Here is a 57671-nt window from a genome sequence, read left to right on the forward strand (position 1 = left end):
CCCGGGATCCTGAATAGAATCAATTAACAATACTGAGCTGAAATCTAACCACTCGGGTTCCACTATCTTTACAATAGCCGCAATTCCTTGGGGGGTTTTTGTATCTGTAATATGTTGAAACACATTTTCCGCAACCGCTATGGTAGGATATTCACTTGCAAAGTTAGGTGCATTCGTTCCTTCTTGGATGATAATTTCTTCTATCTTCCAATCACTATTATGCACTTCCGAAACTAAATGTTCACCTTCAGCTAAAAACAGGCCTGTCTTTACTCGGAACTTTTTCATTTTTAGTTTAGCCCAATTTTTTACTTGAGCATTCTGTACTGACGTTATCATTAAATCGCATCCTCATTATTTATCGCAGTTTCACGGGCCGTAAAACACTAATAACTGCCCGTACAAGCCCGATTAGTTCATTTAACAATTAGTGAAGACAAAAAACCACTAAATGAAGTTTCACTTTATATTCTTATCATACATATTTCAAACAATCTAGGTCAAACTATATTCAGTTATAAATATGTAAGGAGTGAATTAAGATGGATTTAAATCTTCGTAAAGCAATTCTGTCAAATATAGCGGCAAACGATCAGCAACAGTTAGAAGAAACCATTGTAGACGCCATACAAAATGGTGAGGAAAAAATGCTGCCAGGATTGGGCGTATTATTCGAATTAATTTGGAAAGAATCAGATGAAACAGAGAAGAAAGAAATGATAGACGCTTTAGAACAAGGTGTGAAAAGTATAAATGCAGGCTAAATTGAGAAGATAGATGCGAAATTAAGCATCTATCTTTTTTTATGTAAGGCTGTATTCCCAAAAATCCTTGCTTTATAAGATAATAGATATAAACTGCGACGTAACGAAAAATCATGTTCCGTGCCCTGCGACCGCTACGGAAAAATCACTACGCGCACCTTAGGGCTTGCGCTGAGCCTCCTCGATCGCAAAGAACGCTCACTGGGGGTCTCATCACTTCGCTTTAAAGGCCACTGAAAAAGTTAAATATAGTACTAAATATGTGGATCCACCATCGCATATTCGAATATACTTCGCGCACCTTAGGGCGAGTGTCAAGCCTCCTCGGACTGCCGTCCTGCGGGTCTCGCCGATCTCTTGCTTCCCGCAGGAGTCACCGTATATTCGAAATGCTAAGTTAAGGTGTAAAGGTATATTTTTAAAATCCACCACTTTTTCAGTGGCCTTTTCGCTTTCCCGCAGGAGTCTCCGTGGTTTTCCTCCGCTAACATGGTGTCTGGAAGCAGTACTATATAGTCCCTTTCACTATTATAGCAGTTGATTTTCGCTGCGGACAGTTGACTCCTGCGGGAACAGCACGTGTCCGAAGACCCCGCAGAGTGGTTTATGATGAGGGCCGACTAAAACCGTCCTTTGCGGACAACGTCGGCATACCCCTTGCCGGGGCAAGGAGGCTGAGGCCGTGCCCTAAGGTGCGCAACTGTCCGCAGCGGAAATCAACATAGCAATTACGTCGCAATATATAAACTATGAAGATGAAAAGCAACAATGCGTACGAAAAGATCCTTATAAAAAAAATAATTAAAAAGCACTACTGTTTTCGATAAAATCCGACAAATGCCTTTATTATTAATTCCAAAATAAATTAAATTACAAATAATTCCATATATAAGGTTATAAAGCATTATTTTGTTATCTTAAATTCAAGAAAATAAAAGGACTTTAGACTCATTATGCGTATAACTTATAATGGCACATATTGACTATTATTAATTGCACTGTAAAATGAATTTATGAACTAAGTTGTAATTCATCAAGAAGTCACATCATACATATGATTACACATTAGAAAACTTGGCTTATCGCCAAGCTTTTAATGGCGAAAGCCTTAGTTGCACTTATGCAGTAAGAAATTAGTTATACTTTCTTGTCTGCCAAAAAAGTAAAGGAAGAGGTTTTGATACAATGCAAGGTAAAAAAGGTACTTCGAAAAAATTCATAATCTTTATTATTACTGCACTATTAATTGTTGGTGGAAGCGTTTCTGCTTTTGTTCTTTTAAATGTTTCTGAGAAACAAAAGTATTTTTTAGCAGAGAAAAACAGCTTTGAAGTAATTGGAGAACAATTTGAAAAACGTTTTGAACCAGAGTTAAATTGGCAGGAAAAAGTAAAAGAAAGTCCTACTGAATCTTCGTTTGAACTTTCTGCTACATATAATGATCCCGCTGCTAACGCTACTCCGTTTGGACCGGCACAGATTATAAACAACTCTACATTAACTATAAACAATTCGTTGGATCGAAAAGAAAAGAAAATGGCTACTGAGATAAGTGGTGCTTTTGGTGGAATTACAATCGACGGATTGAACCTTTATCTTACGTCGGAAAAGTTTTTAGTTGAACTTCCTTTCCTAAAAGAACTTCTTCAAATTAAAGAAGGAGATATTGGTAAACTTTTACATGAGGTTGATCCTGAAATTTACACCGGTAAAGAAAAGGTTGATTTTGATACATTCTTTAGTGGATCAAAAGTTTTATCCGAAGATGATCTTGACTATTTAAAAAAAGAATACGCAGAAATGATTTATGATAAATTACCGGATGATGCTTTCAAAGCAACTGAAGAAGCAGTAGAAGTAAATTCAAAATCTATTGATGCTGAAAAACTCACGTTTCATTTAACTGAAAAACAAGTAAAAGATTTGCTAACTTCAACTATGGAAAAAATGAAAGATGATAAGCGATTAAAAGAAATAATTCGCGAGCAGATTGCTATCCAATCGTTGGGTGCGGGAGTTTCAACTTCAAACATAGCACCAGCGCTTGAAAGTGATATTGATGGCATGATGGAAGAATTCGATGCATCGTTAGACACTGCGATTAAAGAACTTGAGTCCTTTCAAATTCCTGACGGATTCACATCTACCATCTGGGTTAATGATGACCTTATTGTTAAACGTGACTTTTCCGTTAAAATGGGGCCATCTAAGGATGAACTAGTAACACTTGAAATAAAAGGTACACAAATGCTAGGCGAAACAAAACAGACTTTCGACTATACTATTGGTGATATCGAGAATGATTCATCTATGACCATAACTGGTGATTTATCATGGAAGAATAAAAAAGCAGATGATTCTATTAAACTAGCTGCTGCTGATTTTGAACTAGCATATGAAGGTACCTCAACTTTGGAAGATGGAAAACGAGAATTTGAACGTTTATTCTCATTCAAAACTGGTCCAGACCAAGGTGAATTAAATTGGTCAGGTAATGCAAGTTATAAGGAAGACGAAATGAATTCTGAACATACTTTTGCAGTTCAAATTCCTGGGATGCCGGAAGATATGTTAAGTCTTCATGTAGCAAAAGATGCAAAACTTATTAAACAGGTAGAAATTCCTGAAGACCCAGAAGTTAAAGATATTGGTAGTATGAAAGTAAATGAAATTACGCAGTATTTCCAAATGGAAGTTGCCCCACAATTTCAACAATGGTTAATGGGAATTATGGCTTCAGGCGGAAACCTTAACGGACTATAGGAAACGGGTGTATGTAAATGCTTTTCTTTCATCACGTATTTCTGTTTATAAAAAATAATGTAAGACAATTACAGAGGAAGTGGCCATCACTTCCTCTGCTTTTTCTGTTTCCTATTATCATTGTGGGTTTGTCAGCCTATGTGATTATATCCTTTTTCACACCAGTCGATAATGAAGCGATTCAGGTAGGGCTTATTGACCATGATCAATCAAAGGAAACAACGATGGTAGTCGAAGTATTAGAAGAATCATCCCAATTAAACAACGCTATTCAAATAGAGGTTATGTCAGCTACAAAGGCAAAACAAGCCATAAAAAGTAATTATCTGAGTTCGTACATTGTTTTTCCAGAGGACTTTACCGATAACTTGTATAACGGTACTCCTGTCACGTTAGAAATAGTTGGAAATCCAAACAAGCGAATTGAGAGCTATTTAGTCAAAGAGTTAATAGATAGTGTTTCACGTCACATCAAAACTGCCCAAGCTAACATACTAACCATAAATTATTATGCTAAACAATTAGAAATGGACGATGAAACCCGCAATGACTTCTTATTCAAGCAGTTTACTAATTTCGTTTTCTATACATTAGGAAAAGACAAAATTTTAGATGAAGAAACGCTAACGAACAATGTCTCAAACTCCCCTATTCAATATTATGGACTTAGTAGTTTATTTATTATCGTAACGATTTGGCTGCTGACTTTATACTCTATTTTAACGAGAGAAGAAGAATCTAAGATGAAGAATAGAATGCGATTATATAGTGTAACAGATACACAGCAAGTATTTGCTAAAATGATTGTTTCATGGATCGTAACAATCTGTTTTACTGCTATTATTTTCATCGGAATTATTGCGTTTTTAAATACACAACTCTTTTTAAGTGATTATGGAAAAATTGCCATATTGACGCTAGTTTATAGTTTTGTGTTTTTAGTTGGACTAGCGATAATAGAAGTAATTCTTACGGCATCAAAAATTCGTTTATTCGTTCAAACTTTTTATACAGGACTGCTTTTATTAGTAAGTGGTGCAATCGTCCCAACAATCTATTACCCGTTTTACGTTCAGGGAATATTACCTTACAGCTTTTCTTACCAAGCACTCCATTGGTTACAAGAAATCATTTTGAATAATAGTGTATATGTATCTTTTCTCCCTCTTATTGGTTATATGATTATCGGAGTCCTTATCTTTTTTGGTATCTCTACCTGGAAGGAGCGTGTTTCGCGTTGAAAAAAGTTATAGAAGCACGTTTATTACATATGAAAAAGCATTGGATCAGCCTACTGTTTTGGCTGCTCATACCATTAGTAGCCTCAATTGGTTTAACAACTATATTTAGCGCTGTACAGGATGACAGCAAGATTCCAGTAGGCATTGTAATAGAAGACCACAATGAAGTCACAAATGAACTTTTTAATGAAATTTCGACAACATCATTCATCGAGGCTCGGGATCTTACCAAGGATGTTGCTTTATATCAATTGAAAAAACATGAAATTGATAGTGTTTTTGTGATACACGGTGATTTTGCTGATCAAATACGTGAAGGGAAAAGAAATCACATCATTACAAGCTATCAATCCAACCAATCGTTTGCTTATTCACTTGTAAAGGAAATGGTACTGTCCTATGTTCAACAAGAAACAGGACGATCTAAAACAGCCTATATTATTAAAGAATTAGCTGAAAACTATCAATCAGATTCAGAATGGTCATGGGATGAAATCATTTCAAAGAGTAAAGAAATAGAGAAAGAGGAACATTTACTGCAAACTTCCTTCGACTTCAACAAAGTGGAGTCGAAGTCAACCAAGAACATACCTTTATGGAATATTTGGGGGATTTGGAGTATTTTCAGCATGCTATCTACACTGCTTCTTTTTGACTGGGTAGTGAAGGAAAACCATTCTCCGGTTTTACCAAGATTCGCATTTATGGGAATTAGTTTTAAAGGATATTTGGTGAGAAGCTTCGGCTTTTATAGCCTTTTACTTATTTTGATGGATACTATTACATTATCTGTTTTTTACTCGCTTCATCATGTACAAATTAGTATGTCTTTTATTATTGGGATGATGTGCTATCGTTTAATCCTTCTTCTAGGTGCATTTTTATTAGCGCTTCTATTTAAAAATACTTTTCGTTACTATGTGGTCTCGTTTGCGATTACACTTTTGACAATGATAAGTAGCGGAGCAATTTTACCAATAAACGGACTTTTATCTAGGTGGCCATGGTTCACTGCAATTAATCCGTTAGGTCCCTTACTTTCAGGTGACCTAATAAACTTTTGGCCAGTTTTTCTACTAATCTCATCTATCATATGGTATGTACGAAAGGAGCAGTATTATGCTTAATGTAACTTCATTATCCAAAACCTATGGTAACCGCGAAATTCTAGATTGCCTATCATTTACGATAAATTCAGGTGAAATTGTTGGCCTTGTTGGGGAAAATGGGGCTGGTAAGTCAACGTTACTAAAAATCCTAGCAACTTTGTCAAAGCCAACAAAAGGAACATTATCCCTTCATTCTTTGCCATTCGATAAAAACATTAAAAACATAAGGCAAATGATTGGTTTCGTTCCTCAAGAAATTGCAATATGGGAAGAATTCACAGTACAAGAAAACATGATGTTTTTCGAAAAGTTATCCACAGTAAAAAAAACAAATGAAGAACTATACCAAATTTGCTTGGATATGAAATTAGATAAATGGAAGGAACCTGTAAAGCGTTTGTCTGGTGGTATGAAACGAAAATTAAATTTAGCAATTAGCCTCATACACGATCCAGAAGTTTTATTATTAGATGAACCTACTGTAGGAATCGATTTAAAATCAAAGAACGAGATTAGTGCTTTTCTACAAAAGCTAGCCAAGGAAAAAGGCACTATGATTCTCTTTACCTCACATGATATGGATGAAATTATAAATTTATGTGATCGGATTTTCTGTATTGGAAAGGACACATTTTATCAAAATAGATTAATTGAGGCTGGCAATAAACCACAAATATTGTAAAAATTTATTGCATATGTATGGTCTTATGGCTAAAATATAGACAAGTAGTGAGAAAGGAGAAAAACATGATGGAATTACAAAAATTGCAGAATCTCATTAAATTTCAAGCTATGTCAATCATGTCATCATCTGATAACTCAAAGTCCTATAATTCTCCTTTAATTGATCTAGCTTTTAAACAACTATTACAAGATAGAATAAACCAGGCAGAAACCAAACAGCAAACTAACATACTGTATAATAGTGCACCCACCTTTCCTTCTGTGTCTACATATAATCCGGTTAACCCAGTGGGAAGTGCCATTTCACCGACGCAATTCGATTCACTTATTACACAAAAAGCGAACAAATATGGCATTGATGAAAAACTCATTCATTCAGTCATTAATGCTGAATCTAACTATCATGCAAATGCGAAAAGTAGTGCCGGGGCACTTGGACTTATGCAGTTAATGCCTGCAACTGCCAGAGGTCTTGGTGTAATGAATCCGTTAGATCCTTCTCAAAATGTTGAAGGCGGTACAAAGTATTTAAGTCAAATGTTAGATCGCTATAATGGTAATATTGAATTAGCCTTGGCAGCATATAATGCAGGACCAGGTAATGTCGATAAATATCAAGGAATACCACCATTTGAAGAAACACAAAACTATGTCGAAAAAGTAATGAATAATTATTTGGCATAGAAACAAAAAATCAGTAGCAAATTGCTACTGATTTTTTTATTAGGATAAAACAATTTCTTTTACTTTATCATTGTCTAACTTTTTAATTGCTTCTACAATCAATTTTACCGCATTTTCAAAGTCATCTCTGTGCAGGATTGCAGCATGTGAATGGATATAACGGGTTGCAACAGTAATAGATAATGATGGAACTCCATTTGCTGTTAAATGAATCGAACCTGAATCCGTTCCCCCACCAGACATTGTTGCGTATTGGTATGGAATATTATTCTCATCGGCAGTGTTAATGATGAAGTCACGAACACCCTTGTGAGAAACCATTGATGCATCATATAAAATAATTTGAGGCCCATCGCCCAGTTTACTATCTGCATCTTTATCAGAGACTCCAGGCATATCTCCTGCAATTCCTACATCAACAGCAAATCCAATGTCAGGCTTGATTGCGTGTGTAGAGGTTTTTGCTCCCCGTAATCCAACTTCTTCTTGAATAGTACCAACACCATAAACAACATTTGGGTGATCTGTGCCTTTCAACTGTTTTAATACTTCAATAGCGATTGCACAACCAATACGGTTGTCCCAAGCTTTAGCTAGAAGCATTTTTTCATTTTTCATCTGTGTGAATTCAAAATAAGGAACGACTGAATCACCAGGTTTAACACCAAATTCGAATGCTTCTTCTTTGCTTGATGCACCAATATCAATAAACATATCTTTAATATCTACTGGTTTTTTACGAGCTTCAGGAGATAGAATATGTGGCGGTTGTGAACCGATAATACCTGTCACATCCCCTTTACCAGTCATAATGGTAACACGTTGAGCAAGCATTACTTGACTCCACCATCCACCAACTGTTTGAAAATAAATAAATCCTTTTTCATCAATTCGTGTAATCATGAAACCAACTTCATCAAGGTGACCTGCTACCATGATTTTTGGTCCATTTTCATTACCACTTTTTTTAGCAATTAAGCTACCTAGGTTATCAGTGAAAACCTCGTCTGCGTATGGACTAATATACTTCTCCATAACATCTCTTGCTTCTTTTTCATTACCCGGAATTCCTTTTGCATCGGTTAAATCCTTAAACATGGTTAGTGTTTCATCTAATTTTGGCATATGTATTTTCCTCCTTAAATTTAATCCACCATCAATTATAACTTTATTTAGAAAAATAACAAAATATTTACTAGTATCCCTGTTCTTGTCTTTCATAATTTTTATCATTTTTCTTTTTATAAGCCCCGATGATTGCTTGTTCGTCAAAGCCCAGGGCATTACCTAACACTAAAAAGTGATGGAACATATTCAGATAGTTTGTCCGATTTGCCTTCTCATGAAATAATACACACTGGCTGAACAATTTATTAAACTGATCAGTTGCAGACACATTGGATGAATAATCGCTATTAGATTCGTATAGATAACTTTTTTCAATTCCTAGTGACATAATGAAATGAAGGCAATCAACATATTCCTCGAGGATGGTGTCCTTATCACTTGGTGCTTTTGCGCTCCAGAATTTAAAGCATCTCGTTTCGTTTGCAAGCTCTCCTATTTCCACGAGTAATGCAAGATATTTTGACTCAAAAAGTTGATTCTTATCCACATCATTTTTTTCTTCGATATGACTATCTAGTTGTTTTTGCATCGAAAATAGTTTTTCCCAGTCCAATTATTATCCCTCTTTTCATGTTTGTTATGATTGTATCATGAAAAACTTTCGAAATGTGAAACCTGAGACATGCTTATATCGTATATAAGAATAACAAACTTTCAAGGAGACGGTTGAATATGATTATTATTTTATTTCGGATTTTAATATTGTTTGCCATCATTCTTCTCGTCTACACATTTTATCAATATTTTCGAAATCCAAAACGAAAATTACACATTGCAAAGGCCCATAATGATTTTTATTTTTTGGATGAGCCGGGCAACAGTAAAAAAAATTTCCAGTTTGTTTATAAAGGTTGCTCCTTTGAAGGGGAAAAATATCTTGGTACAACTGAACAAGCCTTTGAGGTAGTAACCATCCATGTGTTTGTTCATGAACCAATGGAACTCAAAGGATTTACACGCGATGATCTATACTTTTTGGAAAAAGAAATCTTAATTCGATATCCATATTCCAAAATAGAATGGAAGCACCCAGTTAATAAACTAGTATTAACCCCAATTGAATGAAAGTAAAAATGGAAAAAAGGAATTCAAATTTAATTTGAATTCCTTCCTGGTAAAAACTAATATTATGTTCGAACGGGAAAAAACTCATTCCACTTAATAACAACTTCTTTTCTTCTTAAAAAATATATAAGTGGTAGGATTGCAACTAGTAACACGATAATGTATAGAGGGGATAAGTTAGAAATCCATTTCCCTATCGATGTATACAAAAGTGCTAAGGGTATATTTGTTAATAAAGATGATTTCGTATAATCCTTAAAACCTTGTGTGACTTCAATTAAACAGAGTGATAAAAGATGAAAATGAATAAATGGTATAAGACGAAGTATTGCAATTTGCGAGGTGGTCAATTCTGAATGGTTCCCGATTAGTTTTCCTTTTAAATGAACAAGCTTTTTGAACGTTTTTGGCATCCAACGAATAAATCCATAGAAACCCATACTTGATAATGTAATGCCGATAATCGAATATACACTTCCTGCGACAGCTCCAAATAATATTCCGCCTGAAATACAGATAAATACTACTGGAAGGAAAAACAATGGTCTCAGTAAATGAAAGCTAATGAATAATAGCGGTGCAAATATACCACCAGTTTCAACCACCGCCATTAGATAACTACCAAACAGTTCCATACCATGCCTCCTCTGCTTGCCTTTGCCATCTTGTGCAGCATGTGAAAAGACCACTTAGTACATGTATATGACATAAGACGAGCCTTTATGACATGGAAGGAACAATAAATACACATGCAACCTGTATGACTAAAATAAACGGCATTCCAATTGTGAATAAACGATGTTTTGTTTTATGCCTGAACATCCGCATACCGACGATTGCTCCTATTGATCCCCCAACTATAGCAGTTACCAGAAGTGTTTTCTCAGAAATACGCCATTTATGCTTTATCGCTCTTCTTTTATCGATTCCCATAAGAATAAAAGCAATAATGTTTATGATGACCAAGTACCAAACAACTACCATTTCTATGTTCATTTTAATCTTTCCTTCGTTTATAGAAAATGACCAAATTCATTGGAATTTGGTCATTTTCTCATTTATTATCTAGCTATGGCTCCTAGAAGCTGCCGTCATAAGCAATGAACACTCCGAACGCTTAAACCCTTGCGTTCTTCGGTTCCTTGCTTATGCGTCCACTTCTGACCAGTCGCCTCCGCTTTTCTTTACTTAATTGCTGATTTTGCTTTTTCTACAAGTTGTCCGAAAGCTTTTTCATCATTGATAGCTAAATCTGACAACATCTTGCGGTTAACGTCAATACCAGCAACTTTTAATCCGTGCATCAATTTGCTGTACGAGATATCGTTCATGCGAGCTGCAGCATTTATACGTGTAATCCATAATTTACGGAAATCACGTTTTTTCTGTCTGCGGTCACGATAAGCATACTGACCTGACTTCATTACTTGTTGTTTTGCTGTTTTAAATAGCGTGCGTTTTGAACCATAATAACCTTTTGCTAATTTTAGTACGCGTTTACGACGTCTGCGCGTAACTGTTCCACCTTTTACACGTGGCATATTAATACCCTCCTAATACAAATCTATATCATTGTATATCATTTAATTTAGTTTAGTAGCTTACTTTGGAAGCATTGCTTTGATGCGTTTGTAGTCCCCTGCAGATACAAGTGTGCTTTTACGCAATTTACGTTTTTGTTTTTGCGATTTATTTGCAAACATATGGCTTGTGTAAGCGTGTGAACGTTTTAATTTTCCAGATCCGGTTCTTTTAAAACGTTTTTGAGAACCTTTATGGGTTTTCATTTTAGGCATGAGATTTCCTCCTTGTAAACATTTAAGAATTATTTTTCGTTTATGGGTGCGAGCATTATGAACATATTACGACCTTCCATTTTCGGTCTTGATTCAACCGTTGAAATGTCTTTACACTCCTCAATTAGTCGGTCTAATACTTCTTGACCAAGTTCTTTGTGAGTGATTGCTCGACCACGAAAACGTACAGCTGCTTTTACTTTGTCACCTTTTTCAAGGAATTTTCTAGCGTTCTTTAATTTTGTAACAAAATCATGTTCGCCAATTCCCGGTGTGAAACGAACTTCTTTCACATTAATAATTTTTTGATTTTTACGAGCTTCTTTTTCTTTCTTTTGTTGCTCATAGCGATATTTTCCATGGTCCATGATTCGACAAACTGGTGGTTTTGCATTAGGTGCAACCAAAACTAAATCTAAGTTTCTAGTTTGGGCAATTTCTAATGCATCTTGACGTGATTTAACACCAAGTTGGTCACCGTTTGAATCGATTAAACGTACTTCTCTCGCACGAATTTTTTCATTTACATTCATATCTTTGCTAATAGCCAGCCACCTCCAAAATAGTGTAAAGTAATCCTGATCCTTCATTGACAAGCGGTCATAAAAAAAGTGCAGGTACAATATATGCACCCACACGACTTTAATCATTTATTTAAAGAAGTTAGAAACCAGTCAACTGCATGTATGCGTTGAACAGGTGAGAAGCGGGTGCCTCTACTTGTCTCAGATCATTTAATTTTATTCAACTTTTATACTATACCATTGAATCCAGTCTATGTCAAACAACCCTAGCATAAAAGCTAATCATTAACTTTACCTACTATAGTATATGCTTAGGTAAAGTTAAAATGAATAGCATCATTACTGTTTTCGTAATGTTTTGCTCTTATTTTCCTCTGTAATTAATTGTTCAAAATCTTGATAACTAATTGTCTCGGAGTTCTTTTCACCATATCTACGTACATTAACTGCGTTTTCTTCTATCTCATTGTCACCGACAACTAATCCAAAAGGAATTTTTTGTGTTTGAGCCTCACGGATTTTATAGCCGATTTTTTCATCTCGTTCATCAACTTCTACTCGTATACCCTGTAATCGAAGTTTATCTGCTACATCCTTAGCATACTCTAAGTGAACATTTGGAGATACTGGAATGACCTTTACCTGAACAGGAGCCAGCCAAGTAGGGAAGGCACCTTTATATTCTTCTAAAAGGAATGCTACAAAACGTTCCATCGTTGAAACGACACCACGATGAATCACTACTGGTCGGTGTTCTTTTCCATCTTCTCCGATATAAGTTAAATCAAATCGTTCTGGTAACTGGTAGTCAATCTGAACAGTGGACAATGTTTCGTCTTTTCCTAATGCCGTTTTTACTTGCACATCAAGCTTAGGACCGTAAAATGCCGCTTCCCCTTCAGCTTCCACATAGTCTACTCCCATTTCTTCCATTGTTTCTTTCAGCATTGCCTGTGCTTTTTCCCACATTTCGTCATTATCTATATATTTCTCTTTATCTTCTGGGTCGCGATACGAAAGTCGGAAATAGTATTCATTGATTCCGAAGTCTTGATATACTTTTTGTACAAGTTCTACCACTCGAATAAATTCATCCTTCAACTGTTCTGGGCGGGCAAATATATGTGCATCATTTAATGTCATCGCTCGAACACGCTGTAATCCAGCAAGAGCCCCACTCATTTCATGACGATGCATGGTACCTAACTCCGCAATACGTACTGGTAAATTACGATAACTATATAACTGGTTCTTATAGACCATCATATGATGTGGACAGTTCATCGGGCGTAAAACTAAATCTTCATTATCCATTTCAAGTGTAGGGAACATATCTTCCTTATAATGATCCCAGTGTCCACTAGTCTTATACAATTCCACGCTACCTAAAACTGGAGTATAAACATGGTCATAGCCCAAACGTTCTTCTAAATCAACAATATAACGTTCAATATTACGACGAATTGTTGCACCCTTAGGTAACCATAATGGTAATCCTTGACCTACTTTTTGTGAAACAGTAAATATCTCCAACTCTTTTCCAAGTTTTCGATGATCACGTTCTCTACGTTCTTCTAGGAGTTTTAAATAGTCTTGAACTTGGCCTGGTTTTTCAAAAGCTGTTCCGTAAATACGTTGAAGCTGTTGGTTATTACTATCACCACGCCAATATGCGCCAGATATAGTCAATAATTTAAAGGCTTTGATTTTACTTGTAGCAGGGACATGTACACCTCTACATAGGTCAAAAAATTCACCCTGCTTGTAGACTGTTACTTGTTCACCTTCAGGTATCGCATCGATTAATTCAAGCTTTAAATTATCGCCAATTGAACGAAACATTTCCTTCGCTTCTTCCCTGGATACTTCGATACGTTCAATTTCCAAATTCTCATCAACAATTCGCTGCATCTCTTTTTCAATTTTAGGTAGATCCTCTGGTGTTAGGGAATGTTCCATATCCATGTCATAATAGAATCCTTCTTCAATGACAGGACCAACACCAAATTTCACGTTTTTATATAAACGTTTAACTGCCTGGGCCATAAGATGAGCAGTGGAATGCCGTACAACCTCTAGACCTTCCTGATTTTTATAGGTAATAATTTCAATTTCACCACCATGGTCTAGACCACGACGTAAATCTACTAGCTTACCGTCTAACTTAATTGCTAATGCTTGCTTTTTTAATCCAGGTGATATAGAGAATGCAATGTCTTCTCCAGTAGTTCCATTAGGAAATTCTTTGCTAGCCCCATCTGGAAAAATGATTGAAATTTCTGCTGCCATGAAAAACACTCCTTCTTTTCTTTTACTAGACACATCCAGCTACAACGTCAATACGCCGCTAACCAGACACTTTCGTTTTTGACACAAAAAACGCCCATCCCTCTGCACTATTGCAAAGGGACGAGCGTTGGTCACGTGGTTCCACCCTGATTCCCGTGATATATAATCACGGCTTCATTGATCTTTAACGCAGAATATACGCTACTACTTACTAATTATTTCAATAGTAGAGTTCAAAGGTGGTAATCATTTGATGTACCTGAGGAAGTTTCCAGCCAATGACTTCCCTCTCTTTACTGTACAAGCCGCAAACGATCTTGTCCTTATCATTACCAAATATTAATTAAAATATATATAAATTTTATTATAGCGCCAGCAAATTATATTTGCAAGTGGCAATTCATAGTTTTTTTAAATATTGAGGAAAAGGAAAATTGTTCATCGGTTCAAATTCTACTCGCTCCTGAAAAACATTAATAATCGTTAATGTTTTTGGTTCAACCGGATTATCCCCATAAATTTTTATCGTTTCAGGAGCCATCGCTATTAACGGAGATAAATTCCATTCATTATTATCTAACCCAACAATATACAACGGTTCCTTTTGCATAATCACTTGTAAATCTATGTTTGTAAAACGTTTTCCGTTTGAATCGAAAAATGTAAACGGATCTCCTTGTATGATATAAATGGTTGGAAATACCGCTTTCTTTTTAGCTATATATTCCCTAAGTGCGTTTACAAAAGATTGATGGTCCTCTTCCCGTTTCAATTCATCAATAGCTAGTCCAGTAAAGCACTTGATAAGTTCTTTAAATGGTTTTATTCGGAACGTTACCAATGAATCATAATGAACGGTACACGAACTTCTTATCATTGTAATAAATAATGACTCCAAAAATAAACCTGGATCTTCAGTATCGGTCAAATCTATATTTTCGTCATCCCCCCCAGTAATGATCCAATGAGTAAGATCTAATATCTTATCGATTTCATCATCATTTGAGTAATAGTATACATCTTTTATAACTGATCGTATCATATCTGACAAACGATGAAACATAAATACATCAACAAGTGCTCTTGCAATTGAATCAAGCGATGCATTATCGACATCCTCAATTTCGATTTGTAAATGATTCCCCCATTCTTCATTCGTCTTCCAATGTAACTCAATCTTTTTGTTAATTTGAAATAACGACTCACAAAAACTAATCACTTCTTTATCTGACTCCATATAAATATCCAGCAATACATCTCACCCTCACAAAACCAAGCTGATACATTATATGGAAAGAATGATGAAAAGATGTATAAAGAAAAAAACTACCATAAATTTTTAATTGGTAGTTTTGAATGTCTAGCTCCTACGTACAGGACGTACTAGTGCCGATAAAGCCACAGGACAAGGAAAACTTCCCTGAAAAGCATCGCACGAAGAAAAAGTGGGTTTCTTTTTCGAGGACGTGGCGTTTTTATCGGCCAGCGCCCGCCCATTGCCTAGTGCCCTTCTGGCGCCTCCTTACGATAAATCAACATCGAATCGCTCCGCTCTTCGTGTTTCCTTTTCACTTCATCACAACATAAGATTCACTTTGACTTTCGCCATTACTGGCGATAAGTCTAGTTCATCTCATATAAAAAGAGGTTCGATTGAAACCGCCACTTGAGTGGCAACATCGAACTACCCACGTTGCGTGGGCACAGGTCATACGGCAATTATCGGGCGCTTACGCTTTTCTTGTCTAGCTATTTCGTCTGTTTTCTCCAGAGATTTGTACTTCTTTACTCACTTGTTTGATACGTTCAATAATTCGTCCTGCTTTAACTGTTTCAACAGCTCCACGATTTGTTTTGGCTAACTGGTCCTCTAATTGGTCTAGGTTATAGTTGGAAGTGAAAAACACTGGAAGTCCTTCCATCATACGATACTGCAAAATAGATCCGAGGATTTCATCACGAAACCATGCTGATTGAGATTCAGCCCCAATGTCATCAATCATCAGAACTTCAGCCTTTTTAAAGTACTCGATTTTTCTATTTATCGAGTCATCTTTTAAGGAAGCTTTAATTTCCCGAACAAATTCGGGCATATAGATAATCATAGATGAGATTTTATCTTCTTTTAGTCGATTTGCAATTGCTCCCAGGAAAAACGTTTTCCCAACGCCAAATGGTCCATAAAAATATAACCCTTTTGAAGGGAGACCTGTTTTTGCTTTCTCAATAAAGTCAACCATTTCCTTTATTGCTAACTTTCGTGCCGAATCACTTTCAATTTTATCAGTCGATGCCTCAAGAATTTCTTTTGGCATGTAAAGACTTTGGATTAGTTGCTGTTGCTCTTTTTGCTTCTCAAAACTAACTCGATTATGACACTTTTCATACTGCAAATGGATTTCGTTGTTTTCCGTTTTAAGAATTGGTGAATACCCATTTAACATATTAATGCAGCCACCAAGTGATTTACACTTATCACATTGTTTAGACTGTGTTTTGTACTCATATAATTTAATAAGATTTTTATCGATTTCTTGTTTTGATAACTCGGGATGAAGCGATAGAAATTCTTTAATTTCAGGATCTTCTAACACATCTTTTCTGATTTTCATGTAGTTTTCCTTAAAATCTTTATTATCGTTCATCCATTTTTTTAATGTTGATTGTACTGGTTTCATATCAATCATCCTTGGAAATGATTATTTTTTATTGCTACTAGATATTTTTCTTAATAATTCGTCCATCTCTTCTTTTTCTTTAGTTGATTCAGTTTCATTCTTCACCGGAATTTTTTTCACATTGTCTTTCTTGCGATCCTTAAACCAATCTGGTACAACTTCATTCGAGTAATTCTTGGAATTGGAATAGGATGGTTTCGATGATGGTGATGTTGACTTTTGATATCTATTCTTCTCTTTTTTTGCAAAAACCATTGCTTCTTTTGCCGTTTGCAAATTAGCACGTGACCAATGACTAGCAATTTTTCCTAAATAAGCTTTTGATAGTTTCATATTTGATTGAAGCAATACAAAGTGAATCAATACATTCATAACAGGAGATGGCAATCCCTGTAATGTCATTACTTCACGGATCACTCGCATATCTTGTTCTGAAGCATGATTACCACTAGATAAGTCCTCTAACAATTGTTTTGGAGAAATGGTTTCTAAATGATGCACAAGTTGTTCTTCCTGTGTTTGAGGTATTGACTTCGGTATCTCTTTTTTTTCTACCTTTTCTGTAAGCTTGATGGTTGTCGTATTATATTTAGATTTAAATACATCATGACAGGCATTCTTGAACTCTTCAGTATGTAATGTGTTTTCATCAGTTAAGGCCCACAACATACTTTTTTCGATTTCATGTGTTTCTAATTCATACAACTTCATCATTTGTATAATAAGCTGTTTATTACTTACAGTAAGAACACTGTTTGCAGGTATCATTCGTTGCTCCAACATTTTTTTAATCCAAGAAAAATCTATCGAATCTATAATAGGTTCGTCCTCATTATGCTCCGCTGCGTTCATCGTTTGATTATACGGTTGAAACGTTTGAAATACATCATTGAATGCAGCAGTAACGTTTTTTCCAGTATGAGACAATTGTTTTTTATAATACCGCTGTTTTAAAAGAACAAACTTCTCTTCGCCAATATGGTAATAAAGTAATTGTGCTAACATTTCATCTGTAAAAAATTCACTGGGAGAAAAAGGGGCCAATAATTCATACGTATAAATTGACTGTTCATCAAGTAGTCTTTCATAGGTTTTCATTAAGCCAATGCCCTCTAATTTTAGTCTTGCCCGGTATATTTCATCTAGTGGCATGTTTAAATAGTTCATTAATGTGTGATGTGTTTGTGGGTCTTCCAAATTCTGTACTTCAACCTCGTGCAATAATGTCATGAAAAGAGAAACAGCTTCAATTCCAATCAAAGGTTGGTATAAATGAGTCATTGCTTTTTCGAAGTCTACTGGTAGACTCTTTTTTTGTGACACGTAATACCCATCTACTGGTAAGACCTTTCCAATAACATTCATAACCCTAACTCCTTCTTAACCCATTACTTTTTATCTGTTTTAATTAAATCCTTCAATTCATCTAAAAAGACAGTAATATCCTTAAATTGACGATAAACAGAAGCAAAACGTACGTATGCAACTTCATCGACCTTTGCTAGTCGATCCATTACCATTTCGCCTATCTCTTTACTTTCTACTTCCGATACGCCCTTATCACGTAGTTCCTTTTCCACATCTAATGCAATTGACTCTATTTTCTCAACGGGAACGGGTCGCTTTTCACAGGACCTGATCAATCCCCTAATCAATTTTTCTCTACTAAATTCTTGTCTCGCGCCTTCTTTTTTAACAACAATTAAAGGTATTGCTTCTATTCGTTCGAACGTGGTAAAGCGAAACCCACATTGCTCACATTCTCTTCTACGCCTGATTGATCGACCTTCTTCAATAGGTCGTGAGTCAAGAACCTTTGTACTTTTGTAATCACAATTAGAACATCTCATTTCGCTCCACCCCGCTCCTTTTTACTAAGATTATCTTTTCGTTTCAATATAAGGTAATTCATTGTTTAATTGTTTATATAACTGTTCAATAACTCTTGTACTGTTACCAAAATCAAAAGGTAATGCGGATTCAGTAGTAACGGAAAAATCAATTGCAGTATTAAATGGCCTGACAGAAATAATAGTCGCAATGATAAAGGTTTTCTTATAATAAAGGCTGATTTCCCCATGCTCTTTCGAAATCGAATGTATCGAATAGTTTTGTGATTTCGTATATAATTCCTCTAATTTGGCAAGTGCTTTATCTTTAGTAGTTTTATAATAATGTGTTTGAAGTGATGTATCCAAATGGTTATCACTTGTTTCTGAATGATTACTAAAGTATTTTTTTATGGTTTGCTTAATTGACATCCCCTACACCTCGTCACATTATGATAAATTTATAGATACTACATCACATTTTAACACGTTTCCCGCAATTTAACTAATTAGAAAAGTGGAAGTGCCCGTTTATTGCCGTATGACCTGGACGGCTCCGTATGAGGTAAAGGAAACACGGTGAGCGGATGCGAGCCGATGTTGACTTATCGCAAGGAGGTGCCGGAAGGGCACTAGGCAATGGGCACTGGAGCTAGACAAAAAATCATAAAAAAAGCTGATTAAACTCATCCTTATCGAATAGATATCGATAAGGGGACAAGTCTAATCAACTTTTTATTTTTAATCAATTATTTTATAACACTTGGAATTTATTAACCTTTACAGAACCCATTCCACGTGGAACTTCTACTTTTTCATATGTCTTTGCTTCTAATGAACGCGCGATATGTTCTGCCGCAACATTCGGATCAATAATATCCCCGCAGGTATATACATCAATGCTTGCATATCCATGCTCTGGGAAACTGTGAATCGTCAAATGTGATTCCGAGATGATAACTACTCCACTCACACCATGTGGTGCAAATTTATGGAAAGCGACCTCTCGTACTTCCGCACCCGCTTTTAAAGCTGCATCTACAAATATACGTTCGATTAATCCCATATCATTCAATTTATCTATATTACATTCCCATAATTCAGCAATTACGTGTCTTCCCATTGTATCCATTACATTTCCCCCTTAAACGAATTGTTAAGTCCTTCCGTTTGTTACTTCACCATACCACGGGGGAAAGTTAGTCCAAAGAGGTCCTAACCCTTTAAGTAGGTGTATTGCATATTAGAAGGTCACAAAGAAGTATAAACTGTTTTTTTTATTTTTGCAATATGTTTTTTATCAAGAAAAAATTTGACCTTGAAAGAGCATATGCCCTCCAAGGTCCATTATATTAAGAAATTTTCACTTGTTCTTGATTCAGATAACTTCCTACATATTTTGCAAGATCGACTACACGGTTTGAATAACCCCATTCATTATCATACCAAGCTAACACTTTGACTTTATTATCTTCCATAACCATCGTTGAAAGGCCATCTATAATTGCAGAATACTCCGTAGTTGTGTAGTCAATAGATACCAATGGTTCCTTACTGTATTTAACAATTCCATTTAATTTGTTCGCACCTGCTTGCTCAAATGCTTTATTAACATCTTCAGCTGAAACAGATTTTTCCACATCAACTACAAGATCAACTAGCGATACATTTGGTGTCGGCACACGTAATGACATTCCATGCAGTTTACCATCTAAATGCGGTAATACTAATCCTAAAGCCTTTGCAGCACCAGTAGATGTAGGAATAATCGATTGTGTGCAGCCTCTTGCACGACGTAAATCTTTATGTGGATTATCTAAATTCTTTTGATCATTTGTAAATGCATGCACGGTTGTCATAAGGCCATTGATAATTTTAAAGTTATCATCAATTACTTTTACAACTGGGGCTAAACAGTTTGTCGTGCACGAAGCGTTCGAAATAATATGCTCTTTATCAGGATTATACGTATCATGATTAACACCCATCACAATTGTGTTATCAACATTTTTCCCCGGGGCTGTGATAACAACTTTTTTAGCGCCCGCCTGTAGATGTAATCCAGCGCCATCCTTCGTGTTAAACTTACCTGTAGCTTCAATTACAATATCTATATTATGATCTTTCCAAGGTAATTTCTGTGGTTCGCGTGAATTAACAAGTAAAACAGTCTTTCCGTCGATTTCAAGACTATCCTGAAGCGCTTTCACTTCACCGTTAAAAATTCCATGTACACTATCATATTTAATTAAATGGGCAAGTGTTTCTGGAGGATAACTTGCATTAATTGCTACAACTTCTAATTGATTGTCTTTGATAGCTTGGCGAAAGACCATTCGTCCAATTCGACCAAATCCATTTATGGCAACTCGTGTTTTATTCATATAAAGTCCTCCCATATATGCTATACTTTTTATCCTTTATTAATAAGTAGTATAACACATATTTCGTAAAATGTGCTTTAAAAAACGATAATTTTGTGCCAAAAAGAAGATATAGGTGGAATAACTACCTATATCTTCACTTAATGTTATATAATTTTCCAGGATTTTAATAGCTTGTCTAATTTTTCTTTTGATTGTTCTTTTGTTCCATTATTGTCGATAACTGCATCTGCCATGTTTGCTTTTTCATTTAATGAAATCTGAGAATTAATTCTTTCGTTTGCCTCAACCTCTGTTGAACCATCCCGTTTCATCAGACGTGCAAGTTGTGTTTCTTTATTAACGTACACGACGACTGTTTTATCAACAAAATGGGTTAATTTGCTTTCAAATAATAATGGGATATCAAGTACAACACAATTTGCACCAGATGCAATAAACTCATCTCGTTGCTGTAACATCTTTTCTCGTACTGCAGGATGCACAATTGAATTCAATTGCGAACGTTTTTTCTGATTAGGAAAAATGATGGAACCCAGCTTCTTGCGGTCTATCGTTTTATCTTCATGCAAAATCGCACTTCCAAATGTTTGCACAATCTGTTGATACGCCTTTTCACCTGGGCAAACAACATCTCTTGAAATTTTATCTGCATCTACTACCGGGATATTGTATGCATCAAACATGGAAGAAACCGTACTTTTGCCACTCGCAATACTTCCAGTTAACCCTATAATTAACGCCATAATGTATGCTCCTTTAATGCTATTTTTGACAATTCATGCACACATGAGTTCCACGGCCACCTATTTTCATTTTAACTATAGGCTTCCCACAATTTTTGCATGGATTATTTTCCTGTCCATATACATATAACGTTTGTTGGAACATACCCATTTCACCGCTGCTATTTACATAAGAACGGATGGTTGTACCGCCAAGTTCTATCGCATGTTGAAGGATTGTTTTAGCCTCTTCCTGAATTGCCTTTACTTCTTTTTTTGTGAGTTTATTCGCTTTTTTTAATGGGTTAACTCCCGCTTGAAATAGCGTCTCATCGACATAAATATTTCCAAGCCCTGCAACAATCGTTTGATCCAATAATGCAGATTTGATAACCCGATCTGTTTTATGAAGCTTTTGGTAAAAGTACTCAAGCGTAAATGCTTTATCAAACGGATCTGGGCCAAGTTGATTTAATGGCTTTTGATCAAGTTCCGTGCCCTTTTTCACAATATGCATCGTTCCGAATTTACGTACATCGTTATATCGAAGCTCCTCACCATCTGTGAAAGTAAATATGACATGTGTATGTTTCTTTACAGGTTCTCCTGATGCGTGGACACTATATTTACCTTCCATACGGAGATGGGAAACTAATGTATAGTCAGTTAACTCGAATAATATAAATTTACCTTTTCGATGAATATCGATGATGGATTGTTGCTGCAAGTTAACTTTAAATTCTTCTACATCGTCTGGAAGTTTAATAATATTCGGCCAAAAAACATCCACATGTTGAATAGTCTTATTTAGAACGAAACGTTTTAATGTTTGTTTTACGGTTTCTACTTCAGGTAATTCTGGCATGTATAATTCTCCTTGTTACTTTGCATCGAACCAGCTATCTCCATATTCATAATCAACTTTTAATGGGACACTTAAAGGAACAGTATGCTCCATAATATCAGGTACAATTTCCTTCAACTTTTCCAACTCTTCTTTTGGCGCTTCTAATATCAATTCATCGTGTACCTGTAATAAAATACGCGCTTGAAGGTTTTCATCCTTTAATTTTTCATATAAGTCAATCATAGCTTTTTTGATAATATCTGCTGCACTCCCTTGAATTGGAGTGTTCATTGCTGTTCGTTCTGCAAAACTGCGTTGATTAAAATTCCTACTTGTTATTTCAGGTAAATATCTTCTTCTATTCATTAGTGTTGAGACAAAGCCTTGATGTTTCGCATCTTGAATACTTGTATTCATATAGGTTTTGACACCAGGGTAACTTTCCAAATAGCGATCGATAAATCGTTTCGCTTCTTTTCGAGTAATACCTAGGCTTTGTGACAATCCATAATCACTTATTCCATAAACGATTCCAAAGTTTACAGCTTTTGCCTGCCTACGCATGTTCGAGGTGACCTCATCAGCTTTTACGTGAAAAACATCCATCGCAGTTTGGGTATGAATATCCAAGTCGTTACGAAATGCCTCTATTAACTTCGCGTCTTCTGCAATGTGTGCCAACACTCTTAATTCAATTTGCGAATAATCTGCTGCAAACATAATCCAGCCTTCCTTAGAAGGAATGAAGGCTTGTCTTATTTTTCTTCCTTCTTCTAAGCGGATCGGAATGTTTTGCAGGTTTGGATCAACTGAGCTAAGCCTACCTGTTTGCGCCAATGCTTGGTTATAGCGTGTATGAATTTTTTTTGTGTCTTTGTTAACAACTTTTAATAGCCCCTCAATATAAGTCGATTGAAGTTTTCCTAACTGACGGTACAAAAGTAATTTTGGTATTATTTCATGTTTATCTTGTAATTGCTCTAACACATCTGCCGCAGTAGAGTAGCCAGTTTTTGTTTTCTTAATAACAGGTAGCTCTAGTTTTTCAAATAAAATTGGGCCAAGTTGTTTCGGTGAATTTATATTAAACTTTTCTCCCGCAAGCTCATAGACATCAGCTTCAATTTCATCTAGTCGCTCTTTTAGTTCCACACGCATTTTTTCCAATCGCTCGATATCAACTCGTACACCTGTATGTTCAACATCACCAAGAATTAGTGCTAGTGGCATTTCAAGCTCTTTATATAATTCAAACAACTTATTATTAATTAAATCTGATTCCATATCAGGTTGTATATCGTAAAGCACACGAGCCTTTCGTGCAACATGTTCACCAAGCTTATCCTGCTCAGGAATTGCTAACTTTGCACCTTTTCCGTAGACTTCTTCATCAAATAATACATTTTTCTTTCCCAATCGATGACCAATCGCAGGAATATCATGATGGTTCTCTGATGGATTTAATAAGTAAGAGGCCAGGAGCATGTCAAACGTTATCCCTTTCATTTCGATACCATGATTTAATAACGCCACTAACGAACCCTTACCATCAAACAAATATTTTTCCTGCGTACGGTCACTTGCCCATGCTTTAAATTCCTCAGATTCTAACGCAATTTCAGTGGGAATGAAATAAGCACTTTTTTCATTAGCAATGCCGAAACCTTCTATTTTTGCTTGATGATAGTTTTCACTGGTCATTTCAACAACTAATGATTCCTTACCAGTGAATAGATCATTTGATACATGATCTACTATTTTAAACTCTATATCTTGAATATCCTGCTGTGTTTCACCTGTCTCGACTTCTTCACCGTCCAATTTACCTAATAACGATTGAAAACCTAAGTCTTTAAAAATTGTACTTACTTTATTAGATTGGTAACCATTATACGTTAAATCTTTCAAGCCAATTTCAATTGGTGAATCAACTTTAATTGTAACAAGATCCCTGCTCATATATGCATCGTCTTTATGATTCGTAAGATTTTCTTTTAACTTTTTCCCACTTACCTCATCCAAATGCTCATAAACACCATTAAGCGTGGTATATTGCTTCAATAGTTTTACTGCTGTTTTTTGTCCAACTCCTGGCACACCTGGGATGTTATCTGAGTTATCGCCCATTAGTGCCTTTAACTCAATTACTTGTTCCGAATTGATCTCCATTTTTTCTTTCAAAAATGCTGGCGTATAGGTTTCAACATCACTAATGCCTTTTTTGGTTAGATTTACCGTAACATGGTCAGAGACAAGCTGAAGTAAATCTTTATCCCCTGAAATAACGGTGACGTCCCATTTTTCGTCCTTTCCGTTTGTTGCTAATGTCCCAATAATATCATCAGCTTCATACTGTTCTAGTTGATAGTGAGGGATTTCAAATGCATCTAACAGTTCTTTGAGTAGTGAAAACTGTTCAGATAGCTCCTGTGGTGTTTTTTGACGTCCACCCTTATATTCTTTATAGGTTTTATGTCGAAAAGTCGTTTTCCCAGCATCAAATGCAACAAGCATATGTGTTGGTTTTTCATCTTCTAAAATCCGAAGTAGCATCGTCGTAAAGCCATAAACAGCATTTGTATAAACACCTTTATCATTATTCAGTAATGGTAAAGCAAAAAAGGCCCGATAAATAATACTGTTACCATCAATTAAAACTAGTTTATTTGACATATATATGCCTCCTTATTTTTCAGCAATATTGTACATGATTGTGTTTCCCATGATTCATTTTATGTATAGTTACAGTATAAAGCAAAAACGGTCAAACTAACAATATAGACATGAAAACTGGTCACTTCGTTTGAATGAAGTGACCAGTTTCTTAATCTAAGTTTGTTGGTATATACACATGGAAAGTTGATCCCACGTCTACTTCACTATCCACCATAATTTTACCACCATGGACATCCACAATATGTTTCACGATTGCTAGACCGAGTCCAGTACCACCTGTATTACGACTTCTTGCTTTATCAACCCGGTAAAAACGCTCAAACAATCGTGAAATTGCTTCCTTATCAATCCCAATGCCTGTATCCTTAACTGATATATGCATGTATTCATCAGTTTCATCGACAGTCAACAGAATTTCTCCTCTTTCTGGTGTATAGCTTACTGCATTGGCAAGGAGATTAAACAAAACTTGTTTCATCTGCTCACGGTCTGCTTTTACTTTAATATCTTCTTCCATTTTAACTGTCAAATTCAGCATTTTCTTTTCTGCTTGCTGGCTGATTACTGCTACAACTTCATCTGCAACCTTGTTCATATTGAAATCTGTAACTTTTAATGTAAATTCGTCTTTTTCTAATTTAGATAGTGTTAACAGATCTTGAATTAAAATTTGTAGACGATGGCTTTCATCATAAATAATTTGATGAAATTTATCTAGCGTTTCTGGATTATCCTCATCATTTTCCAAAAGTGTTTCGGCAAACCCTTTAATAGAGGTTATCGGTGTTTTCAATTCATGCGAAACATTTGCAACGAAATCTTTTCGCATCAATTCTAGTTTTTTTAATTCAGTAATATCATAAAATACAAGAACTGCTCCTTTTAGTATGTTCTTTTCATTAAAAATTGGAGCTCCAACTATCTGTATATACTTTTTATTAAAGTCTATTATTTGGGTAAATGATTCTTTGACATTTTCTTCATATAAAAACGTTTGTTGTACTAAACGATCAATCTTCTCATTACCAAGAACATCATAATATAGATATCCTTTATAATCTTTCGGTGTATTTCCAAACATTGAAATGAACTTTCGGTTTACAAGATGGATGTACCCTTTTTCATCAATTAATACAAGCCCACTTTCTGTATTATCAATAACAGTTGTTAATTGCTTTTCCTGAATATCTTCTTGAATTGTTAGTTCACTAAGATTTCTCGCCAAAATATTGATCTTGTTGCTAAGTTCTGCAACACCGCCATTTGAAGTGTAATGAATACGCGCTCGGTAATTCCCTTTAACTAATTCATCTACCGTTTTTGTCGCTTTTTTAATAGGTTTCATATACCTTTCAAAAACATGAAGAAGTATGAGCACTAAAATGACAAATTCAACAAGCAATACAGAAAATAATATAATATATTCAGATGTTAACCTGCTGATTACTACTCCAGTCAGTAAAACTAATACGAAAATTCCAATTACATATGTATTAAGAGGTTTTTTAAATATATAACGCATTATTTTGGCTCCTCCATTTTATAACCTAGACCGCGAATTGTTTTAATATAGCTGGGATGCTTTGAATCAGGCTCAATCTTTTCTCTTAAATGACTGACATGCACATCAACAATTCTAGTATCTCCAGTAAAATCATAATTCCAAACGGCACTTAACAATTGATCTCTTGATAAGACATTACCTAAATGATTAGCTAAATAATGTAACAGTTCAAATTCTTTTCTAGTAAAGGTTATAATCTCGTTATTCATTTCTGCTTCGTATCTTTCAGGATAAATAAACAAATCACCTATTTTCAAGGACCCCTGCGTTGATTTTCTTGATTGATCAGCGCGTCTTATTATAGCTTTTGTTCTTGCAACAACCTCTTTAGGACTAAAAGGCTTTGTGATATAATCATCAGCCCCAAGTTCTAAACCAAGAATTTTATCTATCTCATCTTCCTTTGCAGTTAACATTAAAATTGGAGTTTGAATATGATTTTCTCTAAGATATTTACATACTTCCATTCCATCCATTTCTGGTAGCATTAAATCCAAAATAATTAAATCAAAATGAATTGCTCTTGCTTTTTTAATTGCTTCTAGACCATCGTAAGCATAATCAGTCTCATAACCCGCTTGCTCCATATTATATGTAAGTAATGTCACAATCGAAATTTCATCATCAACTATAAGAATTTTTTGTGTCAAAACCATCCGCCCCCACTCATATCATTGGAAACTACTGAATCCATTACTTACATAGTACATGGAACTTAACGAGAAGTGAACAAAAACAGATGTAAAAAAAAATTTACAATTGAGAAAAGAAAAGCGGAGGCGACTGCTAAGCGACGTACAAATAGATAGGACTGGGAAAGTACGGTGAACTTTCCGTACATTCATCAGGACTACCTATTTGCTAGTCGCTAGGAGCCGCAGCTAGACAGGAAAAGCGTAGGCGACTGGTTAGTGACGTACAAAAAATTAAATGAAGTTCTACTAAGAGCGCCACGTCCTGTGGCAACGTCGAACTACCCTACATCCTGTAGGGCATGGGAAAGTACGGTGACCTTTCCATACGTTCAACAGGACCAACTATCTGCTAGTGTGGCCACTGAAAAAGTCGTGGATTTTAAAAATTTAACTTTTCACCTTAACTTAGCATTTCGAATATACGGAGACTCCTGCGGGAATCAAGAGATCGGCGAGACCCCGCAGGACGGCAGTCCAAGGAGGCTCGACACTCGCCCGCGGAAAGCGAAGTATATTCGAAGATGCGATGGTAGATCCACTACTATATTTAACTTTTTCACAGCCGGACAAGAAAAGCGGAGGCGATGGTTAGTGACATAAAAAAACTACCACTATTATATAAAAGTGATAGTTCCTTTGATCATTTTAAAAGAAATTTTCCAACGAACTAGCAGTAATGGAATTTGGTTTATATGCAGGACATACCGTTAGATTTCCCGTAATAACTGAATCTCCGTCTGCATTGTAGCCTTCAACAGATAATGAAAGGTGATGATCATCACTATTAATAGCTGTGATTTCAATCGTAAATGTTACTTCTGAGCTATGAAAAGCAGGTTTTGGATATTTTATTTCTTGTTCAATAATATGACTTCCCGGTCCAGGCAAATGCATGGATACAATAGACGACACCATTCCAAAAAGCATTACCGATGGAACGATCGGTTGTTTATAAGGAGTTTGTGATGCATAGTCATGCTGAATATATAATGGGTTTGCATCATTTGTTAAACCTAAATATAATAATAAATCCTTATCTTCTATACTGTGTACGGCCGTATAGGAATCTCCAACCTGTAATTCATTTATTTTTTTACCTAATTTTCTCTTTTTCCCAAGCATTATTCCCACCTCCAAATATGTAAGCGTTTACTATTATAACAAATCAGTAAATCTTTATCTATTAAAAAAACCCCCCTTACTATAAAGCAAGGGGAAGTTTTCCATATTATTGCAAGATGTTAAGGACGTTTTTTACAGAATCAGCAGATTTATCAAGAGCTGCTTTTTCTTCATCATTTAGATCTAGTTCGATGATTTCTTCAATTCCATTTCCACCAATTACTGTTGGTACACCAAGGTAGATATCTGAATATCCGTATTCTCCTTCAAGGTAGGCAATCGCTGGGATCACACGGCGTTGATCCTTAAGAATTGCTTCAGCCATTACCGTTAATGAAGCAGCTGGCGCGTAATATGCACTACCATTACCCAGTAGGCCAACAATTTCCCCGCCACCTTTACGTGTGCGTTCAACAATTGCGTCTAGACGCTCTTTGGAAATAAGTTTTTCTAATGGAACACCACCAGCATTAGAATAACGAATTAATGGAACCATATCATCTCCATGTCCACCAAGAACAAATCCTTTTATGTCTTTTACGGAGAGGTTAAGTTCTTGTGCAACAAATGTACAGAAACGACCTGTATCTAGTACACCTGATTGACCAATAACACGTTCTTTAGGGAAACCAGATTCTTTAAACGCTGTATATGTCATTGCATCTACAGGGTTTGACAATACAACGATAGTAGATTCTGGAGCATATTTCGCAATTTCATTAGCAACGGATTTCATGATTTTAGCATTCGTGTTCACTAAATCATCACGGCTCATACCTGGTTTACGAGCGATACCCGCTGTAATAATAACTAAATCGGAATCTTTTGTTTCTTCATAGTTAGATGTACCAGTAATTTTTGCGTCAAATCCTTGAACTGGACTAGCTTCAAGCATATCTAATGCTTTACCTTTTGTTGGATCTTCCATATTAGGAATATCCACCAAAACTACGTCCCCAAGTTCTTTTTGCGCGACCATTAGTGCTGTTGTAGCACCAGTAAAACCAGAACCAATCACTGAAATTTTATTACGTTTTATACCCATTGTTTTTCCCCTTCCTTAACTTAGTCCATGTTTTTAATTAGTTCTTGACCAAACTCAGAACATTGAACTTCAGTTGCGCCGTCCATTAGACGTGCAAAATCATACGTAACTACTTTTGAAGCAATTGTTTTATCCATGGCTTTTGAAATTAAATCCGCAGCTTCTCTCCACTCAAGATGCTCAAGCATAAGAACAGCTGAAAGAATTACAGAAGATGGGTTAACTTTATCCATTCCTGCATACTTAGGTGCTGTACCGTGTGTTGCTTCGAAAATTGCATGCCCTGTTACAAAGTTAATGTTTGCTCCTGGTGCGATACCAATTCCGCCTACTTGTGCTGCTAATGCATCTGAAACGTAATCTCCATTTAAGTTCATTGTAGCAACTACATCAAACTCTTTAGGACGTGTCAGGATTTGTTGTAAGAAAATATCCGCAATAGAATCCTTCACAAGAATCTTACCAGCTTTAACTGCTTCGTCTTGAGCTTTATTTGCAGCATCTTTTCCTTCTTTTTCTACAATGCGATCATATTCAGCCCATGTGAATACTTTGTCACCAAATTCTTCTTCAGCAACTTCATATCCCCAAGATTTGAAAGCACCTTCAGTGAATTTCATAATGTTACCTTTGTGAACTAATGTAACACTTTTACGTCCTTCATTAATCGCATATTCAATGCTTGAACGAACAAGGCGTTTTGTTCCTTCTTCAGATACCGGCTTAATACCAATACCAGATGTTTCAGGAAAACGGATATTATGTACACCCATTTCGTTTTCTAAGAAATCGATAACTTTTTTCACTTCTGGTGTACCTTTTTGCCATTCAATACCAGCATAAATATCTTCCGTATTTTCACGGAAAATCACCATGTCAACATCCTCAGGTCGTTTTACTGGTGAAGGAACACCTTCAAAGTAACGAACTGGACGCAAGCATGTAAACAGGTCTAATTCTTGACGTAGAGCAACGTTTAATGAACGAATACCGCCACCGATTGGTGTAGTAAGTGGTCCTTTAATTGCGATTTTGTAGTCACGAATTACATCAAGTGTTTCTGCAGGTAACCATTCGCCATTTTTATCAAATGCTTTTTGACCAGCATAAACTTCTTTCCATTCGATTGCTTTAGTACCATTGTATGCTTTTTCAACCGCTGCCTCGATTACTTTACTTGCAGCAGACCAAATATCAGGACCAATTCCGTCCCCTTCAATAAATGGAATAATTGGACGTTCTGGAACATTCATCTGTCCATTTTCAACTGTAATTTTTTCTCCTTGTGTCATAAAAAAATACCTCCTAGTCATTTTCATACCTAATTATTTTATCATAATATCCGAAAAGTGTAAGCGCCCGGTTATTGCCGTATGACCTGGACGACACCGTATGAGATAAAGGAAACACGGAGAGCGTAAGCAAGCCGATGTTGACTTATCGTAAGGAGGTGCCGGAAGGGCACTAGGCAATGGGCGCTCGAGCTAGACAGATAAAATGACGTGATAATAGCCGGTCATTAACCGGCTACCACTATTTCCAGCTTCTAGCTTATACTATAAAATTAACCGCGGTCTTCCATTGCTATAAAGTCTTGAGTTTTTGGTCCAATGTACTCGGCACGTGGACGGATTAAACGGTTGTTTGAGTATTGTTCTAAGATGTGTGCTAACCAACCGGATACACGACTAACTGCGAAAAGCGGTGTGAATAAGTCGTGATCAATTCCCAGGCTGTGATAAACAGATGCGGAATAGAAATCAACGTTTGCTGGTAAGCCTTTTTCTTCTTTAATAAAGTCTTCAATTTTCACGGACATGTTATACCATTTTGCTTGTCCAGTAATTTTAGTTAACTCTTTAGACATATGTTTTAAGTGTTTTGCCCGAGGATCGCCATTTTGATATACGCGATGTCCCATACCCATAATTTTTTCTTTTTGTTCCATTTTTTCTTTAATATAAGGAATTGCATTTTCCTCTTCACCAATTTCAGATAACATTTTCATTACGCGCTCATTTGCACCACCGTGTAATGGGCCTTTTAAAGCTCCGATAGCAGCAGTAACGCCCGAATAGATATCTGACAACGTTGCAACACATACACGTGCAGTAAATGTTGAAGCGTTTAATTCATGATCTGCATGAAGAACAAGCGCTTTGTTTACCGCTTCAACTTCAATATCTTTTCCTTCCTCACCATTTAACATATATAGGAAGTTAGCAGCAAATCCTAATTCTTTTTTCGGTTTAACCGGATCTTTTCCTTGACGAATACGAGCAAACGCAGTAACTATTGTTGAAATTTGTGCTTGTAAACGCAATGCTTTACGTTTATTCGCAGCTTCTTCCATTACATCTGATTCATCATCGTAAAGTCCAAGTAATGATATCGCCGTACGTAATGCAGCCATTGGATGAACTGATGATAGATCATATGAACGTAAATGTTCAATTACAGCATCTGGAAGCTCCATATTTGAAGCAAGTTCTGCTTTAAAAGAATCTAACTCAGATTTTGTTGGTAGCTTGAGATTCCATAGCAAATAAACTACTTCCTCAAAGCTTGAATTCTCGGCTAAATCATCAATCTTGTAACCAACGTATGTAAGTTGATCATCTATTATCGAACTAATTGACGATTGAGTTGCTACAACCCCTTCGAGACCTTTAGTTGTTGTCATAACATCCCTCTCCTTTTTTATAAGTTTTACACATTTAATTAGGATACATTAATGAATTAATGACTATGTTTGACAATATTCTCACAAATAACATTGTCATCCCCATGAACAATTATAGAGTATAATCATAACAATGTGAATTGAAACCGATTAATTTCACCAATATTTTTAAGAAAAAACGTATATTTGCTAGAAAATTTATGTCTATTTCATATTTTTTGCTCATATGTAAGTTAAGACAAGCTTATTTTTCTAGGAACGCTTAAACATGGGGTGACATTTATGTATCTGCAATATATTGATCGTATACTTCGGTTTCTATTTGTTATTATTATCTTTATATCGGGGTTTTTTCTAGCAAAGTACAGTATGATTTATCTTTATCCTTTTATTATTGCTATTCTATGTGCATTTATTCTAAATCCATCTGTTAATATCCTTGAAGGTAGATTAAAACTTCCACGAACGCTCGCAACTTTAATAGTACTATCTGTATTTTTATTAGTGAGTGTATTATGTATAGCAATCATCGTTAATGAACTTATTCAAGGCACAACATTTTTGGCTAATCAATTACCGGCACATTTTCAGGACTTTGTAGCACTTTGTGAAGAATTTTTTTATTCAAACGTTTTGCCATTATACGATAAACTAGCAACTTTGTTTAATTCGTTAGATTCGTCCCAACAACAAGCGATTAATAATAACCTGGAAAAAATCACTAACCAAATAACTACATCTGGAACAGTGATTATCAAAGAATTTTTGATGAACATTCCAGAAACGTTAATCATTTTGCCTAGTTCATTAACTATATTTACTGTAACACTTTTTGCTGCTTTTTTAGTCACAAAAGATTGGAACCAGCTTCAAACTTTGGCAATAAACACCTTTCCATTTATTAAAAAACCGATAGTAAAAGATTTTTTAAAACATATAAAATCCTCCATAATGGGCTTCTTAAAGGCACAAGTCGTTTTAGTGTTTATTACCGCAACCTTTATCTATATTGGATTACTATTGCTTGATGTAAAGTATGCACTTACAATAGCAATTCTGGCAGCATTACTTGATTTACTTCCCTATATTGGAACAGGGGTAATATTTATTCCTTGGATTGGCTACTTATTTATAACAGGGCATTATTCGATGACTATAAAATTGTCTATCTTATATATGCTAATTATCGTTGTTAGACAAATAATAGAACCTAAACTATTATCCTCTAGCATAGGGGTAAATCCGTTAGCTGCATTGCTCACCATGTTCATCGGTCTAAATCTATGGGGAGTGTTAGGCTTATTAATTAGTCCGATTATATTAATTATTTGTAATGCATGCTATCAAACGAATGTAATTAAACAAATATTCATCTATATAAAAGGCACCTAAAAGGGTCCGGTCAACTTACTTACGATAAATTATCGTTCCATTATTTAATCGGTTCTTTATAAATGCCCGAATCAAATGTTTAAATGGGTTTCTTGTTCCCGGTAACACGAGGAGAAAACCAACTGTGTCTGTGATGAACCCTGGTGTGAATAGAAAAACTGCTCCAACAAAAATGCATATGCCGTCAATAATTTCTTCGGCTGGTACATGGCCATTGTTCATCGATAGCTGTGCACGATTCCATGTTTCTGCTCCTTGCTTCTTAGCTATCATTATACCTACAATACCAGTAAGCATAATGAGAAATACGATCCACCACGGCCCGATTATCCCACCAGCCCATATGAAAACACCTATTTCCATTGCGGGAATAATTAGTAAGGCAAGTATTAACCATCGCATTGATCATCATCCTTTCTATAAGAAAAGCGCTGGGCGCTGGAGCTAGACAGACTTTCGTTTATACTTTCCTTGCCCTTTAGAAAAACTCGGCATTCGCTACGTCTTTAATAGCGAATGAAGAAGTTTTTCTTATACAGGCATTTCCTTACGTGCAAGAAAAGCTTAAGCGCCCACAATAGGAAATGGGCGCTAGGGCTAAACAAAATAGTACTAAAAATGAAGGCTTAAACCTCACTTTCTAAAGTACACTAGTATGTCCTTTATATATATCACCTTTTGTGGCATCAATTGTAATATCATCACCATCGTTGATAAGTTCGAAAACTTTTTCCACTCCTACGATAACTGGTATCCCAAGACTTAATCCTACCACGGCAGCATGTGAGGTTAACCCACCTTCTTCCGTTATAATACCACCAGCATTTTCAATTGCTGGCATCATATCCCGATCCGTACCATACGTTACTAAAATATCTTCTTCTGTAACTTTTGAAATGGCTTCATCAGCTGTTTTGGCAATCACTGCCCTACCGTATGCACTTCTTCTGCCGATTCCTTGTCCTTTCGCAATTACATCTCCAATAACATGTACTTTCATCAGGTTTGTTGTCCCACTTTCTCCAACAGGTACACCCGCTGTAATGATAACTCTACTTCCTCGATCAAACAATCCTGTCTTTAACCCTTCTTCTACCGCAATATCTAGCATTTCATCGGTTGAAGTAGCCTTGCTACCCTTTGCAGCGTGCACACCCCAAACAAGTGATAATTGACGATTAACTTGGTCTGAAAATGTAACTGCCACAATTGGTGCTTTTGGACGATACTTAGAAATCATGCGTGCTGTATGTCCACTTTCCGTAGGCGTTATAATTGCACTAACATCCAGGTTCATTGCTGTATGTGTAACAGATTGACTAATTGCATCCGTAATTGTCATATCAACTGTTTTGGAACGATTTGTCAAAATCAACTTATGATCAAGTGCTGTTTCTGCTTTTAGTGCAATGCTACTCATTGTTTGAACAGACTCTACTGGATAATGGCCAGCAGCAGTTTCACCTGAAAGCATGATTGCATCCGTTCCATCGAAAATTGCATTTGCAACATCTGATGCTTCTGCTCTTGTAGGTCTAGGGTTACGTTGCATTGAATCTAACATTTGAGTAGCTGTAATTACCGGTTTTCCAGCGGTATTACATTTATTAATAAGTTGTTTTTGTACCAGAGGAACATCTTCTGCTGGTATTTCAACACCTAAATCCCCACGTGCAACCATTATTCCATCACTAACCTCTAAAATTGAGTCTATATTTTCCACACCTTCATGGTTTTCAATTTTAGGGATGATTTGAATATGCGTAGCATCATGTTCCTCTAATAATGCTCTGATTTCAAATACATCAGAAGGTCTGCGCACAAAAGAAGCAGCAATAAAATCGACACCTTCTTCAATACCGAACTCAATATCCTTCGCATCCTTTTCTGTTATACCTGGTAGTTTCACTTGAACATTCGGTACGTTAACACCTTTTTTATTTTTAATCGTGCCGCTATTTAATGCAGTAGTAACGATTTCCTGGTTTTCCTGGTCTATTTTTTTTACTTTAAGTTCAATTAGACCGTCATCAAGTAGGATGGAAGACCCCTCTTGGACATCATCAATTAATCCTGGATATGTAATTGAAAAACGTTCAGCTGTACCTTCTATTTCTTTCATAGAAACAGTAACAGTACCTCCTTCAATTATTTCATCTTCTCCATTTTTAAAAGAACCCGTTCTAATTTCTGGACCTTTTGTATCAAGTAAGATTGCAACTGTTTTCCCGGTTTTTTCAGCTGCATTTCGAATATTAATAATCCGTTGTCTATGTTCATCAAAATCCCCGTGTGAAAAATTTAAACGTGCAACATTCATACCCGAATTGATCAATTGTTCTAATGTTTCAATCGATTCAGAAGCGGGACCAATCGTACAAACGATTTTTGTTTTCCTCATAGCTATTTCCTCCTTGATTTCTATCTATTTATCTTATATCGACAATTCATTTGATAACTTATACATGTCCATATTGATTGCGTGTTTCTGATCTAATATTTCTAATATATCGTGATCAACTAATTGATTTTGTTGAATACCAACAACTCTGCCGCCTTTACCTTCTAGTAACAGATCAACAGCTTTTGCACCTAAACGGCTTGCTAATACTCGGTCAGAGGCTGTAGGTGAACCACCGCGTTGAATATGTCCTAAAACAGTAACGCGCGTTTCTAGATCGGTTGCATCCTGAATACGTTTCCCATAAGAAAACCCACTACCAACACCCTCTGCTAAAATAATGATACTATGCTTTTTGCCACGTTCATGTCCTCTTTTTAGCTTGGTGATAACCGCTTCGAAATCGTCTTTTTTTTCAGGAATTAAAATGCTTTCTGCACCATCAGCAAGTCCTGCCCATAAAGCTAAATCACCAGCATCACGGCCCATTACTTCGATAACATATGTTCGCTCATGTGATGTAGCTGTATCCCGTATTTTATCAATAGCCTCGATTATTGTATTAAGTGCAGTATCAAAGCCTATTGTAAAATCTGTACCTGGGATATCATTATCGATTGTTCCGGGAACCCCTATACACGGAAATCCACTTTCCGTTAACTTTTGGGCACCTCTGAAACTACCATCTCCACCAATTACAATTAATCCTTCAATTTCATGTTTTTTAAGTTGTTCGATACCTTTTTGTTGGCCTTCTGGTGTTTTAAATTCCTCACTTCTAGCTGAGCGTAAGATTGTTCCACCACGTTGGATAATATCACCAACAGAACCTAATTCCATTTTTATAATATTGCCGTCCATTAGACCTTGAAATCCGTTCTCTATTCCATATATATCTATTCCATGAAAAATGGATTTTCTTACAACAGCCCGGATAGCAGCATTCATTCCAGGTGCGTCACCACCACTTGTTAAAACAGCTACTTTTTTCATCATACCACCTCAATTACTAGCATTTATGTAATTCTTATGCTTTGTTTTAGTACGAAGTAATCAACTATGAGGTTGACGACAGTCAACCTCATTAGAAAACTTGGCTTATCGCCAAGCATTTAATGGCGAAAGCCTTAGTTGCACTTATTTGCTAAGAAAAACGAAAGCATATTATTCTAGTTCCTTATAATCGCCAATCTGCTTATATTTTTCCCATCTGTTTTCGAGCAACTCGTCCTGTTCAATTTCAATTAGCGTTGATAATGATTTTGCTAAAACATCATCTATATAAGAAGCCTGTTGCTTAATATCACGATGAGCCCCGGCTTTTACTTCTGGAATGATTTCATCGATAACACCGAGTTCTTTTAGGTCATAAGAAGTGATCTTCATCGTCTCAGCAGCCTTTTGAGCAAGTCCAGAATCTTTCCATAATAAGGCTGCGGCACCCTCTGGTGAAATGACTGAGTATGTAGAGTTCTCTAGCATATGAATGTGATCCCCAACACCAATAGCAAGTGCTCCACCACTCCCACCTTCACCAATAACAATACAAACTATCGGAACGGTTAGACCAGCCATTTCCATTAAGTTACGAGCAATTGCTTCACTTTGTCCACGTTCTTCAGCTGCTTTACCTGGAAAAGCACCTTTCGTATCAATAAAACAAACGATAGGTCGATTAAACTTCTCCGCTTGCTTCATGTGACGCAATGCTTTTCGGTAGCCTTCCGGATGAGGCATACTAAAGTTACGATGGATATTTTCTTTCGTATCCTTACCACGTTGGTGACCAATCACAGTAATTGGTTTACCATTATAGTTTGCAATACCAGCTACAATTGCTGCATCATCACCAAAAGCACGATCACCGTGAAATTCAATAAAGTCTGTAAATAATTCGTCAATATAGTCTAGTGTTGTTGGGCGTTCCGGATGGCGCGCCATTTGTACACGATTCCAGGGTTTTAAATTTGTATAAATATCATCTTCTAATTTTGTTAACCGCTTTTCAAGTGTATTAATTTCTTCTGATAAATTAATCTCACTATCCTCTGTAAAGCTTTTCAACTCAGTTATCTTTTCTTTAAGATTAACAATCGGCTTTTCAAAATCTAATACTTGCTTCATTCGGAATCCCCACCTTTCTTATGCATGCTAAGCAATGTGGTCAAAGTTTGTTTCATATCATGTCTAGGAATAACTTTATCTAGTTGTCCATGTTCTAGGAGAAACTCTGCCGTTTGAAAATCATCTGGTAACTTTTCCCGAATTGTCTGTTCAATAATTCTTCGTCCAGCAAAGCCAATCAATGCACCAGGTTCAGCAAAGTTATAATCACCGATTGAAGCGAAACTTGCAGATACACCACCAGTTGTTGGGTGTGTCATAATGGATAACATAAGTCCTCCAGCATCGCTGAATCGCTTAATTGCTACGGAGGCCTTTGTCATTTGCATTAAACTAAGTACACCCTCTTGCATCCGAGCGCCACCAGAAGCAGTAAATATAATAATTGGTAATGATTGCTTCCTTGCTTCCTCGACTGCTCGGGCAATCTTTTCGCCTACAACAGAGCCCATGCTTCCCATACGAAATCTGGCATCCATAATACTAATAACTGTAGGATGTCCATCTATCGTACCCTTACCAGTGACAACTGCTTCGTTCAGATCTGTTTTAATTCGATCTTTTTCTAACTTTTCCTCATAACCAGGGAATCCAAGTGGATTATTTGAAATTAAATTTTTATCCCATTCCTGAAAAGAACCTTCATCAAATAAACTATCAATCCGCTCCCAAGCATTTAATTGATGGTGAAAACCACAATTTGGGCAAACGTTTAGATTTTTGTTCATTTCTTTTCGATAAAATATTTTGTGGCATCCTTGACACTTTTTCATTAATCCTTCAGGTACATCCATTTTGCCTTGTTCGCTTGGAATAGATGCATATTTCTTTTTCTTGCCGAAAAAATCCTTAAGCAAGGTAATTCCTCCTTTTCAGAAAACGGGTAGTACTTTTATTAAAAAACTACCATTTAGAGACTTTATGTATGATTATAACGAAACACACAAGTGAAAGTTGTCATAAAATGGCTTTATTCTTTTGACAAATACTGCAGTCATTCCAAATGGATTACGGACCATTTGATTTCTGTGCATTTTCAAATAATGTTTCAATCGCATCATATTTATGGTTTTTATAAAGGCCAATAAGTTCCTCATAAAACATGATATCATAATTAGCTTGCTCCATTGTTAGCGAAAAGTCCTCCATTATGTTCCAAATCCTTGTCAGTAGAAGATTATCTGTTTTATGGAATAATAAACTAAAAAATTGAACATGTTTTTCTTCAAGGTTTTCTTTTACTATCGTTTCTAATTTATGTATATCTTGATGATTAAGTTGATGAATTGCAAGCTTGGCTATTTCTTTTTCAATTATTAATTTTGCAAGTGATAAATCCTGCTTTGTTTTACTGCCCTGCAAAATAAACGATGCTAATAATTCAACCGTTTGATAAGGCTTATAAATACTCAAAAATGTTCCCTGACCGCTACGTGTTTCTAGTAAACCCAGTAATTCCATTGCTCTAAGTGCTTCTCTAATCGATGACCTACCGGCTTGTAAACTTTCTGCAAGATCACGTTCGGAAGGGAGCTTATCTCCAGGCTTTAAATTATTTTCATCTATATAACTTCGAATTTCATTTAAGACAGCTTGGTACACTTTTTGTTTAGGTGACATGGACACAGCCATGACTCCCTCCTTTAATTCTTTACTCTGTATCTATTTGAGTTAATCTTCTTGTTTTCTCAGCAACAGCCTCTGGATCAACGTTAATTCTTGCAACTCCGGATTCCATAGCTGCTTTTGCAACGCTTTTTGCTACAATTGGTGCAACTCTAGCATCAAATGGGGCTGGTATAACGTAATCTTCGTTAAGTTCTTCTTCACTTATCAATGATGCAATCGCTTTTGCAGCAGCCACTTTCATTTTTTCATTGATTCGTGTAGCTCGTACATCGAGAGCCCCACGAAAAATGCCTGGAAAAGCTAATACATTATTAACTTGGTTAGGGAAGTCTGATCTTCCTGTTCCGATTACCCTAGCGCCAGCTGCCTTTGCTTCATCTGGCATTATCTCAGGATCCGGATTAGCCATTGCAAAAATAATTGGATCTGTATTCATCCGCTCAACCATATCTTTTGATAATAATCCACCGACAGATACGCCAACAAATACATCAGTGCCCTCAAGCACTTCTTCAAGTGACCCTTCTTTATTAGCCTTATTCGTCATTTTGGCAACTTGGTCCTTCACATCGTTCATTCCATATGGTCTACCTTCAAATATTGCGCCTTTAGAATCACACATAATTATTTCACGTACACCAAAACTATGAAGTAATTTAATAATAGCAATACCCGCAGCTCCCGCTCCATTTGCCACTACCTTGATATCCGAGAATGATTTACCAACAACTTTTAAAGCATTAATTAAGCCAGCAACAGTAACAATTGCCGTTCCATGTTGGTCATCGTGAAATATTGGAATATTAGTTTCTCTTTTTAGTCTTTCTTCAATGATAAAACAGTTTGGTGCAGCAATATCCTCTAAGTTAACCCCACCAAATGTCGGTTCCATTAATTTTACCGTACGTACAATTTCTTCTATATCATGCGTTGCAAGACATATTGGAAAAGAGTCTACTCCGGCAAAACTTTTAAATAATACAGATTTACCTTCCATTACAGGTAATGCAGCTTCTGGACCTATATTACCAAGTCCAAGTACCGCAGAGCCGTCGCTCACAACTGCAACCATATTACCTTTCATCGTATAATCATATACCTTTTCCTTGTAATCATGTATTTCTTTACATGGTTCTGCAACACCAGGCGAATAAGCCAAACTTAAATCTCTAGCGTTACGAATAGGTACCTTTGATTGTATAGTTAACTTACCTTTATGTGATTTATGCATTTGAAGTGCTTCATCTCTCATATTAGACACGTCTCATTCGCTCCTTTTGGCAATAGTAGTTTTATCGCTGACCGTTAAAGTGGTCAGACCACTAGATTATTACATTATAACAGATGATATTTGTGTGTAAAGTCTAGAGGCACAGCCAAATCACTCTGTTTTTAAGACCACATTCTCTTCTCCAAAATATTGCCTTAATTCTCGTAAACAATAAGTAGTTGATTGCATAAAAAAGTCACTAGCTAATTGGTAAGTTTGCTTTTTATCTTCTCTATGAATGATTACGGGTGTGTTTCCAGGATGATTCGTTGCAATCTTTTTCAAGATCAGTAATACATCATTACTATTATTCTCATTAAATTTTATAAAAAGTCGTTGATTCGACTTGGAATCAAGTTCTTCCTCGTTAAATTGATGAACATCTTGAAGTAACCATTGATTTTTATTGTTACGTGATTCAATTTTACCTGTTATAAAAACCATAACTTCTTCATCCAGCCACCGATTTATATCTCGAAATACGTCTGGGAAAATTACCGCTTCCATGTCACTTGTTTCGTCACTGATTGTAATGAATGCCATGGGATCTCCGCGCTTTGTTCGAATAGTTTTCATAGCTTGTATAATACCAGCGCTTTTTATGTTACGTTCTCCAGGCTTCTTGTTTGCTTGATTCAAGGTGATATAGCCATTCCCTCTAAGTTGCTGTCGATAACTTGCTAATGGATGACTTGAAATATAAATTCCTATCAACTCTTTTTCATCAGCTAACTTCTTCATCAAACTAAAGTCCTCGATTTCTACGTAAGTTGCCTCTAAATCCATTTTATCCTGAAACAAGCTTGGCTGATCAGCAAATTCACGAAATAATTCGCCTTGTTCCATTGCGTGATCAATGGATGCTAAAAGACTTGCACGATTATGATAGGTTTCATCAAAAGCTCCAACCATTATTAAGAGTTCCATTGTCTGGCGATTTACTAGCTTTGTAGAAATACGTAAACAAAAATCAAAAATGTTCTTAAAAGGTCCAGACTTACGAGCACGTACAATTTCCTTAACAGCTTGATTACCGACTCCTTTAATGGATAAAAGTCCCATTCGGATTTGACCGTTATCGACTGTATATTTACCAAAACTATTATTAATGCTTGGCGGTTGAAATACAAGCCCGAAGTCTTTTGCTTCATGTCGATATTGGTGCACTTTTTCTTGTTGGTTCGAACTTGCGCTTAGTAATTCAGCAAAAAAGTTAGTCGGGTAATGAGCTTTCAAATTAGCAAGTTGGTACGATATTTTACTATACGCAACTGCATGACTTCGATTAAATCCATAGTTTGAAAATTGAACAATCCAATTGAAGATTTCTGTTGCAACCGCTACGTTATATCCGTTCTCTAAACAACCAGAAATGAACGATTCTTTTTGCTCATTCATTAGTTCATGCTGCTTTTTGCTAACGGCCCTTCGTAAAATATCCGCTTTCCCAAGTGAGAAGCCCGCAATTCGATTAGCGATTTGCATAATTTGTTCTTGGTAGATTAATACACCATATGTTTTCTTAAGGATTGGCTCCAAATCTGGATGTGGATAATTAATGGTTGATTGATTATGCTTTCTACTTATATAATCAGGTATATTTTCCATTGGACCAGGACGATAAAGTGCGTTCACCGCGACAATATCTTCAAATGATGTTGGTTTTAATTTCGTTAAGACCTGTTTCATGCCGTCCGATTCTAACTGAAATACACCATTAGTCATACCGGACTGTAATAGTTTAAAAGTGGCATCATCATCATCCGGGAGATGCGCGAGATTGATTTGTTTTTTATGTGTTTTTGCAATTGATTTAATTACACGTTCCAATAACGTTAGGTTCCGTAGTCCTAAGAAATCCATTTTCAATAACCCTACTGATTCCAATTCATTCATTGGGTATTGAGTTAAAAGCGTATCGCTCGATCCCATTGTAAGCGGAATATGTTCTACAAGTGGTTTCTCGCTTATTACAACTCCAGCAGCATGCGTGGAAACATGTCTTGGTAAACCTTCAAGCGTAAGCGCAATTGTAAATAATGATTTTAGTGAAGTTGACTGTTTAATATACATCTTTAAATCATTCGATTCCTGAATATAGGCAAGTAATGATTTGTTTGCCTGAACTGGTATTTCTTTTAATAAAAAGTAAGCATCCTGTTGATCTATTCCCATAGTTTTAATTAACTCACGTAACAAAGAGCGGGCTGCAAATGTACCGAATGTAATAATTTGCGCAACATGTTCTGCTCCGTATTTATTCCGAACATACTCGATAACCTCGTCCCGGCGATTATCGGAAAAATCGATATCTATATCTGGCATCGTGATTCGTTCAGGATTGAGAAATCGTTCAAAAAGTAAATGATGTTTAATTGGATCCACATCTGTGATAGATAAAACAAATGCAACTAATGAGCCTGCAGCAGATCCACGCCCGGGTCCAACAACAATGTCATGTTGTTTTGCATAGTTAATGAAATCCCAAACGATTAAAAAATAATCACTAAACCCCATTGAATTAATAATAGATAGTTCGTAACGCAAACGCTCTTTTATCTCATTGGTAATCAATGTAAACTTTTTCTCCAAGTTATCCCAGCATTGTTCTTCTAAGTATGTATGAGCATCCTTGTTCTCCGGTACTGGAAAAGCTGGTAACAATCGTTCATCGAAGCTTAATTCTACATTACACTTTTCCATAACTCTATTAGTTTCCTCTAATACTTCTGGCCAATGTAATCCAAATAAAGTGTTCATTTCATCTGCTGATCGTAAATGATGATTTTTAGTCATTGGGTTATTGCTTGGAACCCACCGTTGCCCATTTTTCATTGCTTGAAGACAATCATATGCATGATTATCTTTTTCATCTAGATATTTCACACCATTAATTGCAACGATTTTCACTTGGCTTTGATTGGAATACTCATGTAGTGATTGGTGCAATTTTCTTTCTTGATCTGTACCATGGTTTTCAATACCTAAATAGAAGTCACCTGCTTCAAATATCTGTTTCCAATTATTAATGTAGTCCTCAATTTGTTCAAATGATTGATTTTCAAATCGACTAACCATTTCCTTGCTACTTGTTGGTAATATTCCAATTAAATTCCGCGTATATTTATTTAGTTGAGCTAATTCGATATAGTTGTTATTGCTTGTTTGAATTTCGGTACTTAGTTTCATTAATTGCTGGTAACCTTGATTATTTTTTGCTAGTAACGTGCAAATACTTTCATCCATATTCTCATCTATTATATGTACGTTCATTCCGATTATAGGTTTAATCCCGTGCTTCTTGCACGCTTTATAGAATGGAATAGCGCCGTATAATATTTGGTCATCTGTCAATGCCAGAGCCTGAAAATTATGTTCTAGTGCCTTTTTTACAAGCTTATCAATCGTAATGGTACTTTCCATTAAACTATATCCACTTTTAACCTGTAAATGCGTAAATGACATACTATCCCACCTTTCATTCCCTTCTCTTTATTATAACGAAGCACAATGCTCTTGCACAATTCATATCTCGTCCAATTTAATCATATAGTTAAAGTAGTCTACCTTGCGGGGAGCGTATATTATGGAAGAACGATTTTTTGCTACATTTATACATTGCTATTTTATCGCGTTTGGAGTCATTATCGGAGGTACTATAATCGGCAGCGTGGGCTCTTTTATTACCGGAGATGCACCAGTAACGGCTATTACACGTCTAGCTAAAAGTTTGCGTATTTGGGCAATCGTTGCGGCTATCGGTGGAACATTTGATGCTATCGCTAAATTTGAAAGAGGGCTTGATGGATCAACAATTGATGTTTTTAAACAAGTCTTATTAATAGTAGCTGCCATGGGTGGAGTAAAATCAGCCATGTTACTCTTATCATGGGCTATCCAACAGGAGATTGAATAATGCATATTCCTCCATATCATAAGCGGAAAAGTTGGCAGCGGTTTATGGTCGGTACATTTTTTGGTGCAATAATAGCATATTGTGTGCTTCTTTATATGTATGGTTCTATGTACGAAAATTTAATGGAAGAAAACCTGGAGCTCAAGTCACAGGTAACCGATTTACAGGACCAGAACGAAGCTTTACTAAAAGATAAGGAAAACCTTAACCAACAGACAAAGGAATCTGATACGGTACAAACAATCGAAATAAGTATTACAAATGAAAAAGAATTGAAGGACAAATTAATTGTACACCAACTTGAGCAACTTATTAAAGAAGAAATATCGCATATTGTTGGTCAAGACATCCGTACCGTATATGATAGTAATCAATTATTAATGTCAACAATTGAAAACAAAAGGTTTACAGTTGATGAAATGACATATACATTCACGATCGAAAAATTATTAATAGCTGCAACAGTAGAGATAACGATGGAAGCTGAAATTGAGAGTTAAGAAAAGCGCAGACTTTCATTTATACTTTCCTTACTCTTAAAAAAATTTTTAATTTTTATAGGCACATTTATGATTCTTTTCATATACTATTTTATTCGAAAGGAGTGGGTTCGTATGTTTATTATGAATCAAAAGCGAATTAAGGAAGAAAAGGTAAACCAATTAAGAAATGGTTTGACAGCATATGCAGAATCACATGAATTAATTCGGTTAATAAAACGAGATATACAAAAATATGAACTAAGTGTACATTGTGATGAAGCTCCTTCAGGGTGCTGGTTCATACCACTTCATAACGAAAGCGGAAATGCCTGTTAAGCGAATTATAGATTGTACTCATGCGACGACTTATTGAGGACGTAAAAAAGGAAATCCACTGACTAATTGAAATGCTAAGAAGTTATCAATCTAAAGCAAAAGAAGCGCTGTATCAGCACTTCTTTTTTAGTATGTATAAGATATACATGCTTGATCAAGATCATGAATGACCTGCTCAACCGCTTCCCATGAATCAACAGATGCACCAGCTGCCATTGGATGACCGCCACCATTGTATTTTGCAGCAATCGTATTAATTACTGGACCTTTTGAGCGCAGGCGAACACGAATTAAATCATCTTCTTCTTCAATAAAAAATGCCCATGCCTTAATTCCTTCTACATCTCCCAATACCCCTACCAATTGACCTGTCTCCATAATATTCACGTCAAATTTATTTAATATCGCCTTTGTTAATTTAATTGTGCTCATACCCGAATCAGACAACTTATAATTCTGCAAAATATAACCGCGTAACCTAGCTATTGTTTCCTTTGTATTATAAATTCCATCATACAATGCGGAACGATCAAAATTATAGGTTACAAGTTCTGCCGCATATTGAAATGTCTTTTTAGTAGTACTCGGGAATAAAAACCTTCCAGTATCGCCAACTATTCCTCCGTAAATAAGTCTAGCTGCCTGATCGTTCATTTTATATCCCTGGTTTTTTGCATATAAAAAAAGATCATAAATAATTTCACTTGTTGAGCTTGCTTCTGTATCAACTGACATGATATCCCCATATTCATCTACATTAGGATGATGATCGATTTTAATTAGCATATCGCCTATATCATATCGTGTATCATCAATTCGCGCAGCATTTGCAGTATCACAAACAATAACAAGTGCTTCTTTATAAAAGTCGTCATCAATCGTATCCATTTCTATTAAAAATGTTAAGGATGGATCCGCTGAACCAACGATATAAACATTTTTTGATGGATATGTTTCTTTAATCAAATGCATTAGTCCACCTTGGGATCCAAGTGCATCTGGATCAGGGCGAACGTGACGATGAATAATAATTGTGTCATGATTTTCTATTGCCTGTACTAGTAGATCAAAGTTCATATTTTACACTTCCATTCTTATTAACGTATAGACATTACTTCTAGCAAAATTCAATAAAACAAGCTACAATGTAAAAAGGATTTCTTGATATATCCCTCAAAAATATTTTACGGAGTAGATTAAATGGAAATGATATTCCCAATTCTTATTACATTATCACTTGTGTTTTTTGTGTATTATAAAGTTGCTATTCTAAAAAGTGATGATAAACTAACCCAAGCATATCTTAACGCAAAATCAAGGATTTGTCTCGGTGGTTTTATTTTCTTTTTCGCAGTTAACCAATACATATTTTATCAAACACAAATTTCATTATTCATAGGTATTGTGTTTCTAATACTTGGTGGAATGCAACTATTACGTGGCTTCAAAGAAGCAAAGCATTACAAAGCTGAATGGCAACGACTAAACAAGGAATAAAGAAAAGCGGCAGTGCTACCTCAAGGGGTAGGACACTACAGCTAAACAGGCAAGCTGACTAAAAACAAGTCAGCTTTTTTATCGTCCAGGTCATACGGCAATAACCAGGCGCTTGCGCTTTTGTTCTCGTCTAACGGTCAATTAATTGGGCCATCAATAAACCTTTCCCAACCATTTTTTTATCATTAAATACCTCAATGTCTATTTTTGCATAGATTCTCCCAACCTCAAGCAATTTTGGTTTAATTATAATCTTACTATCGATTTGTACAGGCTTCATAAAATAAACAGTGATATTCTCCACGACTAAATCACCTTTTTTCACCTGTAACAACAACCGACTGCTTGCTTCTGAAATTAGTGAAGTAAAAACACCATTTGATAATGTCCCTAGTTGATTTGTCATCTGTGGTGTAATATCTGTTTGAAAAATAGTCTGTTCTGCGTCAAGCGACTCTAAATTGCGTGCGATTATATCGTCAATTGTCTCGCCTACTTGTGGTTGACGCTGAATTTGCTGTAATGCTTTCAATACATCTTGTCTTGATACAAGGCCTTGTAATTTATTCGACTGATCCACAACTGGCATAACCTCAATACCCTCCCAAATCATCATATGGGCAACATAAGCTAACGAGGTCTTTGCTTGGACAACATGCGGTCGCTTCGTCATTACTTTTTCTACTGCAGTTTGGCCATCCTTCCCAATTACATCCTTCGAGGTTACCATTCCCACTACTCGCTGTTTGTCATCGACAACAGGAAACCTGGAATGTGTCGATTTACCATTAAGTGTATACCATTTTTCTAATACGTCTTTCGCATCTAAATAATAAGCATTTTCAATTGGTGTAAATATATCATCGACAAAAACAATTTCTTTTTTTATCAATTGATCATAAATGGCACGATTAATCATTGCTGCAACCGTAAAAGTATCATAGCTTGTTGACATGATCGGAATTTCTTTTTCATCAGCAAGCCGCTTAATATGTTCTTCTGTGTCAAAACCACCAGTAATAAGAACTGCTGCACCTTCTTGTACAGCAAGCTCATGTGCCTTTACCCGGTTTCCAACTATTAATAGTGAATCACGTTCAGTATATCGCATCATAGCATCTAATTTCATAGCACCTATTACAAATTTGCTTAATGTTTTGTGTAAACCTGTTTGCCCGCCTAAAACTTGTCCATCAACAATATTAATAACTTCAGCAAAGGTCAATCGTTCAAAGTTTTCTTTCTTTTTCCGTTCAATACGTATGGTTCCAACCCGCTCAATCGTACTTACTAACCCTTGATTTTCCGCTTCTTTAATCGCCCGGTAAGCAGTACCTTCACTGACATTTAAATCCTTTGCTACTTGACGAACAGATATTTTATTTCCAATCCCTAAAGTGCCAATATGCTGAATGATTTGCTCATGTTTCGTTGCCACCCAGTCATCACCAACTTTCAACTGTACTAGTGTAAATTATGGTATTAATTATACAGTTGAATTGGTCAAACCTCAATGTTAAAGCCTTTGTCGTTGTCTAGTTCTTTCCTGTTCCATAGATGGTGGCTCTGTAATTCGTAAAAGTGTTGCACTATTTGCAGCTACAACTAATAAAAATAAAACCAACCACATTCCCCAAAACATAGCCTCTAATGAGGTTACCGCAGTCGGAATGATTGGCCATGCAAAGTATAAGAAGAAGCATGCTAATAATAAACGTAAAACAGCATAGTGTCGCATAAAATTCCCTCCTTGTTCCTATGGTTTACTATATGATTAGACAGGCCATTTCAGAACACAGGAAAAAAGTAGTAAAAATCATTCTAGGATAAAGAACATGAAAAGCGTGAATAGTAAAGATAGTACAGTTAGAAAGGAAGCTTGTGCATGGAAAATAGGCCTGAACAAAGTAATGAAGTTCATGAAAAAAGATGGGCAATTGTTTCAATGGCATCCATTCCATTAATTATGACACTTGGAAATTCTATGTTAATTCCCGTATTACCCATAATGGAGGAAGAGTTGGGAATTTCAAAGCTACAGTCCAGCTACATAATTAGTGTGTATTCAATCGTAGCAATTTTTCTAATTCCAATAGCTGGCTATCTCTCCGATCGGTATGGAAGAAAAAATGTCATTATTCCATCTTTATTTATCGCAGGAATAGGAGCTTTGATAGCTGGATGGGCATCCTGGAAAATGAGTGATCCTTTCTTATTTATAATTATAGGTAGGGTTCTTCAAGGCATAGGCGCCTCGGGAACTGCTCCTATAGTTTTACCGCTGGTAGGAGACATGTTTCAAAAAGACAAGGATATCAGTTCAACCTTAGGTATCATTGAAACCTCTAATACATTTGGAAAAGTATTAAGTCCAATTCTTGGGTCTGTGTTAGCAGGAATTATATGGTTTTTACCTTTCTTTTCTATTCCTCTATTCTGTCTTATATCCGTTATGCTCATTATTTTTTTGGTTAAAAAACCTAAAGATGAAGAAAAAGGGCCAAGTTTTAAGGAATTTAAACAAAATACGAAAAAAGTATTTCAAGAACATAAACGGTGGCTTCTTGCCATATTTGTAATAGGAGCTATTTTAATGTTTATTTTGTTTGGAATTCTTTTTTACCTTTCCAGTATTTTGGAAGAGGTATATGACTTTAAAGGAATTAAGAAAGGTTTATTTCTTGCTGTCCCACTTGCCGCGCTATGTTTAGCATCATTTATAGCTGGTAAAAAAATAAAAGACAATTTAGTTTTGATGAAATGGATTACGTTTGTTGGAATTGTAGTGGCTGGTGGTGCAGTGATAGCTATACGCTTTTCTGATCAATTTATCTATGTAATCATTGTTTTCCTTATTTGCGGTGTAGGGATTGGAGCTGTACTACCTTGTATGGATGCATTGATAACGGAAAGTATCAATAAGGACGTAAGAGGTACGATTACTTCTATATACAGTTCAGCACGTTTTATTGGAGTGGCTGGCGGTCCCCCTGCTATTGCATTATTAATGAAACAGGATTTAACTTGGTTGGTTAGCCTGCTTTCCATTTTAGCACTCATAGCTGCTTTCCTAGCCTTTAAAAAGATAAAGCCAGAAGCAGATAATTGAAATAAGGCGTAAAACCTTCTAAAGAATTACTTGGTTTTACGCCGTTATACGAAAAGTTGGATATGGTTGTAAATTTTTTATTTTTAATAAAAGTAACATCCGGCGAGACATTCTGAATAGCCTTGTTATATCTTTAATTGACTTCGAATCGTTATTTTTCTCAATCCTCCATAACACCTATATATAAAATTGCATATACCAATCAATGATAGAATCGCCATAAAAATATGCGATAATTGCTGCAACGACAATGTATGGACCAAATGGTATCGGTTGTTTTCGATCGATTATTTTGGAAAGTAGTAATAGACTTCCAACAAAGGCTCCAATTATTGTTGATAGAAAAAATACAAGTAAAATATGATTCAACCCTAAGACAATGCCAAGCACTCCAAATAACTTCATATCACCCGCTCCCATTCCACCCTTACTGAGAAGGATGATAATGGCGGTGATCCCAAGTCCTGCAATAGCTCCAGTTATTGAAGTCAGCCACGAATCTAATGGTTGTACTAAACGCATCACAATAAATAATGGTAAAAAGAAAAGAAGGACTTTGTTCGGTATAAGCATATATTTTATATCAGACACAAAGATAATCATTAACATGGAAACGAGTAATAAGGCTGTAATTAATTCAAGATCAAGTCCAATTTTCGCAAAACCTAGAGCAAAAAGTATACCAGTCACGAGTTCCACAACTGGATAAATAGTCGATATAGTGGTTTTACAATGTCGGCATTTACCAATTTGTGTAGCAAACGATAAAACAGGAACCAATTCGTACCAAGCTAGTGTGTGATTACATTGAGGGCAAATAGAACGATCATTTGCGAATGGTTGTTTTTGTGGGAGACGCAAGCCAACAACATTGAAAAATGAACCAAAAATGAGTCCTAGAATGAAGAATAAGATGATTAATGTGATTTCCATGAGTTCTCTCCTTAAATAATAATTGGAACAAAACGCCCTGCAACAAATCGATGCAGAGCGTTAAAAAATTATGGTTTCATATATCTAACTATCTGTGTTTTCCCCTAGTCTCTAGGTATTCTTCTAATAGTCGGAACCGATATCGCTACAAGAATATCTAAAATGGCTCTAACTTGCTTAGGTTTAACTAAGCCTTTTCTCTCTTCAGATAACCCCTATACTCTAGGTACAGGTTATCTTTCACCATATCCTACCTTAGTCTTGCTATTATTATAGTCTATCATTTGCCAAATATCTACACATATACGATCCTAAAAAAACAATAAGTGTGAGCCTAATTGCTCACACTTATCTTTATAACTCCATTACCTCTCCAATATTCATTACCTTACCTTTACCATTTTTAACTTTACTAGCGAACTCATCCGGATTTTGCTCAATTACTGGAAATGTATTGTAATGGACAGGTACGACTATCTTAGAGTTTATCCAGTCCGCTGCCACTAGTGCATCCTCTGGCCCCATCGTAAAATTATCGCCTATTGGTACGAATGCCACATCAATGTCATTCATCTCACCAATTAATTTTAAGTCAGAAAACAATCCCGTGTCACCTAGATGGTAGATAGTTTTCCCGTTTACTGTCAGTAAGACCCCTGCAGGCATGCCTGTATAGATCGTAGTTCCATCATCCTCTGTAAATGCAGAGCCATGAAACGCTTGCGTAAACTTAACTTTACCAAAGTCAAATGTATGCCCGCCACCTATATGCATGGGATGTGTATTCAACCCTTTTGAACCTAAGTATTCTGCTAATTCGAATGGTGCGACTACTAATGCATCATTTCTTTTTGCCATTTCAATTGTATCTCCCACATGATCGTTATGACCATGTGTAAGCAAAATTACATCTGCTTTTACTGAACTGGCATCTAAGTCACAAGCATCGTTACCTGATATAAATGGATCGATTAAAATGGTGTGTGTACCTGTCTCGAGTTTGACAACTGAATGTCCATGATAAGATAATTTCAACGTAATCTCTCCTTTTAATTTTTCACCTGTATCTAACTCTTTACCCGTTTAATAATTTTTCCATGCATGTTCATACAAACGAATTAAATTCGGATCAATTAAAGTGTTTGGTACCAACGTGAATTTTTCACCTTTTTCATTCACAATCTTACTATCTTCATCTTTCCCAAATAGTGTTAATCCCACTAGCATATCGGATTTCAAAAACTCTGTTTCAACATTAATAGACAAATTTTCCAGATGAATTTCATCACGACTTGCCATCACAAATCCCCAGTTTCCGAAACTAGGAACATCGACATGTAGGTTTTCTGTATATAATCCAGTTGATTTTACAGTCTCTGAAATTGTCCAATACACTTTAGTTGCAAAAACTGGACTTGTTGATTGGATCATTGTTGCTCCACCTGGTTTTAAGTGGTTCCTGATTAACGAATAAAACTCTTTGGTGTAAAGTTTATTTAAACTTTCATTATTTGGGTCTGGTAAATCAACAATAATGACGTCATACCACTCTTCTGTTGTCTCCAGATAGCTAAATGCGTCTTTGTGAATCACTTCCACTTTATCATTGTACAGTGACCTTTCATTTAATTGTAATAGCCGCTGATTAGATTTAGCTAGATTAACAACGGCAGGGTCCAAATCTACAAGTGTAACCTGTTCAACATCCTTATACTGCAGAATTTCTTTAGCAGCAATACCGTCCCCGCCACCTAGAATTAATACATTTTCGTGTGATTTTGCTTGGGCCATTGTTGGATGTACAAGAACCTCGTGATACCTGTACTCGTCAGTCGAACTAAATTGAAGGGATCCATTAAGATAGAGTCTTGTATCACCCTCGTCCTGGGTCAGGATAATTTTTTGATACGCACTTTGTTCCATGTATACAATTGGGTCTTTGTAAAGTTTTTGTTCGAATGTAAAAGCCATTGCCTCTCCAAAGAATACCCCAATAATTAATAATATCGCGATTATAATTCCAAACGTTGCGTGTACTGTAAAGTTCTTAATCTCTTTCCGAAATAACCATAATATTGTTAAGGCAACTGCCAGGTTAATGCAACCAACTAGAAAAGCAGACTTTACCATCCCAAATTGCGGACGTAATAAAAATACAAATAAGAGGCCACCAACCAGTCCCCCGGCATAATCCGAGAACAGAACACGTGCAGTACTCTTATTCAGGGTTACGCCAATCTCATTGGCTTTTCTAATAAGTATTGGCAGCTCAATCCCGGTTAACCCACCAACCAATAGTGTAATAAAATATAAATAAAATGCATCTGTACCGTATGGTGCGAAGGCCGTAATACCAAACATTGTAAAGCTTGAAAATCCACCTATTATAGCTACGCCAAATTCAATCCAAACAAATGTTAAGATGAGGTTTTTCATAACCTTTTCACTAAGACTAGCTCCGATACCCATTCCAGTTAAAAACAAGGAAATGGTTAATGTATATTGCTTCACACCATCTCCCAATATGTATGATCCCAATGCTCCAAACAAAACTTCAAAAATAATGCCACAAATAGATACAATACCAGATGCCCAGTATATCATCTTACTTTTTCTAACTGCCAGATCGTTCATTTTTTACCACTCCATGCTTATAAAACCAATTTAAGAAAAGCGCAAGCGCCCTGGTCAGCCCCGACAAGTTTAAGACGAATATCTTAGTGATGATTTTTATCACAAAGAGATTTGACTTAAAACCTCGAGGGGCTAGGCGCTGGAGCTAGACAGATAAACACCAAATTTTTATACTTTCTTTCCTTGTCAGAAAAACTCGGCATTCGCCTCGTCTTTAATTGCAAATGACGAAGTTTTTCTTATACTGGCATTTGCTCAAAACATCTAAACTTTCCTTACGTGCAAAAATAGAAAAGCGGACGATTGCCCGCTTTTCATCTGATAATTATGTTATGGACGCTCCAATTACAAACGCTAATCCGATAGATACACCCATTGATAATATTCCTACCGCCATATTATTTTTGGAAAGCTGTTCCTCTACTGATATCTTCCCACTAAATAAATCAAATAATAAATAGGCAATCATCTGTAACACAACACCATAAATTCCCCAAATTAATGTTTCATAAATTTCAGTGCTATGATAGATAGCAAAAGCCAAAATAATACATATACCAATAATTTTACCAGAAATTGACATCGCAACTGCTACATTTCCATCATGAACAGCTTCTAAATCTTTATATTTCTTAGTCATCATTTCAAAAATAAATAACCCAATCAATACAATTACTACTGAAATTGCAAAATAAACAAATGTCGCAATAAATGGTCCCATTATTTCACTCTCCTTTTATTTTCCTGCACCAGGTCCGCCACCCCTAAATGATGTATCGCCCCGGTAAGGTGTTCCATATCCTCCACCAGTATATCCTCCGTAACAACTGCCTGATTTACATTCTCGTGTCCTACGTTTTCCCCAATCATCTACATCGAGTACGTCGTCCAATAATCTGAATGCAAAGTATGTACTTAAAAAGCTTGGTGAATAATTACGTCGCACAAATTCGTCGCCAGCGACTTCTATTATTAATGCATCATTGTCATCTGGACTTACTTTTAATGTAACAAAATAATTAGGATAAATGAGTATCTGCTGATCATCTTTAACTTCACTCATTTTGTCGGGCTCTATAGTCGAAGATAAAACGGATGATAGTTCACTCAATTCAAATCGTTTAGTAGCATAAATTTCAGCTTCATTTGAATCAACTGTAACGACATCCATTAAAGCAAAGTTGGCTTCGATAATATCATCTATATCGTTGCTTGTATTATTTTTTATCTTATTAATAATTTCTTCTTTAGTTGGTTCTTCTGGAATATTATCTGCCGTAATCTCAATATCTTCAGACATGCCTCTTTCGTTAGAAAACGGAGACGAACAACCCGTAGCTATAATCATGATGATTACTAAACCAATAAGCACACTCCATTTCTTCACCTATTATTCCTCCCTTCATGTAAAATGAACTTCATAACATGAAAATTTGGGGCAGACTCTATTGCTAAAGAGTCTGCCCCCTTTACCTTTATTTCTATTATTCTTTACCCATTTTCTTTTTCAATGCAGCAAGTTCATCATCAACACCATTGTCTTCTAAATCTTCAAATTCATCATCCAATGAACGACTCTCTTTTGAAAGATCCTCACTGGTTTCTGCTTCTGCTTCAAATCGCATAACCTTTTCTTCCATACGTTCAAAGCCTGCTTTTGAGTCATCGTTTCCAACAGAAGACATTGTACGATTCATTTTTGTGCGTGTTTTGGCTGACTCTGCACGTGCCTTTAACGAATCTTGTTTCAATTTCATTTCTTGATATTCTTTTTTCATTTCATCAAGTTTATCACGTAGCATATCTGAATCTTTTTTAGCGCGCTCCCATGATTCTTTTAACAAGTTAGCTTGTTTCTCATGTTCACCTTTATCTTGTAATGCACGGCGTGCTAAATCTTCATCATTTGCATTAAGTGCTTTTTCTGCTTGTTTTTGTCTTTTGTCTACCATTGCTTGTGCATCGTCTGATTTACGTTTAAGCATTTTCTCATTCGCAATTTGTTTTGCTACAGCAGATTCTACTTCACGAATGTCCTCCGCCATATCACGCATGAACTGATCTAACATTTTTACCGGATCTTCTGCTTTATCTAACAATGTATTTAACTCGGAACTTACTACTGTTGAAACACGTTTAAAAAATTTAAACATTTAATTTCCTCCTCTAATTTGAACCAGCTAATATTTTAATTTCATATGCTTCTATTGGATAACCATAACTTACCTCAAACTCTGTACCCCATGACTCAACGCTTAAATAGTTTGCGTCATCGCTGTCACTATAATCAGCATAATGTGTTTCTGAACCCTGTAAATTTGAACTTCTACCTTCTCCTGTAACGGCCGCTTTGCCTTCTTCTTCTAAGAAATAAGTTTTACTATCATAAACCAATTTTTTTGGGAAAGGTTTATTTACAGGAAGTTGAATTTTTTTATAGATACCAAGCTCTAGTTCATCATCCATTTCAGCGGCTAACCAAATGGTATCATGTCCTTCTAACAATTGATATCCATACCATTTATAACTACCATCACGATAAGTGATTTTTCCTACCACTTCATAATCACGCAGATCATAAGTAATGATATCACCAACTTTGATTGATAATGCATCACGTTCTTTTGGTGCAGGTCGATCGTCATCTTTCTTCTTAAATAAATTTGAAAATAAGCCCACAAATTCACCTCTTTGCATCTAAGTATTACTTCCTACATTCCGTATTACGAATACAGAATAGAAAAGGTTTCATAATTTTTATTTCACACTGAAAGTAATATAAGTTTTTATAGATATCAGTATAAGTACAACTACGGCTTTCGCCATTAAAGCTTGGCGATAATCCAAGTTTTCTAATCTATAGTTATTGTATCATTTTTTCATTTTATGAATAGTAATTACATTTTTGTTATACTAAGGGTATTCTATGTTTATGAGGTGAGGAAATGACAAATCGAATTGATACACTACTTACAGAAATGAAATCCTCTAATTTAGATAGCTTGCTTGTGACATCAAAAGCAAATGTCTATTATTTGAGTAACTACTTAACTGATCCACATGAACGGGTAATTGCTATATATATATCCGCCAATCATGATCCTATCTTAATCCTGCCAAATATGGAAAAAGAAGATGCTATTGCTGCAGGTTGGTCTTATGAAATAATTGGTTACCATGATCATGAAGATCCATGGGAACTATTTAAAGCAACACTAAATAAAAGCAACAAAATACCACAATCAATCGGAATTGAGTATGATCAAATTACAATGGATAGATACAATGCTGTAACTTCTATTCTTCCTAAAACTACAGTTATTGATGCAAAAGAAACATTAGCAAATCTACGCGTGATAAAAAGTAAAAAAGAATATACCATACTTAAACAAGCTGCAGACCTTGCTGATTTTGGTATTGAGACTGGTATCAATGCTATTAAAGAGGGCGCCCGTGAGATTGACATCATTGCTACCATTGAATATGAATTAAAGAAAAAGGGAATTCAAGGAATGTCATTTGCTACAATGGCTCTTTCAGGCGCTAAGACCGCTTCCCCACATGGAAACCCTGGCACGAAAGAAATTGAAAAAGGTGATATGGTTCTATTTGATCTGGGTGTTGTTTATAACGGTTATTGCTCCGATATCACA

At 35.9% G+C, this 57671-nt stretch carries 57 protein-coding genes and 2 other annotated features (2 of these 59 only partly in view); of the genes, 14 read left to right on the top strand and 43 right to left on the bottom strand.

What is annotated here, in order from left to right; translation table 11 throughout:
* On the bottom strand, positions 1 to 339 hold the beginning of the coding sequence (locus LG329_RS03560) for a TrmH family RNA methyltransferase (protein WP_404453439.1). The gene continues 399 nt to the left of window position 1, outside the view; the window shows 339 of its 738 coding nt (coding positions 1–339); its start codon is at positions 337 to 339; its stop codon lies beyond the left edge, outside the window.
* 203 nt (positions 340 to 542) lie between these two features.
* On the opposite strand from LG329_RS03560, the gene sspI reads away from it, so the two are divergent.
* The 6 genes from sspI to LG329_RS03590 all read left to right on the top strand — a co-directional run bounded on the left by sspI (position 543) and on the right by LG329_RS03590 (position 7245).
* Entirely contained in the window at positions 543 to 764 is a 222-nt protein-coding gene (gene sspI / locus LG329_RS03565; protein ID WP_404453441.1) for a small acid-soluble spore protein SspI, read from the top strand.
* A 1185-nt stretch (positions 765 to 1949) separates the two neighbouring features.
* Positions 1950 to 3527 (top strand): hypothetical protein, encoded by a 1578-nt coding sequence (locus tag LG329_RS03570; RefSeq protein WP_404453443.1) that lies wholly within the window; start codon positions 1950 to 1952, stop codon positions 3525 to 3527.
* Between the two features lie 17 nt (positions 3528 to 3544).
* Positions 3545 to 4768 carry an ABC transporter permease gene (locus LG329_RS03575; protein ID WP_404453446.1) on the top strand — a complete coding sequence of 408 codons (1224 nt, stop codon included), beginning with the start codon at positions 3545 to 3547 and terminating at the stop codon, positions 4766 to 4768.
* Positions 4765 to 5895: an ABC transporter permease gene (locus LG329_RS03580; protein ID WP_404453449.1), complete on the top strand. Its 1131-nt coding sequence runs from the start codon at positions 4765 to 4767 to the stop codon at positions 5893 to 5895. Before LG329_RS03575 ends, LG329_RS03580 begins: the two co-directional genes overlap by 4 nt.
* On the top strand, positions 5888 to 6559 hold the full coding sequence (locus LG329_RS03585; protein ID WP_404453452.1) for an ABC transporter ATP-binding protein: 672 nt from the start codon (positions 5888 to 5890) through the stop codon (positions 6557 to 6559). Before LG329_RS03580 ends, LG329_RS03585 begins: the two co-directional genes overlap by 8 nt.
* A 68-nt stretch (positions 6560 to 6627) precedes the next feature.
* Positions 6628 to 7245, top strand: coding sequence for a lytic transglycosylase domain-containing protein (locus LG329_RS03590; RefSeq protein ID WP_404453454.1), 618 nt, complete (start codon positions 6628 to 6630; stop codon positions 7243 to 7245).
* Between the two features lie 39 nt (positions 7246 to 7284).
* Here the strand turns inward: LG329_RS03590 and LG329_RS03595 are convergent, their stop codons facing one another.
* Positions 7285 to 8370 carry a M42 family metallopeptidase gene (locus tag LG329_RS03595; protein ID WP_404453457.1) on the bottom strand — a complete coding sequence of 362 codons (1086 nt, stop codon included), beginning with the start codon at positions 8368 to 8370 and terminating at the stop codon, positions 7285 to 7287.
* 70 nt (positions 8371 to 8440) lie between these two features.
* Positions 8441 to 8926, bottom strand: a complete 486-nt coding sequence (locus LG329_RS03600) for a dUTP diphosphatase (protein WP_404453460.1) — start codon at positions 8924 to 8926, stop codon at positions 8441 to 8443.
* Positions 8927 to 9045: 119 nt separating this feature from the next.
* Here LG329_RS03600 and LG329_RS03605 point away from each other — a divergent pair, with 119 nt between their 5' ends.
* Complete coding sequence (locus LG329_RS03605; protein WP_404453463.1) at positions 9046 to 9438, top strand: sigma-w pathway protein ysdB; 393 nt, start codon at positions 9046 to 9048, stop codon at positions 9436 to 9438.
* 62 nt (positions 9439 to 9500) lie between these two features.
* Here LG329_RS03605 and LG329_RS03610 read toward each other — a convergent pair whose 3' ends face one another.
* The 22 genes from LG329_RS03610 to citZ form a co-directional block, all read right to left on the bottom strand.
* On the bottom strand, positions 9501 to 10073 hold the full coding sequence (locus tag LG329_RS03610; protein WP_404453466.1) for a TVP38/TMEM64 family protein: 573 nt from the start codon (positions 10071 to 10073) through the stop codon (positions 9501 to 9503).
* A gap of 85 nt (positions 10074 to 10158) precedes the next feature.
* On the bottom strand, positions 10159 to 10422 hold the full coding sequence (locus LG329_RS03615; protein WP_404456388.1) for a DUF1294 domain-containing protein: 264 nt from the start codon (positions 10420 to 10422) through the stop codon (positions 10159 to 10161).
* 200 nt (positions 10423 to 10622) lie between these two features.
* Positions 10623 to 10979 carry a 50S ribosomal protein L20 gene (rplT, locus tag LG329_RS03620; protein ID WP_404453469.1) on the bottom strand — a complete coding sequence of 119 codons (357 nt, stop codon included), beginning with the start codon at positions 10977 to 10979 and terminating at the stop codon, positions 10623 to 10625.
* Positions 10980 to 11039: 60 nt separating this feature from the next.
* Positions 11040 to 11234, bottom strand: a complete 195-nt coding sequence (gene rpmI, locus LG329_RS03625) for a 50S ribosomal protein L35 (RefSeq protein WP_404453472.1) — start codon at positions 11232 to 11234, stop codon at positions 11040 to 11042.
* A 29-nt stretch (positions 11235 to 11263) separates the two neighbouring features.
* A complete protein-coding gene (gene infC, locus LG329_RS03630; RefSeq protein ID WP_404456391.1) occupies positions 11264 to 11767 on the bottom strand; it encodes a translation initiation factor IF-3 in 504 nt (167 codons plus the stop codon).
* A 66-nt stretch (positions 11768 to 11833) separates the two neighbouring features.
* Positions 11834 to 11962, bottom strand: a sequence feature (ribosomal protein L20 leader region).
* A gap of 135 nt (positions 11963 to 12097) precedes the next feature.
* Positions 12098 to 14047, bottom strand: coding sequence for a threonine--tRNA ligase (gene thrS / locus LG329_RS03635; protein WP_404453474.1), 1950 nt, complete (start codon positions 14045 to 14047; stop codon positions 12098 to 12100).
* A 113-nt stretch (positions 14048 to 14160) separates the two neighbouring features.
* Positions 14161 to 14386: a binding site (T-box leader), on the bottom strand.
* 61 nt (positions 14387 to 14447) lie between these two features.
* The gene (gene ytxC, locus LG329_RS03640; protein ID WP_404453477.1) at positions 14448 to 15299 is read right to left on the bottom strand and encodes a sporulation protein YtxC; all 852 of its coding nucleotides are present in this window, start codon (positions 15297 to 15299) and stop codon (positions 14448 to 14450) included.
* A 493-nt stretch (positions 15300 to 15792) separates the two neighbouring features.
* Positions 15793 to 16725 (bottom strand): primosomal protein DnaI, encoded by a 933-nt coding sequence (dnaI, locus tag LG329_RS03645; RefSeq protein WP_404453479.1) that lies wholly within the window; start codon positions 16723 to 16725, stop codon positions 15793 to 15795.
* 21 nt (positions 16726 to 16746) lie between these two features.
* Positions 16747 to 18090 carry a replication initiation and membrane attachment family protein gene (locus tag LG329_RS03650; RefSeq protein WP_404453482.1) on the bottom strand — a complete coding sequence of 448 codons (1344 nt, stop codon included), beginning with the start codon at positions 18088 to 18090 and terminating at the stop codon, positions 16747 to 16749.
* A gap of 23 nt (positions 18091 to 18113) precedes the next feature.
* A complete protein-coding gene (gene nrdR / locus LG329_RS03655; protein WP_404453484.1) occupies positions 18114 to 18575 on the bottom strand; it encodes a transcriptional regulator NrdR in 462 nt (153 codons plus the stop codon).
* A gap of 30 nt (positions 18576 to 18605) precedes the next feature.
* The gene (locus tag LG329_RS03660; protein WP_404453486.1) at positions 18606 to 18986 is read right to left on the bottom strand and encodes a cytosolic protein; all 381 of its coding nucleotides are present in this window, start codon (positions 18984 to 18986) and stop codon (positions 18606 to 18608) included.
* A gap of 322 nt (positions 18987 to 19308) precedes the next feature.
* Positions 19309 to 19686: an adenosylmethionine decarboxylase gene (speD, locus tag LG329_RS03665; RefSeq protein WP_404453488.1), complete on the bottom strand. Its 378-nt coding sequence runs from the start codon at positions 19684 to 19686 to the stop codon at positions 19309 to 19311.
* A 220-nt stretch (positions 19687 to 19906) separates the two neighbouring features.
* Positions 19907 to 20938 (bottom strand): glyceraldehyde-3-phosphate dehydrogenase, encoded by a 1032-nt coding sequence (locus tag LG329_RS03670; RefSeq protein ID WP_404453490.1) that lies wholly within the window; start codon positions 20936 to 20938, stop codon positions 19907 to 19909.
* A gap of 146 nt (positions 20939 to 21084) precedes the next feature.
* Entirely contained in the window at positions 21085 to 21684 is a 600-nt protein-coding gene (gene coaE, locus LG329_RS03675; RefSeq protein ID WP_404453493.1) for a dephospho-CoA kinase, read from the bottom strand.
* 19 nt (positions 21685 to 21703) lie between these two features.
* Complete coding sequence (gene mutM / locus LG329_RS03680; RefSeq protein ID WP_404453496.1) at positions 21704 to 22528, bottom strand: DNA-formamidopyrimidine glycosylase; 825 nt, start codon at positions 22526 to 22528, stop codon at positions 21704 to 21706.
* Between the two features lie 15 nt (positions 22529 to 22543).
* On the bottom strand, positions 22544 to 25183 hold the full coding sequence (polA, locus tag LG329_RS03685) for a DNA polymerase I (RefSeq protein ID WP_404453499.1): 2640 nt from the start codon (positions 25181 to 25183) through the stop codon (positions 22544 to 22546).
* A gap of 151 nt (positions 25184 to 25334) precedes the next feature.
* Positions 25335 to 26708 (bottom strand): two-component system histidine kinase PnpS, encoded by a 1374-nt coding sequence (pnpS, locus tag LG329_RS03690; RefSeq protein ID WP_404453502.1) that lies wholly within the window; start codon positions 26706 to 26708, stop codon positions 25335 to 25337.
* Positions 26708 to 27400, bottom strand: a complete 693-nt coding sequence (locus tag LG329_RS03695) for a response regulator transcription factor (protein ID WP_404453505.1) — start codon at positions 27398 to 27400, stop codon at positions 26708 to 26710. The genes pnpS and LG329_RS03695 overlap by 1 nt, the downstream gene beginning before the upstream one ends.
* 690 nt (positions 27401 to 28090) lie before the next feature.
* Positions 28091 to 28567, bottom strand: coding sequence for a MaoC/PaaZ C-terminal domain-containing protein (locus tag LG329_RS03700; RefSeq protein ID WP_404453507.1), 477 nt, complete (start codon positions 28565 to 28567; stop codon positions 28091 to 28093).
* A 106-nt stretch (positions 28568 to 28673) separates the two neighbouring features.
* Positions 28674 to 29612 (bottom strand): malate dehydrogenase, encoded by a 939-nt coding sequence (mdh, locus tag LG329_RS03705; protein WP_404453510.1) that lies wholly within the window; start codon positions 29610 to 29612, stop codon positions 28674 to 28676.
* 20 nt (positions 29613 to 29632) lie between these two features.
* Positions 29633 to 30904: an NADP-dependent isocitrate dehydrogenase gene (icd, locus tag LG329_RS03710; protein ID WP_404453513.1), complete on the bottom strand. Its 1272-nt coding sequence runs from the start codon at positions 30902 to 30904 to the stop codon at positions 29633 to 29635.
* Positions 30905 to 31176: 272 nt separating this feature from the next.
* Positions 31177 to 32295 (bottom strand): citrate synthase, encoded by a 1119-nt coding sequence (gene citZ / locus LG329_RS03715; RefSeq protein ID WP_404453516.1) that lies wholly within the window; start codon positions 32293 to 32295, stop codon positions 31177 to 31179.
* 282 nt (positions 32296 to 32577) lie between these two features.
* Here citZ and ytvI point away from each other — a divergent pair, with 282 nt between their 5' ends.
* Positions 32578 to 33687, top strand: coding sequence for a sporulation integral membrane protein YtvI (ytvI, locus tag LG329_RS03720; protein WP_404453518.1), 1110 nt, complete (start codon positions 32578 to 32580; stop codon positions 33685 to 33687).
* A gap of 15 nt (positions 33688 to 33702) precedes the next feature.
* On the opposite strand, the gene LG329_RS03725 is transcribed toward ytvI, so the two are convergent.
* The 8 genes from LG329_RS03725 to dnaE all read right to left on the bottom strand — a co-directional run bounded on the left by LG329_RS03725 (position 33703) and on the right by dnaE (position 44576).
* The gene (locus tag LG329_RS03725) at positions 33703 to 34089 is read right to left on the bottom strand and encodes an FxsA family protein (RefSeq protein WP_404453521.1); all 387 of its coding nucleotides are present in this window, start codon (positions 34087 to 34089) and stop codon (positions 33703 to 33705) included.
* Positions 34090 to 34327: 238 nt separating this feature from the next.
* Positions 34328 to 36088, bottom strand: a complete 1761-nt coding sequence (gene pyk / locus LG329_RS03730; RefSeq protein ID WP_404453523.1) for a pyruvate kinase — start codon at positions 36086 to 36088, stop codon at positions 34328 to 34330.
* Between the two features lie 33 nt (positions 36089 to 36121).
* Positions 36122 to 37081, bottom strand: coding sequence for a 6-phosphofructokinase (pfkA, locus tag LG329_RS03735; RefSeq protein WP_404453526.1), 960 nt, complete (start codon positions 37079 to 37081; stop codon positions 36122 to 36124).
* 171 nt (positions 37082 to 37252) lie between these two features.
* Positions 37253 to 38212, bottom strand: a complete 960-nt coding sequence (gene accA / locus LG329_RS03740; RefSeq protein WP_404453529.1) for an acetyl-CoA carboxylase carboxyl transferase subunit alpha — start codon at positions 38210 to 38212, stop codon at positions 37253 to 37255.
* Positions 38209 to 39069: an acetyl-CoA carboxylase, carboxyltransferase subunit beta gene (gene accD / locus LG329_RS03745; protein ID WP_404453531.1), complete on the bottom strand. Its 861-nt coding sequence runs from the start codon at positions 39067 to 39069 to the stop codon at positions 38209 to 38211. The genes accA and accD overlap by 4 nt, the downstream gene beginning before the upstream one ends.
* Positions 39070 to 39220: 151 nt before the next feature.
* Positions 39221 to 39844, bottom strand: a complete 624-nt coding sequence (locus LG329_RS03750) for a FadR/GntR family transcriptional regulator (RefSeq protein WP_404453533.1) — start codon at positions 39842 to 39844, stop codon at positions 39221 to 39223.
* Positions 39845 to 39863: 19 nt separating this feature from the next.
* Entirely contained in the window at positions 39864 to 41093 is a 1230-nt protein-coding gene (locus LG329_RS03755; protein ID WP_404456394.1) for an NADP-dependent malic enzyme, read from the bottom strand.
* Positions 41094 to 41222: 129 nt separating this feature from the next.
* Complete coding sequence (gene dnaE / locus LG329_RS03760) at positions 41223 to 44576, bottom strand: DNA polymerase III subunit alpha (protein ID WP_404453535.1); 3354 nt, start codon at positions 44574 to 44576, stop codon at positions 41223 to 41225.
* Positions 44577 to 44697: 121 nt separating this feature from the next.
* Here dnaE and LG329_RS03765 point away from each other — a divergent pair, with 121 nt between their 5' ends.
* The 3 genes from LG329_RS03765 to LG329_RS03775 all read left to right on the top strand — a co-directional run bounded on the left by LG329_RS03765 (position 44698) and on the right by LG329_RS03775 (position 45845).
* A complete protein-coding gene (locus tag LG329_RS03765; RefSeq protein WP_404453537.1) occupies positions 44698 to 45027 on the top strand; it encodes a YtrH family sporulation protein in 330 nt (109 codons plus the stop codon).
* Complete coding sequence (ytrI, locus tag LG329_RS03770; protein WP_404453540.1) at positions 45027 to 45527, top strand: sporulation membrane protein YtrI; 501 nt, start codon at positions 45027 to 45029, stop codon at positions 45525 to 45527. Before LG329_RS03765 ends, ytrI begins: the two co-directional genes overlap by 1 nt.
* A 114-nt stretch (positions 45528 to 45641) precedes the next feature.
* Positions 45642 to 45845 carry a hypothetical protein gene (locus LG329_RS03775; RefSeq protein WP_404453543.1) on the top strand — a complete coding sequence of 68 codons (204 nt, stop codon included), beginning with the start codon at positions 45642 to 45644 and terminating at the stop codon, positions 45843 to 45845.
* 126 nt (positions 45846 to 45971) lie between these two features.
* Here the strand turns inward: LG329_RS03775 and LG329_RS03780 are convergent, their stop codons facing one another.
* On the bottom strand, positions 45972 to 46922 hold the full coding sequence (locus LG329_RS03780) for a bifunctional oligoribonuclease/PAP phosphatase NrnA (protein ID WP_404453545.1): 951 nt from the start codon (positions 46920 to 46922) through the stop codon (positions 45972 to 45974).
* A 123-nt stretch (positions 46923 to 47045) separates the two neighbouring features.
* Here LG329_RS03780 and LG329_RS03785 point away from each other — a divergent pair, with 123 nt between their 5' ends.
* Positions 47046 to 47342 carry a YtpI family protein gene (locus tag LG329_RS03785; protein ID WP_404453547.1) on the top strand — a complete coding sequence of 99 codons (297 nt, stop codon included), beginning with the start codon at positions 47046 to 47048 and terminating at the stop codon, positions 47340 to 47342.
* Between the two features lie 130 nt (positions 47343 to 47472).
* Here LG329_RS03785 and LG329_RS03790 read toward each other — a convergent pair whose 3' ends face one another.
* Positions 47473 to 48780, bottom strand: coding sequence for a DRTGG domain-containing protein (locus LG329_RS03790; RefSeq protein ID WP_404453549.1), 1308 nt, complete (start codon positions 48778 to 48780; stop codon positions 47473 to 47475).
* Between the two features lie 78 nt (positions 48781 to 48858).
* A complete protein-coding gene (locus LG329_RS03795; RefSeq protein ID WP_404453551.1) occupies positions 48859 to 49080 on the bottom strand; it encodes a hypothetical protein in 222 nt (73 codons plus the stop codon).
* Positions 49081 to 49227: 147 nt separating this feature from the next.
* Here LG329_RS03795 and LG329_RS03800 point away from each other — a divergent pair, with 147 nt between their 5' ends.
* A complete protein-coding gene (locus LG329_RS03800; RefSeq protein ID WP_404453554.1) occupies positions 49228 to 50451 on the top strand; it encodes an MFS transporter in 1224 nt (407 codons plus the stop codon).
* A gap of 177 nt (positions 50452 to 50628) precedes the next feature.
* Here the strand turns inward: LG329_RS03800 and LG329_RS03805 are convergent, their stop codons facing one another.
* The 7 genes from LG329_RS03805 to LG329_RS03835 all read right to left on the bottom strand — a co-directional run bounded on the left by LG329_RS03805 (position 50629) and on the right by LG329_RS03835 (position 56697).
* Entirely contained in the window at positions 50629 to 51384 is a 756-nt protein-coding gene (locus LG329_RS03805) for a prepilin peptidase (protein ID WP_404453557.1), read from the bottom strand.
* 354 nt (positions 51385 to 51738) lie between these two features.
* Positions 51739 to 52419 carry a metal-dependent hydrolase gene (locus LG329_RS03810; protein WP_404453559.1) on the bottom strand — a complete coding sequence of 227 codons (681 nt, stop codon included), beginning with the start codon at positions 52417 to 52419 and terminating at the stop codon, positions 51739 to 51741.
* Between the two features lie 48 nt (positions 52420 to 52467).
* Positions 52468 to 54018, bottom strand: a complete 1551-nt coding sequence (locus LG329_RS03815; protein WP_404453562.1) for a polyamine aminopropyltransferase — start codon at positions 54016 to 54018, stop codon at positions 52468 to 52470.
* Positions 54019 to 54343: 325 nt separating this feature from the next.
* The gene (locus LG329_RS03820; RefSeq protein WP_404453565.1) at positions 54344 to 54739 is read right to left on the bottom strand and encodes a DUF350 domain-containing protein; all 396 of its coding nucleotides are present in this window, start codon (positions 54737 to 54739) and stop codon (positions 54344 to 54346) included.
* A gap of 15 nt (positions 54740 to 54754) precedes the next feature.
* Positions 54755 to 55405 carry a DUF4247 domain-containing protein gene (locus LG329_RS03825; RefSeq protein WP_404453568.1) on the bottom strand — a complete coding sequence of 217 codons (651 nt, stop codon included), beginning with the start codon at positions 55403 to 55405 and terminating at the stop codon, positions 54755 to 54757.
* 97 nt (positions 55406 to 55502) lie between these two features.
* Entirely contained in the window at positions 55503 to 56171 is a 669-nt protein-coding gene (locus tag LG329_RS03830; protein WP_404453570.1) for a PspA/IM30 family protein, read from the bottom strand.
* 13 nt (positions 56172 to 56184) lie between these two features.
* The gene (locus tag LG329_RS03835; RefSeq protein ID WP_404456397.1) at positions 56185 to 56697 is read right to left on the bottom strand and encodes a DUF4178 domain-containing protein; all 513 of its coding nucleotides are present in this window, start codon (positions 56695 to 56697) and stop codon (positions 56185 to 56187) included.
* Between the two features lie 266 nt (positions 56698 to 56963).
* Between LG329_RS03835 and LG329_RS03840 the strand changes: the two genes are divergently transcribed.
* Positions 56964 to 57671 carry the 5' portion of a M24 family metallopeptidase gene (locus LG329_RS03840; RefSeq protein ID WP_404453573.1) on the top strand. The gene runs 390 nt beyond the window's last position, so the window shows 708 of its 1098 coding nt (coding positions 1–708); its start codon is at positions 56964 to 56966; its stop codon lies beyond the right edge, outside the window.

The sequence above is a fragment of the Virgibacillus necropolis genome, from assembly GCF_044793635.1.
Taxonomy (GTDB): Bacteria; Bacillota; Bacilli; order Bacillales; family Amphibacillaceae; genus Virgibacillus_F; species Virgibacillus_F necropolis_A.

What these genes read in the sequence shown, in the direction of transcription:
- sspI (WP_404453441.1), top strand. Translation starts at nt 543, where the DNA reads ATGGATTTAAATCTTCGTAAAGCAATTCTGTCAAATATAGCGGCAAAC.
- LG329_RS03570 (WP_404453443.1), top strand. Translation starts at nt 1,950, where the DNA reads ATGCAAGGTAAAAAAGGTACTTCGAAAAAATTCATAATCTTTATTATT.
- LG329_RS03575 (WP_404453446.1), top strand. Translation starts at nt 3,545, where the DNA reads ATGCTTTTCTTTCATCACGTATTTCTGTTTATAAAAAATAATGTAAGA.
- LG329_RS03585 (WP_404453452.1), top strand. Translation starts at nt 5,888, where the DNA reads ATGCTTAATGTAACTTCATTATCCAAAACCTATGGTAACCGCGAAATT.
- LG329_RS03590 (WP_404453454.1), top strand. Translation starts at nt 6,628, where the DNA reads ATGGAATTACAAAAATTGCAGAATCTCATTAAATTTCAAGCTATGTCA.
- LG329_RS03595 (WP_404453457.1), bottom strand. Translation starts at nt 8,370, where the DNA reads ATGCCAAAATTAGATGAAACACTAACCATGTTTAAGGATTTAACCGAT.
- LG329_RS03605 (WP_404453463.1), top strand. Translation starts at nt 9,046, where the DNA reads ATGATTATTATTTTATTTCGGATTTTAATATTGTTTGCCATCATTCTT.
- LG329_RS03610 (WP_404453466.1), bottom strand. Translation starts at nt 10,073, where the DNA reads ATGGAACTGTTTGGTAGTTATCTAATGGCGGTGGTTGAAACTGGTGGT.
- LG329_RS03615 (WP_404456388.1), bottom strand. Translation starts at nt 10,422, where the DNA reads ATGGTAGTTGTTTGGTACTTGGTCATCATAAACATTATTGCTTTTATT.
- rplT (WP_404453469.1), bottom strand. Translation starts at nt 10,979, where the DNA reads ATGCCACGTGTAAAAGGTGGAACAGTTACGCGCAGACGTCGTAAACGC.
- rpmI (WP_404453472.1), bottom strand. Translation starts at nt 11,234, where the DNA reads ATGCCTAAAATGAAAACCCATAAAGGTTCTCAAAAACGTTTTAAAAGA.
- infC (WP_404456391.1), bottom strand. Translation starts at nt 11,767, where the DNA reads ATGAATGTAAATGAAAAAATTCGTGCGAGAGAAGTACGTTTAATCGAT.
- thrS (WP_404453474.1), bottom strand. Translation starts at nt 14,047, where the DNA reads ATGGCAGCAGAAATTTCAATCATTTTTCCAGATGGGGCTAGCAAAGAA.
- dnaI (WP_404453479.1), bottom strand. Translation starts at nt 16,725, where the DNA reads ATGAAACCAGTACAATCAACATTAAAAAAATGGATGAACGATAATAAA.
- LG329_RS03650 (WP_404453482.1), bottom strand. Translation starts at nt 18,090, where the DNA reads ATGAATGTTATTGGAAAGGTCTTACCAGTAGATGGGTATTACGTGTCA.
- nrdR (WP_404453484.1), bottom strand. Translation starts at nt 18,575, where the DNA reads ATGAGATGTTCTAATTGTGATTACAAAAGTACAAAGGTTCTTGACTCA.
- LG329_RS03660 (WP_404453486.1), bottom strand. Translation starts at nt 18,986, where the DNA reads ATGTCAATTAAGCAAACCATAAAAAAATACTTTAGTAATCATTCAGAA.
- speD (WP_404453488.1), bottom strand. Translation starts at nt 19,686, where the DNA reads ATGGATACAATGGGAAGACACGTAATTGCTGAATTATGGGAATGTAAT.
- LG329_RS03670 (WP_404453490.1), bottom strand. Translation starts at nt 20,938, where the DNA reads ATGAATAAAACACGAGTTGCCATAAATGGATTTGGTCGAATTGGACGA.
- coaE (WP_404453493.1), bottom strand. Translation starts at nt 21,684, where the DNA reads ATGGCGTTAATTATAGGGTTAACTGGAAGTATTGCGAGTGGCAAAAGT.
- mutM (WP_404453496.1), bottom strand. Translation starts at nt 22,528, where the DNA reads ATGCCAGAATTACCTGAAGTAGAAACCGTAAAACAAACATTAAAACGT.
- polA (WP_404453499.1), bottom strand. Translation starts at nt 25,183, where the DNA reads ATGTCAAATAAACTAGTTTTAATTGATGGTAACAGTATTATTTATCGG.
- pnpS (WP_404453502.1), bottom strand. Translation starts at nt 26,708, where the DNA reads ATGCGTTATATATTTAAAAAACCTCTTAATACATATGTAATTGGAATT.
- LG329_RS03700 (WP_404453507.1), bottom strand. Translation starts at nt 28,567, where the DNA reads ATGCTTGGGAAAAAGAGAAAATTAGGTAAAAAAATAAATGAATTACAG.
- mdh (WP_404453510.1), bottom strand. Translation starts at nt 29,612, where the DNA reads ATGGGTATAAAACGTAATAAAATTTCAGTGATTGGTTCTGGTTTTACT.
- icd (WP_404453513.1), bottom strand. Translation starts at nt 30,904, where the DNA reads ATGACACAAGGAGAAAAAATTACAGTTGAAAATGGACAGATGAATGTT.
- citZ (WP_404453516.1), bottom strand. Translation starts at nt 32,295, where the DNA reads ATGACAACAACTAAAGGTCTCGAAGGGGTTGTAGCAACTCAATCGTCA.
- ytvI (WP_404453518.1), top strand. Translation starts at nt 32,578, where the DNA reads ATGTATCTGCAATATATTGATCGTATACTTCGGTTTCTATTTGTTATT.
- LG329_RS03725 (WP_404453521.1), bottom strand. Translation starts at nt 34,089, where the DNA reads ATGCGATGGTTAATACTTGCCTTACTAATTATTCCCGCAATGGAAATA.
- pyk (WP_404453523.1), bottom strand. Translation starts at nt 36,088, where the DNA reads ATGAGGAAAACAAAAATCGTTTGTACGATTGGTCCCGCTTCTGAATCG.
- pfkA (WP_404453526.1), bottom strand. Translation starts at nt 37,081, where the DNA reads ATGAAAAAAGTAGCTGTTTTAACAAGTGGTGGTGACGCACCTGGAATG.
- accA (WP_404453529.1), bottom strand. Translation starts at nt 38,212, where the DNA reads ATGAAGCAAGTATTAGATTTTGAAAAGCCGATTGTTAATCTTAAAGAA.
- LG329_RS03750 (WP_404453533.1), bottom strand. Translation starts at nt 39,844, where the DNA reads ATGGCTGTGTCCATGTCACCTAAACAAAAAGTGTACCAAGCTGTCTTA.
- LG329_RS03755 (WP_404456394.1), bottom strand. Translation starts at nt 41,093, where the DNA reads ATGAGAGATGAAGCACTTCAAATGCATAAATCACATAAAGGTAAGTTA.
- dnaE (WP_404453535.1), bottom strand. Translation starts at nt 44,576, where the DNA reads ATGTCATTTACGCATTTACAGGTTAAAAGTGGATATAGTTTAATGGAA.
- LG329_RS03765 (WP_404453537.1), top strand. Translation starts at nt 44,698, where the DNA reads ATGGAAGAACGATTTTTTGCTACATTTATACATTGCTATTTTATCGCG.
- ytrI (WP_404453540.1), top strand. Translation starts at nt 45,027, where the DNA reads ATGCATATTCCTCCATATCATAAGCGGAAAAGTTGGCAGCGGTTTATG.
- LG329_RS03775 (WP_404453543.1), top strand. Translation starts at nt 45,642, where the DNA reads ATGTTTATTATGAATCAAAAGCGAATTAAGGAAGAAAAGGTAAACCAA.
- LG329_RS03780 (WP_404453545.1), bottom strand. Translation starts at nt 46,922, where the DNA reads ATGAACTTTGATCTACTAGTACAGGCAATAGAAAATCATGACACAATT.
- LG329_RS03785 (WP_404453547.1), top strand. Translation starts at nt 47,046, where the DNA reads ATGGAAATGATATTCCCAATTCTTATTACATTATCACTTGTGTTTTTT.
- LG329_RS03795 (WP_404453551.1), bottom strand. Translation starts at nt 49,080, where the DNA reads ATGCGACACTATGCTGTTTTACGTTTATTATTAGCATGCTTCTTCTTA.
- LG329_RS03800 (WP_404453554.1), top strand. Translation starts at nt 49,228, where the DNA reads ATGGAAAATAGGCCTGAACAAAGTAATGAAGTTCATGAAAAAAGATGG.
- LG329_RS03805 (WP_404453557.1), bottom strand. Translation starts at nt 51,384, where the DNA reads ATGGAAATCACATTAATCATCTTATTCTTCATTCTAGGACTCATTTTT.
- LG329_RS03815 (WP_404453562.1), bottom strand. Translation starts at nt 54,018, where the DNA reads ATGAACGATCTGGCAGTTAGAAAAAGTAAGATGATATACTGGGCATCT.
- LG329_RS03820 (WP_404453565.1), bottom strand. Translation starts at nt 54,739, where the DNA reads ATGGGACCATTTATTGCGACATTTGTTTATTTTGCAATTTCAGTAGTA.
- LG329_RS03830 (WP_404453570.1), bottom strand. Translation starts at nt 56,171, where the DNA reads ATGTTTAAATTTTTTAAACGTGTTTCAACAGTAGTAAGTTCCGAGTTA.